This is a genomic window from Tenacibaculum profundicola (assembly GCF_057220795.1).
Genome location: NZ_CM170137.1, coordinates 1905862 through 1963532, shown reverse-complemented (window position 1 = coordinate 1963532; position 57671 = coordinate 1905862). Strand labels below are relative to the sequence as shown.

Annotated in this window: 49 protein-coding genes and 5 tRNA genes (2 of these 54 only partly in view); 35 read left to right on the top strand and 19 right to left on the bottom strand. The window is 32.5% G+C overall.

The features are described from left to right. Positions 1–227 carry the beginning of a MarR family winged helix-turn-helix transcriptional regulator gene (locus AC2TDS_RS08335; RefSeq protein ID WP_484738636.1) on the bottom strand. The gene continues 232 nt to the left of window position 1, outside the view, so the window shows 227 of its 459 coding nt (coding positions 1–227); the start codon lies at positions 225–227; its stop codon lies off the left edge, out of view. 458 nt (positions 228–685) lie between these two features. On the opposite strand from AC2TDS_RS08335, the gene AC2TDS_RS08330 reads away from it, so the two are divergent. From AC2TDS_RS08330 to AC2TDS_RS08320, 3 genes are all read left to right on the top strand, one after another. Continuing rightward, on the top strand, positions 686–1615 hold the full coding sequence (locus tag AC2TDS_RS08330; RefSeq protein ID WP_484738635.1) for an ABC transporter ATP-binding protein: 930 nt from the start codon (positions 686–688) through the stop codon (positions 1613–1615). 4 nt (positions 1616–1619) lie between these two features. Continuing rightward, a complete protein-coding gene (locus AC2TDS_RS08325) occupies positions 1620–2939 on the top strand; it encodes an ABC transporter permease (RefSeq protein ID WP_484738634.1) in 1320 nt (439 codons plus the stop codon). Between the two features lie 201 nt (positions 2940–3140). Continuing rightward, complete coding sequence (locus AC2TDS_RS08320; protein ID WP_484738633.1) at positions 3141–3965, top strand: mechanosensitive ion channel family protein; 825 nt, start codon at positions 3141–3143, stop codon at positions 3963–3965. Positions 3966–4134: 169 nt separating this feature from the next. Here AC2TDS_RS08320 and AC2TDS_RS08315 read toward each other — a convergent pair whose 3' ends face one another. Further along, the gene (locus AC2TDS_RS08315) at positions 4135–5652 is read right to left on the bottom strand and encodes a phosphatidylserine decarboxylase (protein WP_484738632.1); all 1518 of its coding nucleotides are present in this window, start codon (positions 5650–5652) and stop codon (positions 4135–4137) included. Positions 5653–6150: 498 nt separating this feature from the next. Here AC2TDS_RS08315 and AC2TDS_RS08310 point away from each other — a divergent pair, with 498 nt between their 5' ends. Next, positions 6151–7314, top strand: coding sequence for a sigma-54-dependent transcriptional regulator (locus AC2TDS_RS08310; RefSeq protein ID WP_484738631.1), 1164 nt, complete (start codon positions 6151–6153; stop codon positions 7312–7314). A gap of 362 nt (positions 7315–7676) precedes the next feature. Here AC2TDS_RS08310 and katG read toward each other — a convergent pair whose 3' ends face one another. Next, positions 7677–9899, bottom strand: a complete 2223-nt coding sequence (gene katG, locus AC2TDS_RS08305) for a catalase/peroxidase HPI (RefSeq protein ID WP_484738630.1) — start codon at positions 9897–9899, stop codon at positions 7677–7679. A gap of 303 nt (positions 9900–10202) precedes the next feature. Between katG and AC2TDS_RS08300 the strand changes: the two genes are divergently transcribed. From AC2TDS_RS08300 to AC2TDS_RS08290, 3 genes are all read left to right on the top strand, one after another. Continuing rightward, positions 10203–10844 carry a peroxiredoxin gene (locus tag AC2TDS_RS08300; protein WP_484738629.1) on the top strand — a complete coding sequence of 214 codons (642 nt, stop codon included), beginning with the start codon at positions 10203–10205 and terminating at the stop codon, positions 10842–10844. 108 nt (positions 10845–10952) lie between these two features. Continuing rightward, complete coding sequence (locus AC2TDS_RS08295; protein ID WP_484738628.1) at positions 10953–11261, top strand: thioredoxin family protein; 309 nt, start codon at positions 10953–10955, stop codon at positions 11259–11261. Between the two features lie 3 nt (positions 11262–11264). Then, the gene (locus AC2TDS_RS08290; RefSeq protein WP_484738627.1) at positions 11265–11522 is read left to right on the top strand and encodes a DUF6952 family protein; all 258 of its coding nucleotides are present in this window, start codon (positions 11265–11267) and stop codon (positions 11520–11522) included. A gap of 31 nt (positions 11523–11553) precedes the next feature. Here AC2TDS_RS08290 and AC2TDS_RS08285 read toward each other — a convergent pair whose 3' ends face one another. The 6 genes from AC2TDS_RS08285 to AC2TDS_RS08260 form a co-directional block, all read right to left on the bottom strand. Continuing rightward, the gene (locus AC2TDS_RS08285; protein WP_484738626.1) at positions 11554–12888 is read right to left on the bottom strand and encodes a vanadium-dependent haloperoxidase; all 1335 of its coding nucleotides are present in this window, start codon (positions 12886–12888) and stop codon (positions 11554–11556) included. Between the two features lie 8 nt (positions 12889–12896). Then, positions 12897–16130, bottom strand: a complete 3234-nt coding sequence (locus AC2TDS_RS08280) for a VCBS repeat-containing protein (protein WP_484738625.1) — start codon at positions 16128–16130, stop codon at positions 12897–12899. Positions 16131–16839: 709 nt separating this feature from the next. After that, on the bottom strand, positions 16840–17340 hold the full coding sequence (locus AC2TDS_RS08275) for a cupin domain-containing protein (RefSeq protein WP_484738624.1): 501 nt from the start codon (positions 17338–17340) through the stop codon (positions 16840–16842). After that, complete coding sequence (locus tag AC2TDS_RS08270; protein ID WP_484738623.1) at positions 17337–17498, bottom strand: hypothetical protein; 162 nt, start codon at positions 17496–17498, stop codon at positions 17337–17339. Before AC2TDS_RS08270 ends, AC2TDS_RS08275 begins: the two co-directional genes overlap by 4 nt. Continuing rightward, positions 17491–18933 carry a sodium:solute symporter gene (locus tag AC2TDS_RS08265; protein ID WP_484738622.1) on the bottom strand — a complete coding sequence of 481 codons (1443 nt, stop codon included), beginning with the start codon at positions 18931–18933 and terminating at the stop codon, positions 17491–17493. The genes AC2TDS_RS08270 and AC2TDS_RS08265 overlap by 8 nt, the downstream gene beginning before the upstream one ends. A gap of 87 nt (positions 18934–19020) precedes the next feature. Then, entirely contained in the window at positions 19021–19653 is a 633-nt protein-coding gene (locus tag AC2TDS_RS08260; protein WP_484738621.1) for an NAD(P)H-dependent oxidoreductase, read from the bottom strand. 199 nt (positions 19654–19852) lie between these two features. On the opposite strand from AC2TDS_RS08260, the gene AC2TDS_RS08255 reads away from it, so the two are divergent. Next, complete coding sequence (locus AC2TDS_RS08255; RefSeq protein ID WP_484738620.1) at positions 19853–21127, top strand: DUF2851 family protein; 1275 nt, start codon at positions 19853–19855, stop codon at positions 21125–21127. 81 nt (positions 21128–21208) lie between these two features. After that, the gene (locus AC2TDS_RS08250) at positions 21209–21970 is read left to right on the top strand and encodes an SH3 domain-containing protein (protein WP_484738619.1); all 762 of its coding nucleotides are present in this window, start codon (positions 21209–21211) and stop codon (positions 21968–21970) included. Positions 21971–22040: 70 nt separating this feature from the next. Here the strand turns inward: AC2TDS_RS08250 and AC2TDS_RS08245 are convergent, their stop codons facing one another. The 9 genes from AC2TDS_RS08245 to AC2TDS_RS08205 all read right to left on the bottom strand — a co-directional run bounded on the left by AC2TDS_RS08245 (position 22041) and on the right by AC2TDS_RS08205 (position 35216). After that, a complete protein-coding gene (locus AC2TDS_RS08245; protein WP_484738618.1) occupies positions 22041–24491 on the bottom strand; it encodes an alpha-ketoacid dehydrogenase subunit alpha/beta in 2451 nt (816 codons plus the stop codon). A gap of 633 nt (positions 24492–25124) precedes the next feature. Continuing rightward, on the bottom strand, positions 25125–27872 hold the full coding sequence (locus tag AC2TDS_RS08240) for a gluzincin family metallopeptidase (protein WP_484738617.1): 2748 nt from the start codon (positions 27870–27872) through the stop codon (positions 25125–25127). Between the two features lie 141 nt (positions 27873–28013). After that, positions 28014–28730 (bottom strand): LOG family protein, encoded by a 717-nt coding sequence (locus tag AC2TDS_RS08235; protein ID WP_484738616.1) that lies wholly within the window; start codon positions 28728–28730, stop codon positions 28014–28016. A gap of 318 nt (positions 28731–29048) precedes the next feature. Next, positions 29049–30338 carry an HlyD family secretion protein gene (locus AC2TDS_RS08230; RefSeq protein WP_484738615.1) on the bottom strand — a complete coding sequence of 430 codons (1290 nt, stop codon included), beginning with the start codon at positions 30336–30338 and terminating at the stop codon, positions 29049–29051. A gap of 170 nt (positions 30339–30508) precedes the next feature. Beyond that, a complete protein-coding gene (locus AC2TDS_RS08225) occupies positions 30509–32695 on the bottom strand; it encodes a peptidase domain-containing ABC transporter (protein ID WP_484738614.1) in 2187 nt (728 codons plus the stop codon). A 110-nt stretch (positions 32696–32805) separates the two neighbouring features. Next, on the bottom strand, positions 32806–33003 hold the full coding sequence (locus AC2TDS_RS08220) for a hypothetical protein (protein WP_484738613.1): 198 nt from the start codon (positions 33001–33003) through the stop codon (positions 32806–32808). Between the two features lie 108 nt (positions 33004–33111). Next, positions 33112–33330, bottom strand: coding sequence for a hypothetical protein (locus AC2TDS_RS08215; RefSeq protein ID WP_484738612.1), 219 nt, complete (start codon positions 33328–33330; stop codon positions 33112–33114). A gap of 16 nt (positions 33331–33346) precedes the next feature. Continuing rightward, positions 33347–33511 carry a hypothetical protein gene (locus AC2TDS_RS08210; protein ID WP_484738611.1) on the bottom strand — a complete coding sequence of 55 codons (165 nt, stop codon included), beginning with the start codon at positions 33509–33511 and terminating at the stop codon, positions 33347–33349. Positions 33512–33626: 115 nt separating this feature from the next. Continuing rightward, positions 33627–35216: a vitamin K epoxide reductase family protein gene (locus AC2TDS_RS08205; protein ID WP_484738610.1), complete on the bottom strand. Its 1590-nt coding sequence runs from the start codon at positions 35214–35216 to the stop codon at positions 33627–33629. 299 nt (positions 35217–35515) lie between these two features. On the opposite strand from AC2TDS_RS08205, the gene AC2TDS_RS08200 reads away from it, so the two are divergent. From AC2TDS_RS08200 to AC2TDS_RS08190, 3 genes are all read left to right on the top strand, one after another. Further along, positions 35516–37354 (top strand): histidine kinase, encoded by a 1839-nt coding sequence (locus tag AC2TDS_RS08200; RefSeq protein WP_484738609.1) that lies wholly within the window; start codon positions 35516–35518, stop codon positions 37352–37354. A 1-nt stretch (position 37355) separates the two neighbouring features. Continuing rightward, the gene (locus tag AC2TDS_RS08195; RefSeq protein WP_484738608.1) at positions 37356–38090 is read left to right on the top strand and encodes a LytR/AlgR family response regulator transcription factor; all 735 of its coding nucleotides are present in this window, start codon (positions 37356–37358) and stop codon (positions 38088–38090) included. 372 nt (positions 38091–38462) lie between these two features. Beyond that, positions 38463–39164 carry a hypothetical protein gene (locus tag AC2TDS_RS08190; protein ID WP_484738607.1) on the top strand — a complete coding sequence of 234 codons (702 nt, stop codon included), beginning with the start codon at positions 38463–38465 and terminating at the stop codon, positions 39162–39164. Positions 39165–39705: 541 nt separating this feature from the next. On the opposite strand, the gene uvrA is transcribed toward AC2TDS_RS08190, so the two are convergent. Further along, entirely contained in the window at positions 39706–42534 is a 2829-nt protein-coding gene (uvrA, locus tag AC2TDS_RS08185) for an excinuclease ABC subunit UvrA (protein ID WP_484738606.1), read from the bottom strand. A gap of 573 nt (positions 42535–43107) precedes the next feature. On the opposite strand from uvrA, the gene AC2TDS_RS08180 reads away from it, so the two are divergent. From AC2TDS_RS08180 to rpoB, 23 genes are all read left to right on the top strand, one after another. Beyond that, a complete protein-coding gene (locus tag AC2TDS_RS08180; RefSeq protein ID WP_484738605.1) occupies positions 43108–43335 on the top strand; it encodes a PspC domain-containing protein in 228 nt (75 codons plus the stop codon). Further along, entirely contained in the window at positions 43335–44336 is a 1002-nt protein-coding gene (locus AC2TDS_RS08175; protein ID WP_484738604.1) for a potassium channel family protein, read from the top strand. The genes AC2TDS_RS08180 and AC2TDS_RS08175 overlap by 1 nt, the downstream gene beginning before the upstream one ends. Further along, entirely contained in the window at positions 44336–45235 is a 900-nt protein-coding gene (locus AC2TDS_RS08170) for an SDR family oxidoreductase (RefSeq protein WP_484738603.1), read from the top strand. Before AC2TDS_RS08175 ends, AC2TDS_RS08170 begins: the two co-directional genes overlap by 1 nt. Positions 45236–45329: 94 nt before the next feature. After that, positions 45330–46898, top strand: coding sequence for an alanine/glycine:cation symporter family protein (locus AC2TDS_RS08165; protein ID WP_484738602.1), 1569 nt, complete (start codon positions 45330–45332; stop codon positions 46896–46898). A gap of 10 nt (positions 46899–46908) precedes the next feature. Next, on the top strand, positions 46909–47805 hold the full coding sequence (locus AC2TDS_RS08160; RefSeq protein ID WP_484738601.1) for a helix-hairpin-helix domain-containing protein: 897 nt from the start codon (positions 46909–46911) through the stop codon (positions 47803–47805). 24 nt (positions 47806–47829) lie between these two features. Next, complete coding sequence (locus AC2TDS_RS08155; RefSeq protein WP_484738600.1) at positions 47830–48996, top strand: acyl-CoA dehydrogenase family protein; 1167 nt, start codon at positions 47830–47832, stop codon at positions 48994–48996. A 462-nt stretch (positions 48997–49458) separates the two neighbouring features. Next, positions 49459–50838, top strand: a complete 1380-nt coding sequence (locus AC2TDS_RS08150) for an alpha-amylase (protein WP_484738599.1) — start codon at positions 49459–49461, stop codon at positions 50836–50838. 138 nt (positions 50839–50976) lie between these two features. After that, a complete protein-coding gene (rpsU, locus tag AC2TDS_RS08145; RefSeq protein ID WP_484738598.1) occupies positions 50977–51174 on the top strand; it encodes a 30S ribosomal protein S21 in 198 nt (65 codons plus the stop codon). Positions 51175–51284: 110 nt separating this feature from the next. Further along, a complete protein-coding gene (locus tag AC2TDS_RS08140; protein WP_484738597.1) occupies positions 51285–52175 on the top strand; it encodes a tyrosine-type recombinase/integrase in 891 nt (296 codons plus the stop codon). A gap of 14 nt (positions 52176–52189) precedes the next feature. Then, a complete protein-coding gene (gene hpf / locus AC2TDS_RS08135) occupies positions 52190–52498 on the top strand; it encodes a ribosome hibernation-promoting factor, HPF/YfiA family (RefSeq protein WP_484738596.1) in 309 nt (102 codons plus the stop codon). 89 nt (positions 52499–52587) lie between these two features. Then, positions 52588–52661, top strand: a tRNA-Thr gene (locus AC2TDS_RS08130). A 33-nt stretch (positions 52662–52694) separates the two neighbouring features. Then, positions 52695–52777 (top strand) — tRNA-Tyr (locus tag AC2TDS_RS08125). A 17-nt stretch (positions 52778–52794) separates the two neighbouring features. After that, positions 52795–52867 (top strand) — tRNA-Gly (locus tag AC2TDS_RS08120). Positions 52868–52882: 15 nt separating this feature from the next. Further along, positions 52883–52955, top strand: a tRNA-Thr gene (locus AC2TDS_RS08115). A gap of 76 nt (positions 52956–53031) precedes the next feature. After that, complete coding sequence (gene tuf / locus AC2TDS_RS08110; RefSeq protein WP_484738595.1) at positions 53032–54219, top strand: elongation factor Tu; 1188 nt, start codon at positions 53032–53034, stop codon at positions 54217–54219. A gap of 58 nt (positions 54220–54277) precedes the next feature. Beyond that, positions 54278–54350 (top strand) — tRNA-Trp (locus AC2TDS_RS08105). A 52-nt stretch (positions 54351–54402) separates the two neighbouring features. Then, positions 54403–54594, top strand: a complete 192-nt coding sequence (secE, locus tag AC2TDS_RS08100) for a preprotein translocase subunit SecE (RefSeq protein WP_484738594.1) — start codon at positions 54403–54405, stop codon at positions 54592–54594. Further along, positions 54594–55145, top strand: coding sequence for a transcription termination/antitermination protein NusG (gene nusG, locus AC2TDS_RS08095; protein ID WP_484738593.1), 552 nt, complete (start codon positions 54594–54596; stop codon positions 55143–55145). Before secE ends, nusG begins: the two co-directional genes overlap by 1 nt. Positions 55146–55220: 75 nt before the next feature. After that, positions 55221–55658, top strand: coding sequence for a 50S ribosomal protein L11 (gene rplK, locus AC2TDS_RS08090; protein ID WP_484738592.1), 438 nt, complete (start codon positions 55221–55223; stop codon positions 55656–55658). Between the two features lie 19 nt (positions 55659–55677). Next, the gene (gene rplA / locus AC2TDS_RS08085) at positions 55678–56370 is read left to right on the top strand and encodes a 50S ribosomal protein L1 (RefSeq protein WP_484738591.1); all 693 of its coding nucleotides are present in this window, start codon (positions 55678–55680) and stop codon (positions 56368–56370) included. A gap of 21 nt (positions 56371–56391) precedes the next feature. Further along, the gene (gene rplJ / locus AC2TDS_RS08080; RefSeq protein ID WP_484738590.1) at positions 56392–56907 is read left to right on the top strand and encodes a 50S ribosomal protein L10; all 516 of its coding nucleotides are present in this window, start codon (positions 56392–56394) and stop codon (positions 56905–56907) included. Positions 56908–56956: 49 nt separating this feature from the next. Continuing rightward, positions 56957–57331: a 50S ribosomal protein L7/L12 gene (gene rplL / locus AC2TDS_RS08075; protein WP_484738589.1), complete on the top strand. Its 375-nt coding sequence runs from the start codon at positions 56957–56959 to the stop codon at positions 57329–57331. Positions 57332–57563: 232 nt separating this feature from the next. Beyond that, positions 57564–57671 carry the 5' end (the start) of a DNA-directed RNA polymerase subunit beta gene (rpoB, locus tag AC2TDS_RS08070; RefSeq protein WP_484738588.1) on the top strand. Its footprint extends 3702 nt past the window's final position, so only the first 108 of its 3810 coding nucleotides appear in the window; its start codon is at positions 57564–57566; its stop codon lies beyond the right edge, outside the window.

The following is a 57671-nucleotide window of genomic DNA, read 5'->3' as shown; positions in this document are numbered from 1 at the left end:
AATCCTTTGTCTTCCATTGTTTTTAATAAACGTGAAAGACTTGTAGGTTCCATACCCATTAAAGGGCCGAGTGAGGTTGAAGGGGTTCCTTCCTCGAAATCAATATTTAGTAAAACGAAAGCCGTTGCCATTGTACTATTATGTTTAGCAGCTTGCTCGTTATACATTTTTGCAACTGCCTGCCAAGTGGCTCTTAGTTGATGATCTATTGATTTGTTTTTGTCCATACAGGGTCAAATATATAAAAAAATATTATGCACGCATAATATTTTAGAAAAAATTATGCGTGCATAGTTTATTTTGGTGGCTTATTGACCTAAAAAAGTTATATGCGTTCATAAAGAGGTTGTTTTTTTTAACTTTGTAGTTTGTTCTGATAAAATGTTTTCGTTGCTATTAGTGATTTTAAGGGGTATGACTTGGTTATTGTGTTCGAGGAAGTTCTGAAATGGAATAGAATATAAGGTAAGAGGTTTTATAAAAAGAACCATGATGTTTTTGTAGTTTGGTTTTTTATTCATTTTGAGAAATTTATAATAGAGAGAAGGTTTAGATTGATAGATGTTCAAAATTTCATACGAGAATGTAACAATTAGGGTATAGACCTTACTAACTAATTGTAAAAAGATGTAAGTTTGTCAAAGCTTAAAAAATAGAAAACAGTGAATAATTAACTAAAAAATCAATGAAAAATTTATTAGAAATTAATAATGTGGTAAAACGCTATGGGGATTATACTGCATTAAATAATGTATCCATGAATGTTCCTAAAGGGAGTGTTTTTGGTTTGTTAGGGCCAAATGGAGCCGGTAAAACATCCCTTATTCGTATAATTAATCAAATTACGATGCCTGATAGCGGAAGCATCATATTAGATGGTGAAACATTGGCTCCGCATCATGTTGAGTATATAGGCTACCTTCCAGAGGAGAGAGGTTTATATAAAAGTATGAAGGTAGGTGAGCAAGCGTTGTATTTGGCTCAATTAAAGGGATTGTCGAAATCTGAAGCAAAAAAACGCCTGAAATATTGGTTTGATAAATTTGATATTGGAAGTTGGTGGGGAAAGAAAATAGAGGAGTTATCAAAGGGTATGGCGCAAAAAGTGCAATTTATTGTTACTGTTTTACACCGACCAAAATTGTTGATTTTCGATGAGCCTTTCTCTGGGTTTGATCCGATAAACGCCCAATTAATAGCGAAAGAAATACTCAAGTTAAGAGATGAAGGAGCTACCATTATTTTTTCTACACATAGAATGGAAAGTGTAGAGGAAATGTGCGATTATATTGCGCTAATAAACAAATCTAATAAAATTTTGGACGGAAAATTGGTTGATATAAAAAGAGAGTTTAGAACTAATACTTTTCAAATAGGGTTAAATACGGGCAATCCAAAAGAAGTAGAAGCTACCTTAAAGGAACATTTTTCGGTGTCTCCTGCAGATTTTACCTTATTTAATGAAGGTTTGAGTTTAAATGTGAAATTAAACAACGGGAGTTCTCCGAATGATCTATTGTCTTTTTTAACCAGTAAAGGTGTGGTGCAGCATTTTGTAGAGTTAATTCCAAGTGCCAACGATATTTTTATTCAAGCAGTACATAAAAACAGTTAGTCTTATGAAAAAGTTACGATTAATTATAGAACGCGAATTTATTGCCAAAGTTAGGAATAAATCATTTATAGTAATGACCTTTTTGAGCCCATTAATTATGATTGCAATGGGTTTTTTGGTGTTTTTTTTAATGAAAAAAAACAGTGAAAATGTTAAAAATATAGTATTTGTTGATGAGTCAGGTGTCTTTTCTGAAGATGTATTTAAAGATTCTGAAACTGTAAAATATCAGGATTTTACAAAATTAGGGATTGATGAGTCGAAGAAGAAGGTTAAAGAGGGTGATTTTTATGGGGTTTTATATATACCGAAAAAAGACAGCTTAGAAATTCTTTCAAAATCTATTGAGTTTTATTCAAAAGAATCTCCTAGTATGGGAATAATAGGGAGTTTAGAGAGTAAGATAGATAAAAAGATAAGAAACCAAAAATTAACTAATTTTGGTATTGATTTAGCTAAAATTAAAGCTTCTAAAATATCGTCAGATATAAAGATGTATGACTTTTCAGGTGAAAAATCATCCAAATTAAAAAATGGTCTTAAAATAGGAGTTGGAGCGATAGCAGGCTATCTTTTAATGATGTTTGTGATGATTTACGGAACATCGGTAATGAGGAGTGTAATTGAAGAAAAAACCAGTAGAATCATCGAGGTAATCGTTTCTTCAGTAAAGCCTTTCCAGTTGATGATGGGTAAAATAATAGGTAATGCGTCAGCAGGATTGCTGCAATTTATGATTTGGGGGATACTCTTGTTTATAGGTTCTATTGTAATGTCGTTGGTTTTAGGAATTAACACATCAGAGTTTTTAACGGGTAAGGTTAGTGCTGAAGAAGTAGAGGCTGCCAGAGAAATTATGGGGAATGGCGCTGATATTATTTTAGAAATAAGAAATTTACCATGGTTAACCATATTTTTTCTGTTTATTTTCTATTTCTTAGGAGGGTATATGTTATACAGTTCATTATTTGCGGCTATTGGAGCCGCTGTAGATAATGAAACAGATACACAACAATTTATGATGCCAATAATGTTGCCATTAATCTTAGCAGTATATGTTGGTTTTGCAACTGTTATTAACGACCCACATGGCCCTATATCAGTCATTTTTTCTTATGTGCCACTTACGTCACCTATTGTCATGTTAATGCGAATTCCTTTTGGGGTCGCTTGGTGGGAAATAGCAATTTCAATGGCGTTACTTATAGTAACCTTTTTAGGGATTGTTTGGATTGCTGCAAAAATTTACCGAGTAGGTATTTTAATGTATGGAAAGAAACCTTCTTATAAAGATTTATGGAAGTGGATTCGCTATAGTGGATAAATACTATTATTTCAGATGTTATTTACCGACCATAATTGTTCATGGTAAATGCCCATCTATAGGTAACACGCAAGCATGAATTTAAGGAAATGGTTGTGTAACTTTATCTGAAAATAGGTAAAAAAGAATAAAAAAGTAGTTGTTTAAAAAAAACAACTACTTTTTTTTGTTAGAAAGTAATTCTTATTTATTTTCAGCTGTATGGAAGAACTCAATAAAATACTGAATTACACATTTCAGTTTAGTAAAGAAATTAGTATTAGTGTCAGAGCTATATTAGTTTTAACAATAGTACTTATACTAGCATCTATTCTTTTAAAATTCTTTAAAAAGTTAGTTGTTAAAAGACTGCAACAGGAAGATAAAAATAAATTTGGCACTGTTTTTTCTTTCGCTAGTTGGTTGGTATACATTATTATATTTTTAATAACCCTTAGTTCGTCAGGCGTAAATGTCACCGCAATTTTTGCGGCCTCTGCAGCCTTGTTAATTGGTATTGGTTTAGCATTACAAACTTTTTTTCAAGATATAATTTCCGGGATTTTTATTATTATAGATCAAAGTGTACATGTCGGAGATATCATTGAATTAGAAGGAAAGGTAGGTAGAGTAGAAGAGATAAAATTGCGAACTACAAGAGCAGTAACGATAGATAATAAGGTGATGGTTATTCCTAATCATAAGTATTTAACCAATAGTTTATATAATTGGACCCAAAACGGTAGTACTACAAGAGAAAGTGTAAGTGTAGGTGTGGCTTATGGAAGTGATATAACATTGGTAAAAGAATTACTTTTATTGGCTGCGAAAGAGCATTCAAAAGTATTTCAACACCCAGCACCTCTGGTTATATTTGAAAATTTTGGTGATAGTGCTTTAGAGTTCAAGTTGATTTTTACATTGAATGATAGTTTTCAGGCAGCAGTAACTCAAAGTGAAATTCGATTCAAAATAGATGAATTATTTAGAGAGCATAATATCGCTATTCCTTTTCCTCAAAGAGATATTCATATTGTGAAACAATAAATATGGTGTAGACTTTAGGTAAAAGACATAAGAGCATCGCTCTTATGTCTTTTTTTGTTATATCATTTACCATCTGAATTTACCGCAATAAAACGTCCTTTTTTCCTTTCTGTTTCAATATAAAAAAAACTGATTTTTCTTTTACAGTAAATTCAAATAATAACTGGTATTATTTTTTCCATAGAGCCACTTCTTCACCATATTTAAAGTGAATAGGTGATCCATCGGAATTGGATTTGCGTAATGCTAGCTCAGGGTTCTTTTCGAAAAGCAAAATAATATCTGATCCTCCAAAAGCAAATTTCCCGAATTCAAAGCCTTTACATACATGTTTTCCTTTTAGATCGCTGTATAGATGCACCGATGAAACTTGTGCCATACCAACTGGAATAATGGCAACTTTCCCTAGCGTATTTGTGTCCATAATTATAATGCCTCTGGTTTGTTTGAATTCATATCCGTCTTCCGATGAATCAGGAGCATTAAATTGACCGTCTTTCGTTAAAACAACATTTAAGTATGAACTATCAACTACAGTTTTACATTCTAGAATAGTTCCAGACACAGGAGTATGAAATCTATGATAATCAAATGGACTCAGAAAATAATGGACAAATGTTCCATTGTTAAAATCTTTTGAATAAGGGCTTCCATCAAGAAGAGTTTCTATGGAAGAAAATTGATGCGTATGTTTTAATGTAATTTGAGGAATATTACCAATATTATCTATGGCATAATCCTTCTTATAGGTACAATCAGCCGCTGAACAAATCGTATTGTTATTGTTGGGGTTGGCGATTGGTCTTAATGGAGATATCCCCGTTTTAGGATCAGCCCCGTTAAGTTGTCGGTAAAAAAAATCATTAAAGCAAGTCCAGTTATTAATATAGTCAGATGAATTTTCTAAATGATAAGGAGGATCTGCTTTAAAAGAAGCCAAGGTTTCTTTTGATAATGAAATAGAGGTGTTTAAAAACTCCCCCCATAATGAATTAAATCCATCAATCCATATTGAGAAATCAAAGCCTGTTTTAGGGTTTTTGTAATTCTGTAAAACCGATGTTTTACCATTGATGTCAATTTTTTGATTTATTAGCCAATAGAATTGACATAAGATATCAAATATTTTTTTATTATATCCATTTGTTGTTAGGTCACTTTTCCATGCATTAGGATATTTTTTACTGCTTATCTCATTAGGAATTAATTCTGAGTAATGCGTTAGGTAAGCAATATATTGATTTTCATTCTCAGGCCATCCATTTCCGTTAAACTCTTCATTAATAGCAATGTATAGCTCTTTGTTAAGGTTGGCTATCGTTCGTTTTTTTGCGGTTTGAATGGAACTTACTAATGCGCTAGCAAATATGTTATCGGTAGCTAATTGTTTTGTTAGTTCAATAAATGGTTTGGTGTGTTTTTTTATATATGGCGGGCCGTCCAATGGTTGAAAAATTTCTATGATTGCTTCCCAGATAACCAGAGTAGGTGGGGCAGATACTTCACATTTAAATTTATAGTTAGTTCCTTCTACTACTTGTTTCGAAACAAGCAAAGGCTTATAATGAACTTCTGATTCACTTTGAATCGCTTGGTTAAAAGCGATGAGCTCCATTGTAGTTAATGACTCGTAAGGTGACCATTTACCTACGATTGTTAGATTTTCTTTACGTGTTTTAATGTCCATTTTTATTGAGGTTTGGGATTAATGTGTCTAGTAAGACTATTTAAAAATAGTCTTAGCATTAAGCATAGTAAATCTAAGGGGTGTAGTAGTTTGGTGTAACTCTTAAAAGTTATTTTAAGAAAAACAGTATAACTCAAATTTTGAAAAAATACTGATTAGTTTTTGGAATAATATCTTAAACGTAAGTTATTTAGGTATAAGTGTTTCTTTTTAGGGCTTAAGAGATGGGGGCTAAATGCGGAATGAACCACACAGGAATTAATTTTTATGAGATATCTAAAATGCTATGAAATTTCTGTATTTTTAAAACCAATAATTATAGCGTAAATAAATGCTTTTGTATTGTTTAGTTTTATGGATTTTTATGTGAAAATACTACGTTTTTCATTCAATTTTTTTTTGAATGGAATATATGGCATGAAGTATGATAAACAAAAAACATAGAGCTAATACAAATGACATCTTTTTCTATAGTAGGGAAAGAATAAAAATATAGATATGAGTAAAATATTAATAATAGAAGACGAAGCAGCAATTCGCAGAGTATTAAAGAAAATTATTTCAGAAGAAAATGACACATATGAAGTGGAGGAAGCTGAAGATGGTTTGGCGGGGCTAGAGATGATTAAAGATACAGATTATGATTTGGTATTGTGTGATATTAAGATGCCAAAAATAGATGGTGTTGAGGTATTAGAGAAAGCAAAAAAGTTAAAACCAGAGATACCAGTAGTTATGATTTCTGGTCATGGTGATTTAGATACTGCTGTAAATACTATGCGTTTAGGAGCGTTTGATTATATTTCTAAACCCCCGGATTTAAATCGTTTGTTGAATACGGTTCGAAATGCACTTGATAGAAAAGAACTTGTTGTCGAAAACAAGCGACTAAAGAAGAAGGTGAGTAAAAATCATCAAATGATTGGAGAGAGTGAGGGGATCACACATATAAAAAACATTATTGAAAAAGTAGCAACTACTGATGCTCGTGTCTTAATAACAGGACCTAATGGAACGGGTAAAGAGCTTGTTGCCCATTGGTTACATGAAAAATCGGATAGGTCAAAGGCTCCTATGGTAGAGGTGAATTGTGCGGCAATTCCTTCTGAGTTAATTGAAAGTGAGTTGTTTGGACATGTTAAGGGGAGTTTTACTGGGGCAAATAAAGATAGAGCTGGTAAATTTGAGGCGGCGAATAAAGGAACGATATTTTTAGATGAAATTGGAGACATGAGTTTGTCTGCTCAGGCAAAAGTATTGCGGGCATTGCAAGAAAATAGAATATCGCGTGTGGGTTCTGATAAAGACATAAAGGTAGATGTGCGCGTGGTTGCCGCTACCAATAAAGATTTGAAAGAAGAGATTAAAGAAGGTCGTTTCAGAGAGGATTTATATCATCGTTTAGCAGTTATTTTAGTGAAGGTGCCAGCTTTAAATGAGAGAAGAGAAGATATTCCTTTGTTAGTTGATTTTTTTGCAAATAAAATTGCAGAAGAACAAGGTACTCCAATAAAGAAATTCTCAGGGAAGGCTGTAAAGTTATTGCAAGAGTATGATTGGACTGGTAATATTCGTGAGTTACGAAATGTAGTTGAACGTTTAATTATTCTTGGAGAAAAAGTTGTTTCTGAAAATGATATAAAACTTTTTGCTAGTAAGTAATACGATTTACAAATAAATATTTCGCATATCTATTATTTCTTTTGTAGCTATTTTTGCGTTATAAAACTTAACCATAGCTTGGCTATGCTAAAGTTTTATGCCTTAAACTAACTTAAAATAATTCAATACCTATATACGAAATATTTATCTGTAAATCGTATAATACTACTTTTGTCGTTAATTTAACGGCCATAATTGTTTATGGTAAACGCGATCGATAGTTACAACAAAAAGGTTTCTGTAAGGGAAAGGGGTGTAGCCTTTACCTGAGTATCGGTATAATAGTTTATATAGATCGAAATAAAAAAGTAGAAGATTATTAATTAATCTTCTACTTTTTTATGGTGAAGGTTTAGTTTCTGTTATGATAAGTCAAATCTATCCAAATTCATAACTTTCACCCAAGCATCTGTGAAATCTTTAATAAATTGTTTTTGTGCGTCATTACTGGCATATACTTCTGATAGCGCCCTCAATTCAGAATTGGAACCGAAGATTAAATCGACTCTTGTTCCTGTCCATTTGGCATCTCCTGATGAACGTTCTATTCCTATAAAAGTTTCCTTTGATTCGGAAACTGGTTTCCATTCTATATCTAAATTTAATAGATTCGTGAAAAAGTCATTAGATAATGTCTCCGGATGGTCTGTAAAAACACCATGTTTTGAACCATCAAAATTAGTGTTTAATACACGCATTCCTCCTAATAATACGGTCATTTCAGGAGCAGTTAATGAAAGTAATTGTGCTTTGTCAATTAACAATTCTTCAGAAGAAACGCTATAAGTTGCATTTTTATAGTTTCTAAAACCGTCAGAAGAAGGTTCTAGTACAGCGAAAGATTCTTGGTCTGTTTGTTCTATAGAAGCATCGTTACGACCAGGACTGAAAGGGACGGTGATGTCAAAACCTGATTTTAAAGCAGCTTTTTCTATGGCTGCTGACCCCCCTAAAACAATTAAATCTGCCAACGAAACTTTTTTGTTGTTAGACTGAGCGTTATTAAAGTCTTGTTGAATTTTTTCTAAGGTATTTAGAGTTCCTGATAACTCTAGAGGGTTGTTAACTTCCCAATACTTTTGTGGAGCGAGACGAACTCGGGCACCATTTGCACCGCCGCGTTTGTCAGAATTTCTAAAAGTTGAAGCGCTAGCCCATGCAGTAGCAACGAGTTGAGAAATAGATAAATCTGTATTCAGTATTTTTGCTTTTAAATTGGCGATGTCATTAGTATCAATTAGTTCATAATCTATGGCAGGAATTGGGTCTTGCCAAATTAATTCATCTGAAGGCACATCGGTACCTAGGTACAAAACTTTTGGTCCCATGTCACGATGAGTTAATTTGAACCATGCTTTCGCAAAAGCATCGGCAAATTCTGCGGGATTTTCATAAAAACGTTTCGAAATAGGAGCGTATACAGGATCTAATTTTAAAGCCATATCTGCCGTAGTCATCATTAAATCTTGCGTCTTTGATCTATCATGAGCCTGTGGAGCTTTTCGCGCTTTAGAGGCTGTTGTGGGTTTCCATTGATGAGCACCAGCAGGACTTTTTGTTAATTCCCATTCGTATCCAAATAACACATCAAAGTAATCATTGTCCCATTGAATAGGGTTTGGAGTCCAGGCTCCTTCAATTCCACTGGTTATAGTAGCATCACCAACACCTGTTTTAAATGTGTTTTTCCATCCTAAGCCTTGTTCTTCTATACTTGCTCCTTCAGGTTCTCTACCTACATACTGATCTGGATTAGCGGCTCCGTGCGCTTTTCCAAACGTATGCCCACCAGCAACCAAAGCTACAGTTTCTTCATCATTCATCGCCATTCTTCCAAAGGTTTCTCTGATATCTATCCCTGAAGAAATGGGGTCAGGATTACCATTAGGACCTTCAGGATTTACATAAATTAGTCCCATTTGAACTGCACCTAATGGGTTTTCAAGCTCTCTTTTACCCGTGTATCGTTTGTCTCCTAGCCAAGTAGTTTCAGGGCCCCAGTAGACATCTTCTTCAGGTTCCCAAAGATCTTCACGACCACCGGCAAATCCATAAGTTTTGAATCCCATAGTTTCTAAAGCTCTATTTCCGGCAAAAATCATAAGGTCTGCCCAAGAAAGCTTTCGTCCATATTTTTGTTTTATCGGCCAAAGTAACCTCCTCGCTTTGTCTAGGTTTCCGTTGTCTGGCCAACTATTTAAGGGAGCAAATCGTTGAGTTCCGGATCTCGCGCCACCCCTACCATCATGTATTCTGTAAGTTCCAGCACTGTGCCAAGCCATTCTAATAAAGAACGGACCATAATGACCATAATCTGCAGGCCACCAATCTTGAGAATCTGTCATGAGAGCATCAACGTCATTGGTTAATTCCTCTAGGTCAATTTTTAGAAATTCTTCAGCATAATTAAAGTTATCTCCCATCGGGTTTGATAAAGATGAATGTTGTCGAAGAATATTCAATTTTAATTGATTTGGCCACCAATCTCTGTTGGTACTTCCTTCTCCAGCTCCATGATTTAGCTGACCACTTGAAAAAGGACACTTCCCTTTTCCGTTGGATTTGTGTAAGTTAGTGTCTTTCATGTTTTATTTAATTTTGTTACGTTCGTGTTTCACAAATTTACAATAAAGCATTTAATAATTTTTATCTATATTTTTTATTTTAGTATAATTTTATGTTATGATAGTTTTTATTGTTATGTTTTATAGTGTTTTAAGTGCTTTCTATTTGTAATACTGATACTTTCTTTGGTTAAGTATTGATAATTTCTATTAAACTATAAGATTTTTTTTTTGTTTTTAGTCTTTTAAAACTAATAAACAAAATACATTTGTGTTAGTTTTAAATAGAACATATAAATTATTAATCATAAAAAAAAATAGAAAATGGCTACATTAGTAGGTAAAAAATTTCCAGATTTGAACGTTGATGCAATGAATGAAATGGGCGATACGTTTAAGTTAAATATTTTAGAAGAAGCAGTAAATAAAAAGAAAAAAGTGGTGTTATTTTGGTATCCAAAAGACTTTACTTTTGTATGTCCTACAGAATTACATGCTTTTCAAGAAGCTTTATCAGAATTTGAAAAAAGAAATACTATTGTAATAGGTGCATCTTGTGATACTCCTGAAGTTCATTTTGCTTGGTTAAATCAATCAAAAGATAACGGAGGTATAGAAGGAGTTACATACCCTTTATTAGCAGATAGTAACCGTAATTTATCGTCAATCTTAGGGATTTTAGACATTGCTAATGAAACGTACGATGAGGCTACGGGTACAGTGCAAGTTGAAGGAGATAACGTAACTTATAGAGCTACTTATATTATAGATGAAGAAGGAACTGTTTTTCATGAAGGAGTGAATCATATGCCTGTTGGTCGTAATGTAAATGAATATTTACGTTTAATAGATGCGTATACTCACGTTCAAGAAAAAGGAGAAGTTTGTCCTGCAAACTGGGAAGAAGGAAAGAAAGCAATGGAGCCTAACGCTAAGGCTACAGCAGAATATTTAGCTGTTCATTAATAAAAACTAAGTTCGTGTTTTGCATTGTTGTAAAACACGAACTTCATCTTCACTACAAGTTAAACGTGTAACTTTTTAGTTAGACGAAAATCTTTAAAATTTAAAATCATGGTACAAGAATTAAGTCAAGACAATTTAGCGCAAATTGTTTCCGATACAAAAACGGTAGTTGTTCAATTTTCTGCAACATGGTGCGGGAACTGTAGAATAATGAAACCAAAATTTAAGAAAATGGCTGTTGAAAATGATGCAGTATCATTCATTATTGCAGATGCAGAGAAATTTCCTGAAAGTAGACAATTAGCAACGGTTGATAATTTACCAACATTCGCGGCTTTTGTTGACGGTAAGTTAGTAAATCAAGTGCAAACTAATAAGTTTGATGTATTAAAAGAGTTGGTAAACGAAGTTGTATAAGTTATGAAGTTACCAGTAATTAAACAGTTAACTTCTTTTATAGAAGAAAATGACCAAGACTACATATTGGAAACTATCGAAACGCTTGAAAACTTGACAGAAGTCTCTTCCTTAAAAGATGAGGAGTTAGACGTCATTGGTGAATTGATTTCAAATATGTACGGCGCTATTGAAGTAGCGAAAATGATGCAAGAAGGAACACCTAAAAAAGAAGCATTAAATAATTTTATGCAACGAGTTTTAGGATCGATAGATAAATAAGAAACCGAGTCAAACTCGGTTTCTTATCTTTTTACTGTTGTAGTTTTTGAACAACGTGTTTTCCGATTTTTTTTCCTTGTTTTAACCCTTCTACAACGGCAGCTCTATAGTGGATTCCTCCATATAATCTACTGATTGCAGCCTCATTAGCTGCTTCATAAAATGATGAAAAGGTTCGTGTTGGTAGGCCGTAGGGGATTTCAGTATCGTCATCAAAACTAAAATTATCACCAAAAATAAAGGTTAGTATCTCTGATGCCGCTCCAGAAACAACAGAGTGACCACTTGAATATTCAGGAAAAGGAGGTGTTTGAAGTATAGGTTCCCAACTGTCATCAATGTATTCTTTTATTAATGTTTCAGGTCTTACAAGATTACTTCTGTATTTTTCATCCCAACAACTAATAAATGCGTCTGCTATGGTTATGGACGTTTTGGTGTATGCAGCTACCGTTTTTTGAAAATCAGCTTTTGTTTTTCTACAAGCGATTTTACATATACCTATCCAGTGTCCACCAGGGGTTATTTTCTTTTTGGCAAACATATAGTGTCCTTTTGCAACAGATACATAAGGGTTACAATCCCAAAATTGCGCAATAGCGATTTCTTCAGAATCATCACCAACTTGTTTTATTTTTTTATTTATCTCATAAACTTCCAGTAATTCATCATAAAACTTCGTGGCTTTTTTAATAGAGAACTTTGGATGGGGCTCAGGTTTAAATTGACTTGCTGAATCAAGCACGAAAGGTCTGATTTTATTCCAATGTGGTTCAATAGCATCCATATAAGAGGGTGGTGTAGGAGTCCATTTTGATATATCACCGCTATTTGTTGAGATATTGTATTCAGGGAGAGTTCTAGTTTCTCTATAGTTATCTTTGTTTATCCATTTTATAATCTCTTTTGAATAGTAAAGACCGTGTTTTTTTGATGCTGCAAATTCATTTGAGTTTTCATGCTCCCATTTTTGATATAAACTATCTCTATAACGAGTCATTTCATCTACAGAAAAGATTAATTCTTTAGAAACGTCTAGAAATGCAATTAAAGCCGATAGTTTAATATTTACATTTTTAGCGGGGAGTAATGGAGCGAAGTTGAATTTACTTTTTTTGCAGGTAATCTTATCCAAACCTGTTTTATTATGGTTGTTGAGAACCTCAAAGGCGGCAACATTTGGGTAGGCGTAAATTCTGCTTGCAACAGGGGGAGAAAAAACATCATGAGTAATTATTGAGTTTAATTTGTCAACCGTTTCGTGATACAGTTCTGAATTAATGTCTATCTTCTTGGGTTCTGTTGTGTTGCAGCTAATTAATAACAGAACAACAGATATGGTAAGTGTTTGTTTAAATAAAGTCATTTCGTTTGTTAATTATTGATCGTGTATTCCTTAATAGAGTCATTGTTTGAAATTATTAACAGTAGTTTTTGATTTTTAAGAGCAATTACTTCTGATAATTTAACTTGACTATTCACAGGGTCAATTCCTACATCTGATAATTTTTGGTAATTATTAATATCTTTAACTAAAATTCCTTTGTTACTTTCATAACCGCCATGGTAGGTGTTCACTGACTTCAGGTTACCAAAAACTAGAAGGTGAGGACTTTGATTTAGGGTTACTTTTTGAAAGTTATTTATAGGCGCTAATTGAAACATTTTCGGGAATTTGACAAATTCATTAAAACTTCCATTATCGTTTTTAAGATATCCAGAAGCAAGTTGATTTATAGTGTATTTGGTCGCTTTTTTTACTGCTTCTGGCGTTAATATTGTCTCTATCGGTTGCATGGCATAATCACTGTACTTAATAAATCGTTTTTTGATAATATTCATTTGAGAAGCTAATTCATCTTTAGAATGGATTGGGTAATACTTACCATCCACATGATATGCTAAGACCGTTTCATTTTTGCCGTTTTTATCAAAATCAGAATGGTACATCAAGAGTGGTGCTTCGTTTGATGCGTTGAATTTAGTGTTTAGCCCCCAATTTCCTAGCAAAATATCGAGATCTCCGTCATTATCTATGTCAAACGTATTCACAGTTTGCCAAAGTCCTTTTAGAGATGATTTTTCGTTGACAAGTGTTAGTTTGCCTTTGTTATTAATAAAAATTTTGGGTGCATCCCATTCTGTAGATACGATAAGATCTTTTATACCATCATTGTTTAGGTCTGCCCAAATACCATCAGTAACTTTAGATTCAAGTACAAAATTTTCGTCAGGAACAAAATTTCCTTTACCATCATTTTTAAGAAGGAAAGAGCTTACTTTCAAACCAAAATCATTTGGATTAGATCTATTCCCTACAAATAAATCAATATCACCATCCATATCATAATCATAGGGTTTAACACAAGAGGTATTATATCGATTCTTAAACAATGTTTCTGATTTTTTGAAACGACCGTTTTCATTTAGGTATAACCTATCTATTTCAAAAGAGGACATTCGTAACGAATGCAAACCCGACCCGACATAAAGGTCTAAATCATTGTCTCCATCAACATCAACTAAACTAGCACAAGTATCTTCGAATAGTGAATCTTTTGAAATTGCATGAAAATTTTTTTCTTGGATTTTGTTTCCATTGTTTATGAAAAAACTTGGTTTTTTACCTGAAGCATTTCCAATAAAAAAGTCTTGAAAACCATCATTATCAATATCTCCTTTAGCGAAACCAGGGCCTGATGTTGAAATTTTATATGGAATTAATCGTTCATTATAAAAATCATTATAAAAATCTTCTTTATGAACATAATCCACTAGACTTGTCTTTGTAAAAGTTTTTTTCGATGGTGTTTTGGAAGGTGTCCAGTTTTGAAGGTTACTTTTTGCATAAGTAACTTGAATACTCTCATTAGATTTTGGGTTGAGCAAAGTTTGAATTTTATTGTCAGGCCAAATTACCTGTACTGAGTCTATTTTGGAAATAGTATCTAATCCAAAATGAAGTGAATTGCTAACCGACGAAATAAATCCTCTTGAATTAAATAACTGTTTTGTTTGTTTGCCTTGCTTATTGTAGAGAACAACTTTAGTACCAATTCCTTTTTTGTTGCTGCCTTTATAATCAAAACTAATTTTGCTGTAGTTTTTTTTCGAATTTGTAGTGTTTTGATATATTTGAGCGAATTCATTAATATTGTTTGTTACAATGTCTAAGTCACCATCATTATCTAAATCAGCATAGGCAGCTCCATTGGCTAAAGAAGGAATATTTTCTATCCATTCTCCATTTTTGTTTTTGAACCCGCTATTTCCTCCTTTAAATATTTGATTTGGATATTTACCATTTGGCATTTCTTCTAGTGATTCTAGCAACCATGATTTGTTCGATTTGCTTGTGCTTTTGTCTTTAAATTTGCTTGAAATATACATTCTAAAGTCTAGGTCATTTGGTCGTCTAAGAATTCCATTGGCAATAAATAAGTCTTGAAGACCATCGTTATCAAAATCTGCGAATAAAGGCGCCCAACTCCAATCGGTATCAGAAACTTCATTGTACAATGCTTCTTCATGAAAATAGTTTGAGCTATTATTTATCTGAAGCATATTTCTGGCATATTGATCTTGATAGCCCATTTTTTTGAGGATGTATTGTACGTTAAGCATTGCATCATCACCTTCTGATTCTTTTAAAACTCTTTCATCTTTTGGAAGCATATCAAGTGTAATAATATCTTGCAGTCCATCACCGTTTATATCAGCTGCATCACTTCCCATAGAAAATCTGCTAATCATAGAAAATGATTTGGCTAAAGATTCAGTAAAGGTACCATCATGATTGTTTAGATAATAATAATCATCTTCATGAAAGTCATTACAAACATAAATATCATCCCAGCCATCATTGTTAAAATCAGCTATAGAAGCACTGAGCCCATATCCATTCTCTCCTCCATATATTTTAGCTTCCTCGCTAACGTTGTTGAATTTATTATGGTCGTTTTTCAAAAGTACGTCACCTGTTAATGCGGTGCGCTTTTTTCTTAATAATGCCGGTCCGTTAGAGGTTTTTGTGTGTACAGCATGATTGACGATATATACGTCAAGATCATTGTCTTTATCGTAATCAAAAAAGTAAGATTGGGTAGAATAGCCAACATAATCTAAATTGTACTCTTTAGATTTTTCTGTAAAAGTGTTGTCTTGATTATTAATGTATAGTTCATTATGACCTTTAAACCCGAGTAGTTCGCTTACAGCACATATATAAATATCAAGATATCCATCGTTATTTATATCGACCATGGTAACTCCGGTTTGCCAATCAGCGTTTCCTTTAATTTTTGCTGATTCGCTAATATCTTCAAACTCTAAATTTCCTTTGTTTAGGTATAATTTATTGTCTCCTTTATTGGAAACGAAAAAAATATCTTCTAAATTATCATTGTTGATATCCCCTATAGCTACCCCTCCACCGTTATAGTAGTATATATAATTTATAATGTTTTGATTGATTTCATCTTTTATTTGATTTTTAAAAGTGATACCGGTTTGTTGAGGAGATAATTTATTAAGAAGGTAGTCTTTGTTTTTATCTTGATTACAGCTGTAAAATATGATTGCAACAAATAGTAGGATGGTTTTTCTCATTGTTTGAGTTTCTTGAATTAAAGTTATCATGTTTGAGGAACATTCTAATCAATAAGGATGTTTGATCAAATAGATTTTTTCCGAGTGTACCAGTACCAGGAGAAAAACTAGTTACTCGTAAATTTAAGGTTGTAAAAGTAGTAATTTTTTATGATAATTTAACATTGATATGTTTTTAATTAACGAATTTTAAGTTTTTTATTGATGATAAGGAATGAGATGTTGTTAATACTATATTTGATTTGATAATATAGAGGTGTTGTCAATACTTATTATACGATTTACAGATACATATTTCGTATATAGGTATTGAATTATTTAAAGTTAGTTTTGCGTCCTAAAACGCATGCTTGAACACGCTATTCGTAAATGGAATTCTTGTAGTTTCTAGTGCGTAGAACCAATCAGGTAAGTACCGTGTTTTTTGTATTCAGTGATTCGTAAGGTTGTTCTAATGTTTAATGCCGTTGATCACTTGAAATAACCATCATAAAACTCCTATTTTCGTCTTTGTACCAGTAAATTCAAACGGTAAACGGTATTACTTTATTCGAAAAGGGATAAGGTCAAGGTTATACTTGATTATTAAAAAAGGCATCATTTTGTTATACAGTAATTTTGAACTATAAATGATGTAATTTATGGATAGATTCCGACTTATGTCGTTAACTTTCTATAGTCAAGTTATGTTGTTTTTTTTGAATAAAAATCAATGATGCGTTAGTTGCGTAATGATTTCTGTATGTTCTGGAAACAATTGAATCAATGCTTTCTTTTTTGGTAAAACGAAATCATTAAAGTCAAACCCAGGAGCAACGGTACAACCAGTAAAAGCAAATGAATTTTTAGTGATTACTTGTGCAGCAAACCAATAACCTGCTGGAACTACGAATTGTGGTACTTCATCATTTTCTATATCGTTTCCAATCATAACGAAAGTGTATTCTCCTTCTGGTGAAATCATATGAAGTTTTAGGGTAGTTCCTAGGTAGAAATGCCAAATTTCGTCTTGGTTTATTTTATGAAAAGCTGAAAATTTATCAGAGGTTAATAAAAAATAGATACAAGTACTAAAATTTCTATCACCAATGAAATTACCTGGCAGGTTCTTGTTTTTAATGAGGCCACTACTTCTATAGGTTTCTTTGTAGTACCCTCCTTCAGGATGTTCTGTTAACTCAAATTTAGTTATAATTTCTTGTGCGGTCATTCTTGAGAATCTTTCTGTTCGTTTATTTTTTTTATAATTGCCTTCAATCGCTCTTTAGTGCGCTGCTTTTCCAAACGAATTTTGTTTGTTTTTTGTTTCATTAGGCGGCTGTGTTTGGCTTTATTTACGGTGTTTTTCTCTTTTCCTTTTTTAGCCATTTTGTCGTTTTTTAATGATAAATAATCCTAAAAAGGTAATTAATCCGTTAAGAACTAGGATGAAAAACTCGAAATTAAAGCCCCATAGTGCGTTTGTCATAAAATTGATACCAAATGATAAAAAGGGAGATAAGATACATATAAAAGGAACCCATTTATCTTGAATTTTTAAATTGGTAAACAAACCAAAAGCGTATAAACCAAGTAAAGGGCCATAGGTGTATCCTGCAAATTGAAATATTTTAGCAATCACACTAGCGTCTTTGATAAAGTATTTAAAAATTAAAATTGTTGCTATTAAAACAACGGAGAATAAAACATGTATTTTTTTACGAATTTGTTCTTGCTCTAGCTTATTGTCTTTTTTGTCAATACCTAAAATATCAATACTAAAAGAGGTTGTTAACGAAGTTAGCGCACTGTCGGCACTAGAGTAGGCTGCTGCAATTAACCCTAATAAAAAGAATAGAGAGGTTGCAATTCCTAAATTACCATTCATGGCAATCATAGGGAACAGTTCATCTTTGTGGGCATTAATTCCGTTTACCGTAGCATAATCTGTTAATAAAATACCCAAGGCTAAAAAGAAAAAGTTAACAATAACCAATACAATGGTAAACCAAAACATATTCTTTTGTGCGTCTTTTAAGTTTCGGCAAGTTAAATTTTTCTGCATCATATCCTGATCTAACCCTGTCATTACAATGGCGATAAAAGCACCAGATAAGAATCGATTCCAAAAATAATTTCCAGCTTTAAAATCTTCAAAAAAGAATATTTTAGAAAGTTTATTTTCAGTTACGTAAGAAAATAAGCTTTCAATTTCTAAAGAGTCTTTGATCATTACAATACATACTCCCACAGCGATTAACATAAATAGTGTTTGTAAGGTGTCAGTCCAAACAATGGTTTTTATGCCTCCTTTAAAAGTGTACAACCAAATCAGTAAAATTGTAATTGTTACTGTTACCCAAAATGGAATTCCGTAGGCATCAAATAAAATTAGCTGCAATACGTTTGCAACAAGAAATAGACGAAAAGAAGCGCCAATAGTTCTAGAAAGCAAAAAGAAAGAGGCGCCTGTTTTGTAAGAGTAGTATCCAAAGCGATCTTCTAGGTAGGTGTATATAGAGGTTAGGTTTAAGCGGTAGTACAAAGGAAGTAAAACCAAACCAATAACAGCATAGCCTACTACGTACCCTAATACCATTTGCATATAGCTCATTTGTTGCCCCTCTACCCAACCAGGTACAGAAATAAATGTAACACCAGAAAGGGATGCCCCAATCATTCCAAAAGCAACTAGATACCAAGGAGAAGAATTATTAGCTTTAAAAAAGGTTGCGTTATTTGCAGATTTACCTGTAATGTATGAGATCAAAATAAGGATACTGAAGTATCCTAAAATAAGTAATATGATGTATAGTGGTTGCATTGGATTGAATTACGAATTATAAATCACGAATGTACTAAATTTAGTTTTCAGTAGTACTAATCTATAATTCGTAATTCCAAAAAGCGTTTACAACTCAATGACTATATCTTCTGTTTTTCTCCGTACCTTTTCTAGGTCTTTCATGAAATCATCTTCAGCTCTAAAACCTATTGGTAATACAAGAACAGAGGTTAAATTGTATTTGTCGAGTTCTAAGATTTCGTCATATTTTTGAGGAACAAACCCTTCCATAGGACAAGTATCTATTTTTTCATTAGCAGCTACCGTCATTAAATTTCCTAAAGCAATGTATGCTTGGTTTTTCATCCATTGATGCAATTCATTTTGAGATTTATTAGAAATATCATTTGAAAGCATTTGCTTAAATGGGTTTAAAATAGCATCAGGTGTATTTCTAATTTTTTTAACTAATTTAAAATAGTTATCTACATCTTCAACGGAAAACTCTTTCGGTATTGCTATAATCATAACATGTGAAGCTTGAGCTACTTGCTGTTGGTTCCATGAATGAACCACTAATTGGTGCTGTATTTCTTTGTTTTTAAGAATAATCAATTTTATTGGTTGCAAACCGTAAGAAGTAGCTGTTAAGTTAAAAGCTTCTTTTAAAATATTGATTTGGTCTTCAGTAAGGTACTTGTTTTCGTCAAATTTTTTAACGGCATAGCGCCATTTTAAATTTTCAATATTACTGTTCATACTCTTTTTGAATTTTAAGACACAAAAATAGTGTAGAAAAATAAAAGATGACTAGAAAAACTATTGTAAATCTTGATACTATTATAAATAATTATTTAGAATATGGCGGTCAGTGGGCAAGAGGTTTGTTGCGTTAATCAAAGATTTTCGTTTTTTTTTATTAACTTAATACACTGTAAAAATGCTAAACTAAAAATTTATGAAAGAGAAGTTCTTACATTTTTTATGGAACCACAAACTTTTTCGGATTCATGAAACAAGCACCGTTGATAAAGAAGAGCTCATTGTTGTTAAGTCAGGGTTGTACAATACGAATTCGGGGCCAGATTTTTTAAACGCTCAACTTAAAATAAACCATCAAACTTGGGTAGGTAATGTAGAAATACATGTAAAATCATCAGATTGGTATGCCCATAATCACGAGGCAGATGAAAATTACGATGCAGTTATTTTACATGTAGTTTGGGAGCATGATGCCGAGGTGTTTATGAAGAATAATCGATCATTACCGACTTTTGAATTAAAGGAATTTGTAGACAAAAACGTACTTAATAGGTATGAGAAACTACAGTTAAAAGAAAAGAAATGGATTTTTTGTGAATCACAAATTGAGAATGTGCCTCCCTTTTTGTTTGCGAATTGGTTAGATAGATTGTATATAGAACGGTTAGAACATAAATCAAATTTAATTAACGAATTACTGCGGAAATCTAGAAATAATTACGAAGCAGTACTTTTCTGGTTGTTGGCTAAAAATTTCGGATTAAAAGTAAATGGTGATGCTTTTTTAACATTGGCAAAATCATTTGATTATTCTGTATTGCGAAAATTACACTTTAGCTCCTCCGGATTGTCTGCGCTGCTGTTTGGACAGGCTGGTTTTTTAGATGAAGACTTTCAACACCCTTATTTCTTGGAGCTAAAAGAAGAATATCAGTTTCTTAAGCATAAGTTTAGATTGAAACAACTGAATAAAAATAATTTACAGTTTTTTAGGATGCGACCGGCAAATTTTCCTACAGTTCGAATAGCACAATTAGTAGCATTAGTTAGTAAACATCATCAATTGTTTTCTAAAATAGAAGAGCTTTCGAGACTGGAAAAATTTTATGAGTTGTTTATGGTTGAGGTAGATGAGTTTTGGAAAACTCATTATACGTTTGAAACCGAAAGTAAAAAATCTTCTAAGAAGTTAACACGATCATTTATAGATTTATTATTGATCAATACCATTATTCCGATGAAGTTTGTTTACATACAAAAAAGAGGGGGGGGAGAAATAAATAAACTACTAGACCTATTGCAAGAAATGAAACCCGAGAAGAATACTATTGTTTCTAAGTTTTTAGAATTAAATATTAACGCTAAAAGTGCTTTTGAAACCCAAGCATTACTAGAGCTTAAAAATAATTATTGTGTTAAAAAACGTTGTTTAGAGTGTGTTATTGGCAGTAGTTTACTGAGAGGGAATTAACAATGAGCTATAATAAAGTTATGATTGATTTTTTTATATGATAGATTAATAAAACTATATTTGTCTCAAAATCAAATAAAAATGAAAAATATATTTATTGCTATTATTTCAGTATCTATTTTGTTTACCAGTTGCAAAGGGAATGAAAAAGCTAACAAAACAAGCCAAAATACTAAAGAAGAAAATTACAATGCTAAAGAAAAAGAAACAAAAAAGGTTGAAACGGCCATTTGTTTATTAGAAAAGTTATCTGTTCGAAAAACACCTAAAGCAAAAGGAAAATGGATCACTTCGATGAGCTTAGGGGAGAAAGTTACTTTAACAGGAGAGGAAATAACAGACTCTGTTTCTAAGAAGTTATACTATAAAGTTAGATTAGTTGATGGAAAAGAAGGGTGGACTAGAGGATCTTTTTTGGCTGTTAATGGCAAAGTTGCGGTAATGCTTGAAGATACAAGTGTGTATAAAAGGCCCGATTTACTTACTAAAACAGAAAAAAAATATAGTGTAATGGATATAATAGCTGTTACCGCTACTCAAGGAGATTGGATTCAGGTTAAAGGAAAGAGAACAGAAGGAGAGTATATAGAAGAGGGATGGATAAAATCATCTAATCTTTCTGAAAATTCTGTGGATATAGCAACTGCAAAGTTTGCTGGTTTAGCTTTGGAGAAGTCAACCATGACTGAAAGAATTAAAGCTCTGCAACAAGTTATAGAAAATCAAGATTTGTCTTCTTCTACGTTTATGAACGGGTTAAAAGAAAAAGTAGTAGAGTACGAAGGAAGAAATAAGCCTATAGATGTTGAAGATGTAAAGGTTGATGAAGATTTGGAAAAATAGATGTACCATTTAATAATAAAAAAAATAGGCTTTTGAATTTTCAAAAGCCTATTTTTTTTATTACAAGAGTTTAGTATAAACTCTTAAATTTTTGAGGATTGGTCTCATGCATAATCTCATAGACTTTTTCAAATACGTCCTCCGCAGAAGGTTTAGAAAAATAATCGCCATCTGTACCGTAAGCAGGTCTATGTGCTTTAGAGGTTAAGGTAGCTGGTTTACTATCTAAGTGTTTGTATCCGTTTTGTTTTTCTATAATTTCTTGTAATAAATAGGCAGAAGCACCTCCAGGCACGTCTTCATCTACTACTAATAATCTATTTGTTTTTGCAACAGACTTAACTGTATCGTGGTTTAGATCAAAAGGCAATAAACTTTGAGCATCAATAATTTCAGCGTGTATACCAACTTGGGCTAAATCTTTTGCAGCCTCATCTACAATTCGTAAGGTTGAGCCATACGAAACGATTGTGATGTCTGTACCTTCTTTAACGGTTTCAACTACGCCGATTGGTGTTTTGAATTCTCCCAAATTAGTAGGTAGAGCTTCCTTTAAACGATAACCATTTAAGCATTCTATTACTAACGCTGGATCATCACCTTCTAACAAAGTGTTATAAAAACCAGCGGCTTTTGTCATGTTTCTTGGAACTAAGACGTGTATTCCCCTTACATTGTTTATGATACCACCCATTGGTGAACCCGCATGCCAAATTCCTTCTAAACGATGTCCTCTTGTTCGAATAATTAATGGCGCTTTTTGCTTGCCGAAAGTACGATAACGCAATGTGGCTAAATCATCACTTATTATTTGTAAGGCATATAATAAGTAATCTAAATATTGAATTTCAGCAATCGGTCGTAATCCACGCATAGCCATACCAATACCTTGCCCTAGAATGGTGGCTTCTCTAATTCCTGTATCTGAAACACGTAACTCACCAAATTTTTCTTGTAGGCCTTCTAGTCCTTGGTTAACATCACCTATATAGCCAGCATCTTCACCAAAAATTAATACTTCAGGGTGCTTTTTTAAGATAGCTTCAAAATTATCACGCATAATAACTCTAGCATCAACTAAGGCTTCTCCTTCGTACGTAGGAGTTAATTCTGAAATATTAGTTGCAGCCAGTTCGGTTTCACTCATCAAGTGAGAAGAGTATTTTGAGTATGCGTTTTCTACATAAGTTTTAATAAAAGCTTGAAGCTCTGTTTTTTCTGTGAAATTTTCATCTTTTAAATATCGCAAAGTTTTGCGAGTAGCAATTAGAATATCTTTACGGATAGGTTCACCAATAGCTTTTAAATCATTTACTAACTTATCGATAAACGTACGGTTATCACTTTTTTGAGCAATTTTGGCAAGTAAGTTTATAGCAGTTTGCGCTTCGTTTTTTACTTCACCAGTAAAAGCAGTCCAAGCATCTCTTTTGGCTTTGCTTACTTCTTTTCTGATTGATTTTTCTAAATTAATTAATTCTTCTTCAGAATCAACAAATTTTAATGGCTCACCACTTTTATCCAATAACTCAAATTCTAAAATCCATTTACGCATTTGAGCAACACAGTCAAACTCTTGCTCCCATTGTAAACGTTCTTTCGTTTTATATCTTTCATGTGAACCAGAAGTAGAATGACCTTGAGGTTGTGTTAATTCTTTCACATGAATGAGTACAGGTACATGTTCTTCTCTGGCAATTTTAGAGGCTTTATTATAAATATCTATGAGTTGTACATAATCCCAACCGTTCACTACAAATATTTCATAGCCTTTATTTTCAGCATCACGCTGAAACCCTTTTAATATTTCTGAAATACTCTCTTTAGTAGTTTGGTGTTTTGCGTGAACAGAAATACCGTATTCATCGTCCCAAACACTCATAACCATAGGTACTTGAAGAACACCAGCAGCATTTATAGTTTCAAAAAACAAACCTTCACTTGTACTTGCATTACCAATAGTACCCCAAGCTACTTCATTTCCTTTGATAGAGAAGTTAGAATGGTTATTTAACTCGGCAACATTTCTGTAAATTTTAGAAGCTTGAGCTAAACCTAATAAACGTGGCATTTGACCAGCAGTAGGAGAAATATCGGAAGAGGAGTTTTTTTGAGCAGTTAAATTTTTCCAAGTTCCATTTTCCTCTAACGAATGGGTAGCAAAATGTCCTCCCATTTGACGACCAGCCGACATCGGGTCAACTGTAATATCTGCATGGGCATATAACCCTGCAAAAAACTGTTGGGCACTTAACTTTCCAATAGCCATCATGAAGGTTTGATCACGATAATATCCTGAACGGAAATCTCCATTTTTAAAGGCCTTTGCCATTGCTAATTGTGGTACTTCTTTACCATCACCAAAAATTCCGAATTTAGCTTTTCCCGTTAAAACTTCTCTCCGACCTAACAAACTACACTCTCTACTCATACGTGCAATTTTGTAATCATTTAATACTTCGTTCTTAAAATCGTTAAAAGAAAGTTTTTGAGTGTTAACTACTTCCGTATTTTGCGTCATAATCATCAAATTTTGGTACGGTTACAAAGATAGTTTTTTTAATTCAATTTTAAAAATCAATCTTTTTGTTGAAGAATTCTCAATATGAAGTTGAATTTTGGGTTTTTATTGAATATTTCGCAAAGTTTAGGTTTTTGATAAAAGTTTAGCTAAAAATCCTTTTTTCCTTTCTGAGTGAAAAGATTCATTTTAGGACCTTGAGTTGCTAGAGATCAGGAACTAAACATAAGGAGGAAAATATTCTCAAAAGTACCGATGAGTTTCATTGGTTTAAACATGGTAACAAAAGATACGGTAATTAAACATAGTTCTATTAGATCACTAGAATATGTTTGATATAGTACTCTTCAGGATGTTAATTCACAGATTGTAATTATTTATAGTACATATCAATTTACAGCTAATTACAAGTATGAGTGTAAGAAAATGAATGAGTAATTTTACCTAAGAATCGGTATAAAATAGGTTGAAGAGACCATTTACCATTGGAATTTAACGTAATAAAACGTCTTTTTTTTCTTTTACAGTAAATTCAAACAATAACTGGTATTATATGTTCGTATATAAAAAATAATGTACCTGTAAATAAGAGTATCTCGCAAACAATAATAAACACAGATATGAATATTAGCTTTACAAAAAACCTCTTCGGATAAAATTATAAATCCTATCTAAATTAGTAGTAATAACAAAACGTATTTTTGAAGGATAGGCTTCTTTGTTTACTTCCCAACCTTGGTTTGTGTATACAGGGAAATAAAATTCAAAAATATTAGGAATGAAATTTACACGGATGCCATTTTCATAAAAAAAGGTAGGTGATTCTTTTTTGTTTTTTAACATAGCAACATCATTGTACACTTCAATCCATTTCCAGATACTAACACTTGTATTCCCCGCAAGCACAAATTGGTTGGCTCTTTTAGGGGTGTCGTATGTTGATTTAAAACCAGCGTCTGAAATAACGAACTGTTGGCTGAAGAGACCAGAACTTTCAGAGCGGCCAAATAAATTTTGCTCAAATAAGTAATCGGAACTCCTATTTAATCCGAAGCTAAAATAATCGCCGAAAGAGTTGTTAGTGATAAACATGCCTCCAAAAAAACGGAGTTCAAAAATTCTTTGCGTATCGAAAAATTCTCTGTATCGTATATCTGTTGAGAGTTTTGTGAAATTATTTCCTAGTTCAAAATTAACAGCATATTGAAGCCTTTTGATAATATCGGGTCTATTATAGAGATATCGGAAATTTAAAACCTTATACCTATCTTGTTCGGTAATCGGAGCATTTGCAGCTACCTCTTTTTTAATGTAAAATAAACGTGTTGAAAATGTTTTAGAGCCAACATCACGTAGTGTTTTTCTTCTAAAAGATAAGCTTACATAAGGCACAAGTGCATTGTATCCTAGTTCTGGAGCATAATGAAAATTGCTACCTTGAATTCCATATCGTATTTTATAAAGAGAGGACTTTTGTAAAAAATGATTGTACCCTAAAGAGAAAGCTCCTGTAAAATTGTTGCTTCTAGTGCTATAGTTAGGGGTAATAGAAAAATCAAAGTTATGTGGAATGATATGTCGATTATTGATTCGGACTCCTAAAATGATTCCATCATATAAATTATACTTAATGTTAGGATAATAAAAAAGTTGATTGTAATAGGGGTCTTCAATGTCTTTGATAAGTCTTAATTGTAGAGGTTTGTTTAACAGTTTGTTATCTGTAGTTCTGAAATTATCTAAAGAATTGTATTCTGGATAAATGTTTTCGTAATTTAAAGCCAGTCTGTCAAAATCACCTTCTTTTATGGTGATAGTTTTTGTGGAATCAACATTGGTAACCCATTTTTTAAATACGATGTTTTTATTGTTTATGCCGTATAGTGCTACTGGAGCTGAAAAGCTACGTTTATTTTTTATTGTTACTTTTAGAGAATCTTCGTTTGCCGATTTTTTTACAGAGGTGATTTTATAATCTAATTTTTTTGAGGTTTTCAAATAATCATTACTAAACCAGCTTATATCTTTGGGGGTATTCTGTTTTAATATGGTCGTAAAATTCGATGGAGAGGTTGTTTTTAGATGATTTTGGAATAAAAATGTTTTAATTGACTTCTCTAAAGCACCGTTACCTATGTAATCTTGTAAGTATTTAAAGCCCAGTCCTGATTTATATCTGCTAACTATTTTTCTGTTAAAATTAGAGAGCGAATCTGCAGGAGTATTCAATGCCTGATCATAAAATTTCCTCGCGCTAAATTGATACATAAAGGAGAATTTGTCACTTTGATTTAGTCGACCAATATTATAATCTTTTAGGGGCCAATAGTTAGAGTATCTTCCTAAGATGGTGATTTTTGGATAATAGGTTTTTAAATATTCCATGACTAAATAGGTTTGTAGCCCGTCAGTAAACCAATATTCTGTGCGTTTGTTATGAAGTACTAAATCATCAATATACTTAGAGCATAATGAATGAAAGAAATTGACATCCCACCTGAAGTTTTCTGGAAAAGGTTTTAGCCATTTCGGTAAACCATAAATTTCATGCAATGCATTTTTTCTAACAGTATTTTCATCTACAAAAATCTCTCTATGTGGGTGTTTTCCTATGTGTTTTTCAATAAATTGAATTTGTTTATTGATGATGTCATTGGTAGTTTGAAGAGAAATGTTTTCATCATAGGCATCTGTTTTGATTTCTTGTGTTTGTGTTTTGAATGATTTGAACTTTTTCCGTGTATCTATGTTTATAATAATGTCTTTTTTCTTGTGCCCAATTAAAAAGTAATCAGTGAAGTTATCACTTGTATTTTCATACTGATACAGGTTGCTTTCAAGAATATAGCGTTTTGGAACCTTAATTTTAATTTCATAATTCGCGATATCTTGATACAAATCATCCATGTTTAAATTACTCATTAGCTGCCATTTCTGTTGGTGTACTGCGGGAATAATTTGCCAAAAACGTAAATGATACCCAGTTTTAGTTTTCCCATAGCTCGTGAATTTTGCATCAGGAACCTTCACAGAGTACGCTATTGAAATGATAACACTATCCTTCGGTTTTAGTGTTTCATTCAGGGTAATATCGATAATATCAGGATGATTTTCTTTTTGTTTAGGTATCACTTGGTTGCCTCCAACGGTCATCGTTTTTACTCTAGAAAACCCTCTTTCTTTTTCCTTGGAAAAATAAAAATTCATACGATAATCTTCAATAAGTCTTTTACCAAGGGGTGTTGTATTGTCTTTATAGCTGTTTGCCCAGTTATGCAAGTATATTTTTTGTAAATCAACATTGGTTTTATTGTGAAAAACGATGTCTTGTTCAATGTTAAGAGTTTGGATACTGTCATGTAACTGTATAGTAGCGTTCACAGAGTTTATTTGAGCGCTTAAATGGCTGTAGCTTAAAACAAAAAATAAAAGAGGGCACAAGAGTGATTTTTGCAACATGCTAAAAATTTAGGTTGATTATTGCCAAGCCTAGGTGCTGAATTTTAAATATAGGTTATTTTTTTAAAAGTTAGGTTTTAATTTGTATTTCGAATAGAATTTATTAAAATGTTCAACAGCCTCATCTGCTGTATCAACAATTCTGAATAAATTTAAGTCTTCAGCGCTAATATTTCCTTCTTCCAATAAGGTGTCTTTAATCCAATCAATAAGGCCGCTCCAGAATTTTTTTCCTACTAGTACAATAGGAAAACGACCTATTTTTTTTGTTTGAATCAGTGTAATAGCTTCAAAAAGCTCATCTAAAGTTCCAAAACCTCCGGGCATTACTACGAATCCCTGAGAATATTTTACAAACATAACTTTACGAACAAAAAAGTAATCGAAGTCTAAACTTTTACCAGGGTCAATCCATGGGTTATCGTGTTGTTCAAAAGGAAGATCAATGTTCAATCCAACAGAAATCCCTTTACCTCGGTTGGCACCTTTGTTACCTGCTTCCATAATACCAGGGCCACCCCCTGTAATCACGCCAAAACCATTTTCGGTTAATTTGAAAGCGACTTCCTCTGCTAATTTATAGAAAGGATGATCTGGTTTTGTACGTGCAGAACCAAAAACAGACACACAAGGGCCTATTTTACTCAATTTTTCATACCCATCAACAAACTCTGCCATTATTTTAAAAATAGCCCAAGAGTCATTGGTTTTTATTTCATTCCAAGTTTTTTGTTGTAGTTTTTCTCTAATTTTTCTATCGTCATTCGGACTCATACTCATGTTTTTTAATTTTAATCTCTTACAAAGGAAGCTTGCTAATTTAGTGTTTTTTGTTGGTATAGATTGGTTAAGATAAAATATTTTTATGTCAAACAACAACTTTATAAATATATTAGAAACTTAAGAGGTTCTAATTAATGGAGGCTTACATTAAGAGTAATAAAAAACTATAAGGAATAGTAGTATGTGCTTTAAAAACAAGACGATATCATGGCTATACTCATACTTCAGGAGTAGACCATGATAAATTATGAATAGACCATTTTGGAATTTAATAGGTGCTAGTGGTTGAGAGAATTGGGTTTAACACAACTCTATTTACTTTACAATATTTTTAAGTTGATAGAAAAACCGTTCAATTAAACGTAAATCTTCGGTAATAATATTTGCAGTACCTTTCATTTCTTGGCTGAAAGTTAATTTTTTATCATAGGTTGTTTTCAAATCTTGAGGTAATTCAACATTAATTAAATAATTACCTTCAGCATCCGGTATTAATGAAATAGAGTTTACTTTTCCATTAAGTTCACCAAATTCATCAGAAGGATAATTCAATAATTTTATTTGTACTTTTTGCCCTTTTTTTATTTTCCCAGAGTTCGTAGCAGGTGCTTTAATTTTTCCGATAAAAGAATTGCTTTTAGAGGGAATTATAGTAAAAATTAGATCCCCATTTTTTACATTTTGATTTTCACTCCAAAAGGATAAGAAAGATACTTTTCCGTTTATAGAAGCGGTTAAAGCATATTGTTTTTCCCAGTCTCTAACAGCCTTTTTTAGGTAAAGAAAAGATTGAATAGTTTTGTTTTTTAAACGAATATCGTTTTGTTGTTTCTTAATAGAGGTACCTTGTAAGTTTTTAGCGGAGTTACCTACGAGTTCTCTAATTTGAGAGATAGAAGATTCTAAGTTTTTATAAATGTTTTGCGATTGTAAAAATTCAATTTCTTTTTGTTCTAATTCTTTTTTAGAAATAACTCCTTGCTTAAACATTTTCCGACTTCTTTGCACATCGGATTTTTTAAACTCCATTTCTTTTTTATTGAGTTCTTTTTGCGATAATAAAATTTGTAATCGACCATTAGCTTCAGTAACAGACATTTTGTGGGCAAAAGTTTCTGATTTAAAAGGGGTTAGTTTTTCATTTAACACATATTCAGAATAGTTGCTTTCAAACTGAGAGAAGCTGTTAGTAATATCTCCTAGTAGTAGAGGAGGTAGTTTATCAATAGGAAAAGAAAAATGTTCACGTTCAATCTTAGCGGTATCGACAATACTTTTTAAAAGCAGTACATCTTTGTAAGAAGCACTATTTTCAATTACGGCAAGAATTTCGTTTTTCTGTACTTTATTACCTTCATTGGTCAAAAACACTTCAAATTGCCCCGAAGATTGAGCATAAATTTTTTCAGGAGGAAAGGAAGTGGTAACCATTACCTGAGTAGCTATAACATCAGGGTATTTTACAAACCAAGAGATAAATAGTAGCATGATCACAAGTAAAAACAATAAAGTGTTTCCCCAACGAATCATCCAATTGGGTACATGACTAAGTATTTCTTGTACTTCTTCACTTCTAATTTCTATATCTGAATTGTTTTGTGGCATATAAAGTGTTTAAAAAGATTTAGTTTTTATTAAATCCTTGAACATTTAAAGATACTCAAGGTTTGTGTCTATTCTTCGTGAGATACTATTTTTGTCATTGCCAATGGAGTGAAGCAATTTCATTTTAATGATTAAAATAGCTTCGTGGTTATATTCCTCGTTATGACGATTTATTTACCCAAGTCTAGTTGATTTTTAACTAGGTGATGGTAGCTTCCTTTTAAGGCTATTAATTCCTGATGAGTTCCTTTTTCTATAATTTTTCCTTTTTCTAATACTACTATTTGATGAGCATTTTTTACTGTGCTTAACCTATGCGCTATCACTACGGCTGTTTTATTGGAAAAAAATTCATTAAGTTTTCCCATAATAACCTTTTCATTATTAGCATCTAAAGCACTCGTGGCTTCGTCAAAAAATAAAAACTTTGGATTTTTATATACAGATCTCGCAATTAAAAGGCGTTGCTTTTGTCCAGTACTAAGTCCGCTTCCTTCACTTCCAATTTTTGTGTTATATCCTAGAGGCAACCCTTCTATATAATCAGCTATATTGGCTACATTTATAGCGTGTGCAAGTTTCTCTTTATCTACATAATCTTCTCCAACAGCGATATTTTTTGCTATTGAATCATTAAAAATATAGCCCTCTTGCATCACTACCCCACAGTTTCTTCTCCATTCTTTTTGTGAAATATTTTTTAAGTTAAAACTCCCAATATTTATATCTCCTGAATTTACGTGGTAAAAGCCAAGTAATAATTTCATCAATGTTGTTTTTCCACTTCCGCTTACACCAACAATAGCCGTAGTTTTATTCGCTGGAATTTCTAAGGATAAATCTTTTAATACAGGTTCTAAACCTCCTGTGTATCTAAAAGAGATGTTGTTAAGTTTTATGGCTTCTTTTTCTGGGATATTAGTTACTTTTTCATCTTCAGGTTTTTCTTCATTTTCCATGTTATGAATCTCACCTAACCTGTCAATAGATATCTGTGCATCTTGCACATCTCTCATAAAATTGATTAATTGAACTATAGGGCCGTTTAATTGGCCAACGATATAGCTAATTGCCATCATCATTCCTAAAGTAATTTGACCATCAATTACTAATTTGGCAGACAAAATGGTAATGAACATATTTTTTAATTCATTAATAAAGTTAGACCCTACACTTTGGGTTTGCTCTAAGGCTAAACTTTTTGTAGCTACTTTAAACAATCGAGCCTGAACATACTCCCAGTTCCAACGCATGCGCCTTTCTGCATTATGAAGCTTAATTTCTTGCATTCCGTTAATCAGCTCAATAACTTTACTTTGCTCTTGGCTTACTTGTGAAAATCGTTTATAGTCTAATTCTTTTCTTTTTTTGAAGAAAAACAAAACCCAACCAAAATATAAAACACTTCCTAAAACAAATACTCCAAATATTTGTAAGCTATAATAGCCTAGAACGAAACTGAAAATAATAAGATTAAAGAAGGAGAATAGTACAGTTAGTGAAGAGGTTGTTAAAATACGTTCTATACGCTTATGGTCATTAATTCTTTGGAGTAAATCTCCTGTCATCCTTACATCAAAATAAGAAATAGGAAGTTTCATTAACTTGATAAAAAAATCAGAAATTAATGAAATATTAATTCGTGTACTTAAATGCAGTAGAATCCAACTTCGAATAATTTCTAAAGCAGCTTTACCAACAAATAAAAACAATTGTGCAATTAAGATTAAATATACAAAGTTAAGGTCTTGATTTTTAATCCCTACATCAACCACGCTTTGGGTTAAAAAGGGAAGGATTAATTGTAATAAACTACCCGCTAATAACCCTATAATAAGTTGAACTATAAATTTTTTATATTTAAAAAGATATTTAAAGATAAAAGAGAATCCAAACTTTTCATCTTCATCAAATTCTTCTTGATAAAATTTAGGCGTAGGCTCAACCATTAAAGCAATTCCTTCTTCCGTATTTTCATCAGCATTATTCCCTATCCAATGTTGAATAAATTCTTCTTTAGTAAAAGAAATAAGCCCATGAGCAGGATCAGAAAGATATACTGTATCTTTTTTTATTTTGTAGAGAACCACATAATGGTTTTTATTCCAGTGAACAATACATGGTAATGGAGCTTCTCGAAGTTTGGTAAAGGCTAGCTTAATTCCTAAAGACTTAAACCCCATAGACTCTACAGCTTCACTTAAACCTAATAAGCTACTTCCTTCTCGAGTAGTTTCACTTAGATTACGTAGTTGTTGTGTATTGATGGTTTTACCATAATGCTTTGCTATTATCTTTATACACGTTGGGCCACAATCTTTCGCCTCGGTTTGTTTATAATTTGGAAATTTCTTCAAATGAAAAATTTAATTATTTTAAGAGTTATTACTTTATTTTTAAGGAATAACTCCTTTATATATAAATACAAGAAGTTAATTTATCACAAGAATAATTCTTGTATGAATAATTAAAAGATAGATATAGCCCCATCACATAAAAGTCCTCCTGAATTTGGAGCTTCAAATAGCTGGCAAAATCGTGACGTATTACAACAAGATCCTGGTCCGCAATCATTATGTGTATTACAATTTTTTTTACCTCCATAAATTAGTTTTTGCTCTATTCTATTTAAAGCATTACCTAAATTTAAAATTGATTTTTTCATAAATAAAAGTTTTAGTGTTGTTTATGAGTGAATGATTAAAATATTCAGATTTTTAAGGATAAACTTAAAAGGGCTAAATACAGCCCTTTTAAGTTAAAATATTGGTATTTATCCAAATGGTACTTCTTCAACAGGTAATTGCCCATTACATAATCCTTGTCCGCTAGTTGCAGTCCCACATACTCCACTACTTGAAGTAGGAGGTGATTGACAACATTGGTTAGCAGGACACTGTGCATGACTTGTACAGAATTTTCTTCCCCCATTAATTAGTTTTTGCTCTATTTTATTTAGAGCATTACCTAAATTTAAAATTGATTTTTTCATAAATTATCTTTTTATTTTAACTACAATACCATCCATTACTACCAAGAGTACATGTTTGTGGAAAAGTACAAAACACTATTGGGCTATCATCATTACAGATATGAGGGCGACGCCCTCCACTAACTTGTTTTTGTTCCGCTTTATTTAGAGCTTTGCCTAAATCTAAAATTGATTTTCTCATTATTAAAATATTAAAATTACCTTTGCGGTGAACATTTTAAGACACTCACCGAGTGTGTCTATTCTTCGCGAGAGAATATGTTTCAAATTCAAATCCCTTTTTAGGGATTTGTTTTTTATACCTTGTTTATGACCACTTGGCTGTTTTCTTCTAATTCTTCTATAAAGAAAATTAAATCTGATCTGTTGTATTCTTTTGGAAATGACCTTCCATTGATTAAAATCTCTGGGGTGAAGTTAATAGCATTATTTTTACACCATTCTTTTTCTCTTTCTAATTCCGTTAAAAAGTAATCACTATTATTACTTTCCCCCCATTTCTTTAGCCAGGAAATCACATTACGATCTTCATAAATATCACTCATAGCTTCTAAACATTTTTTATGTTTATTGTTATTATAAAGTTCCAATAGTCGGCTAGTTACTTTTACACTATTACCTTTTTTGTCTTCTGTATTTATATTAAAGCGAACCCTTATTTTAACCGAATTTTTATACTTGTTTAAAATCTCATTTATCTGCGCGTGAACTGGTTTACAATGACCGCAAAAAGGATTGGTAATTACAACTATTTCTAGGTTTGAAGAAGGGTTTCCAAAAACAATCTCTTGACTTTTAGCTATAGTAGTATCAAGTTCAGGAGATTTGTTTAGCATTCCCTCAAACAAGGTGAAGTTTCTTTTAAATTTAACTCCTTCTATTTTGTCTTTTCGTAAAGCTGTTACTTCTGATATAAGTGGTTTTATATAACTCCAACCAAGCCAAACACTTGTTCCTATAATTGTTAAAGTGACAAAGTCAGTAGGCTCAAAGCTGAAAATGAAAAGGTTTGTTAATACTGGTATTAGTGCTTGTAACCATAATAAACCAACAATACTTAAACATAATAAGCACCACTTTTCTACTATTGCATATTGATAATAGATAGAGTATAATGTTATTGGAATAGCTGCTAAGCTTATTGAATAAGCTACCACTGGTGTCACTATTTCAACAAAGGTAAGAAGGGCTAATGTTGAAAAATATAATATACTAAGGTCACTGAGTTTGTGTCCTTTAATTATCTCAGCTCCTTTTGAGGAGAGCACTGCATCACAATCCTTTTTGTCATCTGATCCTGAACAAAAAGCGTCACCTATAGAGGTTTGTAAGCCCAATTCTTGTTTTACAATGGCGACACTAATAACAATACCTGCTATAGATAATAATAAATGAGAAACACTAAAAACAGAATCAGTTGTTTTTAAAACCCAAAAGGCAGTTAATAAGATTACGATTCCAAAACCTATGTATTTAGGAATCATACTTGCTTTTTTACTTGTTTGAATAGTATCCGTTTTTTCCACGGCAACAATAATCCCGGTAAACCTCTTTAAAAATTCTTCTTCTATTACATTTTCTTTTTTGCCCTCTGTAGTATATAGAAAGTAATCATTTTTCTTTTTTTCGACTACATTCAAGTTTTGCCCATTGTTATTATTTACTTGTGCTATATAACAGTTGGGTAATTGTTGTAGTGTTTCTGAATTAACAGGAACATCAGCCGCTATGTTTTCTATATTAAAATGATCTAACACTCCTGTTATGGCATGTAAGCTAGGATATGAGGGATGGCTTTGTATTTGAAATGCTAATTCTTCTTTATCAAAAGAAATGCTATTCTTTTTAAGAAGTTGTTGTACTATGTTTATTAATGAATGCTCCATAAATAGTTAACAAGTTATCGTTGGTTTCTTATAATTTATTTCTAAGAAACAGAATGAATTGTTGACGAAACTATAAAAGAAATAAGTGTTTAAATAAGTTAATTCATATTTGTGACTAACCAATTCATAATCGATGTGTTTTGATAATGATTTGTTTTTGAACCTGTTGTTTGATAAATTTTAATTGTAACAAAACGTATAAAATAGGTACTGATATAAATATAACTTTAAGTCTAAAGTTATTAAATAGGTCGTTTATAAAGAAATAACTAGTTTTGCTGGGGTGTTTATTGGTTAGAATGAAAAAAATAATAGTAATAGTATGTTTTTTAATGGCATTTGCTTGTGAAAAGAAGCGAAATGAAGTAGTAGAGTTAAAACTCCCAGGGTTTTTTAATGACAAAATTTCACATGGACTTTCACAAGATTCTTTAAAGATCTATTTAGAGCAATTAGAAAAAACACCTAAAAAGAATTTATCAGATTCATTAAAAGCTGAGTATGCTTATGTTGCCGGAAGGTATAATAGTAGGTTAGAGAAATATGATATTGCTATAGATGATTTTAATAGGGCTACTTCTTTTTCTGAAAACAAAATAGAACATGATAGAGAAGTATTTTATTTTAGAGCTTTAATGATAACCTATTCTAGGTATAAGGAAGACTATTTAAATGCAGAGGGGGTCAATGAAAAACTACTTTCTTTATTAGGCACTAATGATTACAGAAATAAAGCTTATGTCTATGGATTTAGACAAAGAATTAAAGTTAAATTAAAACAATTTAATGAGGCTTTAGTAGCAAATGATTCAGCGACAACAATGTTTTTAAAAGTAAGAGATACTACTAATTATGCAATGTCTAAAATTGGGAGATCTAGTATTTATAGTAGTCTTGGTAAACAAGATATGGCAATAAATGAATTGGCAGAAGCTAGAAAGTATGAAAATTATTTAAAAACCGCTGCTAAGTATGAACTATATGCTACACTAGGCTTTTGTTTTTCTAATACTAAATTGTTTAATAAAGCGGTTTTTGCATTCAAAAAAGCCTTAGCTTTTTCTAAGGAATTACCTTCTCATTTAAGTAAAACAAGAATAATTAATAACTATATAAATTTATCTAAATCATATATTAAATTAAAGGAGTTGGATATAGCTAAAAAGTATATAGATTCAATATTTCACATAGGATTGAATAATATTGATTATATCAATCAAAGAAGCACGTTGAAAACCAACTTAGAAATTCTTTATAAACAAGGTGAAGATATAGCAGAAGTATCGGCACAATTAGATTCTATATTTACATATCAAGAAAAAAAGTATTCTGACAGAATAAATAGCAAATTAAAAGTCTTAATAGAATCGCATAAAAATGAGATAGTATTAGAAAAAGCCAGAAAAAAGGCAGAGATACAAAGCCTCGAGTATGAAAGAAATCAATATATATTAACTGTTCTTTTATTGATTTCAGTGGTAATAGGAGTGTTAATTTTAAATTTTTATAGACAAAGAAGGTTTAAAATTGAACAACAGAATTTTTTATTACACCAGCGCTTACTGCGTTCTCAAATGAATCCTCATTTTACTTTTAATAGTCTAAGCTTAATTAAAAATAGCATAGAAGAAGATAGTAAACAATCAATAAAATACATTCAGAAATTTTCAAGATTATTAAGAACTATATTTGAAAATTCGACCAAAGATTATGTACATATAGAAGATGAGCTTCAATCTTTACAAGATTATATAGAGTTGCAGCAGTTTAGATTCCCTGAGCGATTTAACTTTTCAATAAATAATACGATTCAATCAGAAGATGAAATTTTAATACCGCCGATGTTATTACAGCCTTTTGTAGAAAATGCAATAATTCATGGGTTTGGAAAAAAAGAAGATACAGGGAGTCTTATAATTCAACTTTGGCTTAACAATGAATATATAAGTTGTATTATAGATGATGATGGTGTAGGAATTGATGAAAATAATGTAAACAAAAGATCTTCAGTTAAGTTGATAGATGAATTTTTAACAAAAATGACTGGAGAAGGAATTATGGTTATAAATAAAAGAGAACTAGGCAAAGGTTTTAAAGGAACAAAGGTAGAACTAAAAATGCCATATAAATTATTGTAGTATGTTGAAGACGTTAATAATTGAAGATGAAAGACACGTTAGGGAAAACCTAAAGAAAAGAGTTTTTCAAGATTTTCAAAATGAATTGTTTATTGTTGATGAAGCCATCTCAGTAAAAGAAGGGCTTGAAAAAATAAAAAGATACCAACCTCAGTTAGTGTTTATGGATATTGATCTTGGAGATGGTACAAGTTTTGATATCTTGTCGTCTTTAGAAGAAATAAATTTCAAAATAATTTTTGTAACTGGGTTTGATTCTCACGCAATAAAAGCAATACGTTTGGGAGCTTTAGATTACTTACTAAAGCCTATTGACGATGATGAGTTTGTTGAGGCTGTGAAAAAAGCTGTGAATACCATACAGAAAGAAAATACGTTGAGTAGTTCTATTACAATTGCAAATCATTATTATAGAGAAGGAGAGCATCAGAAAATTGTTTTAAAAACATTAGATACGCAACATTTAGTTTCATTTGATGATATTATTTATTGTAAATCAGAAGGTAATTATACTACATTTTACCTTTTCGAAGAGAATATTGTCATTTCAAAACCAATGAAAAAAGTAGAGGAATTACTTGATAAAAAGCGATTTATTAAATGTCATCAATCTTTTGTCGTAAATAAAGCCTACATAACTAAATATACAAATGAAGGATTTCTTGTTACAAAAACAGGGGAGCAAATACCTGTTGCTACGAGGAGAAAAGATATGGTGCTAAAGAATCTATTTTAGTATGGTTATATCAATTTAACTTTCTAAGTAGCTTCTTTTTTTGTAAAAGATTTCGCCATAACTAAGACTATGCTAAAATATTTTGCCTTAATCTTGAAAAAAATAATTCAATTTATCATATCCAATCAGAAAATTTAATTGGTCTTATACCATTTGAATTTACTGTAATAAAACGTCCTTTTTCCCTTTCTATTTCAATAGAAAAAGAAATCATAGCTACTGCTAGTATTGATTTTTTTCTTTTACAGTAAATACAAACAATAACTGGTATTAAAAGCGAATTTGAATTGAGGTACTGCGAATTTGAATTCGTAAAAAAAGGGGTAAATCCCTTTGTATTTTTGTGATTAGAAATATTGAAAAAGTGAAATTATGAAATTTTTAAAACTATTTTGTTTTGTGTTGGTGTTTTGTGTTTCCTGTTCTGAGGATACAGATGGAGTTGAAAATATAGATGAAGTATATCGTACAGAAAGAGGTAGGCGAGTAGAAGTTTTTGAACCTTATATAGATAGAAAAGAGCAATTAATGTATATGACATCATTTTTAATAGGTAAAACACTTATAGAAAATGAAGGAGCAAGGAATTTTTTTTATGAGCTTGTAAAAAGTAATGAGGTGTCAAAAATAGACTTGATTAATATCATGGACTCAAATTTTGTTGATTCAAATCCTTTTGAGATTGCTTTTCATGAACAGTTTGATACGTATAACTGGCATATAGACCCTCAGTCATGTTGTCCAGACCCACCTATGTCAACAGTATTTGAACCAGATCCTACAAAATGGGGAGGTATATTAGATTCACAAATGTATTATCATCAATATTTAGTTGAAATTATAGAATTGCAAAAATGGGAGTTATATTTCCCTAATAAAAATTTGTTTTTGGATAACGATCGAAGTCTTTCTGATTATTTTTTAAACAATGACAGGCTTATATGTTTATGGAATAGAAGTGATTTTGGGCTGTTTACGGATGGATTAATTTTAAATGTTAAAGGAGGAGGAAGTTATTTGCCATATGATTTTGATCTTTCTGAAGCTACTTCATTGGTAATTATTTTAAAATAATGTAACAGTAATATAAAGATTAAATAAAATATAAGTTCTTAGATTATTTGAAAAACAACCTAAGAGTTACTGGTTTTTATTTCGTTCCAAGTTTTTTGTTGCAGTTTTTCTAACTTTTCTATCGTCATTTGGACTCATACTCATGTTTTTTAATTTTAATCTCTTACAAATGAAGCTTGCTAATTTAGTGTTTTTTGTTGGTATAGATTGGTTAAGATAAAATATTTTTATGTCAGACAACAACTTTATAAATATATTAGAAACTTAAGAGGTTCTAATTAATGGAGTCGTACATTAAGAGTAATAAAAAGCTATAAGGAAAAGTAGTATGTGCTTTAAAAACAAGACGAGATCATGGCTATATTCATACTTCAGGAGTAGACCATGATAAATTATGAATACTATGAATACTATGAATACTCCATTTTGAAATTTAATACCGATTCTTAGGTAAAATTTCTCAATCATACGGTGTCTTAGGTAACGTTACACAACCATTCCCTTGTAGTCATGCTTGTGTAGCTTTACCTAGGAATCGGGATTAGTTTGAAATTAATTCTTTCTTTAAAAATTTAGAAGTATAACTAGTTTTATGCTTTGCTACTTTTTCAGGAGTACCAGTAACTACTATTTCTCCACCGCCTTTTCCTCCTTCCATACCAACATCAATGATGTGGTCAGCTAGTTTTATAACGTCTAAGTTATGCTCTATAATTAATACGGTATTGCCTTTGTTAGTCAGTTTATTAAGAACATCCATTAACACTCTAATATCTTCAAAATGTAACCCCGTTGTAGGTTCATCTAACATATAAAACGTATTTCCTGTATCTCGTTTTGATAATTCAGAGGCTAATTTAATGCGTTGTGCTTCTCCTCCTGATAAGGTTGTAGATTGTTGTCCGAGAGTAATGTATCCGAGCCCTACATCTTGAATAGTTTTTAGCTTACGATAAATTTTAGGAATTAATTCAAAAAAAGAAACAGCTTGATTAATCGTCATTTCTAGTATATCGGAAATAGATTTTCCTTTGTACCTGATTTCTAAAGTTTCTCTATTAAAGCGTTTTCCTTGACATGTTTCACACTCGACATGAACATCGGGTAAAAAGTTCATTTCAATAACACGAACACCGCCTCCTTGACAGGTTTCACAGCGCCCTCCTTTTACATTGAAGCTAAATCGCCCTGGTTTATAGCCTCTAATAGATGCCTCTGGGGTTTTAGCAAACAAACTTCTAATTTCACTAAATACCCCTGTGTAAGTAGCGGGGTTTGATCTCGGAGTTCGACCTATAGGAGATTGATCAATATCAATAACTTTGTCAATGTGTTCAATACCTTTAATACTTTTATAAGGCATTGGTTCTTTAACACCTCGGTAAATATGCCTGTTTAAGATTGGATAAAGAGTTTCGTTTATTAAAGTTGACTTTCCGCTACCTGAAACCCCGGTAACACAAATCATTTTTCCTAAAGGAAACTCTACAGAAACATTTTTTAAATTATTACCAGTAGCACCTACTAGTTTTATAGATTTTCCGTTTCCCTCTCTTCGCTTTTTTGGTATTTCAATTAGTTTTCGCTTGGCTAAATAGTCGGCGGTTAAGGTTTTGTGAGATTTTACATCGGTAAAAGTACCTTCACTGACAATTTCACCACCATATCTTCCTGCTCCAGGACCTATATCGAGTACGAAATCAGCACTCTTAATCATGTCTTCGTCGTGCTCAACAACCAAAATCGAATTTCCAACATCACGCAGTTTAACCAATGAATTTATGAGCTTTTCATTATCACGTTGATGTAAACCAATACTAGGCTCATCTAGTATATAAAGTACCCCAACAAGCTGAGAGCCAATTTGGGTAGCTAATCGAATACGCTGAGCCTCTCCTCCCGATAAAGATTTAGAGGTTCTATCAAGAGTAAGGTAATCCAGACCTACATCTAATAAAAACTGAATTCGGGTTTGTATTTCTTTTAAAATTTCGGAAGCAATTTTCAATTGCTTTTCAGTAAGTTTTGATGCTATATTACGGAACCAACCAGCTAGTTCATTAACATCCATTTGAGTTAATTCACTGATGTTTTTATCGGTGATTTTAAAATGTAAAGCTTCTTTTTTTAAACGATTCCCTTGACAAGCCGAACAAGTAACTTCGTCCATAAAACTTTTAGCCCATCTTTTTATCGATGAACTTTCTGTATTCTTGTATTGCCCTTCAATGAAGGCAATAATACCTTCAAAGTCAATTTCGTATTTACGCGTTACTCCGGCTACTTTTGATTCAATAGAAAAGGTTTCCTTTCCGCCAAATAGAATAATGTCTAAGGCTTCTTTTGGAATTTTATTGATAGCATCAGTTAGTTTAAATTTATAACGTTCAGCAATCGTTTGTAATTGCTTAAAAATCCAACTACTCTTTTGTTCTCCTAGTGGGGCAATACCGCCGTTCTTTATAGAAATAGTGTCATCTGGAATGATTTTCAAATGATTAACTTCATGAGTTATACCTAAACCATTACAGTGATTACAAGCACCTTTTGGAGAGTTAAACGAGAAGGTGTTCGGTTCAGGGTTAGGATAGGCAATTCCTGTGGTAGGGCACATTAATTCACGGCTAAAATATCGAGGTTTAGCTTCATCAACATCAATAACCATCAAAATATTATCACCAGCATAAAGAGCCGTTTTAATGGTTTCTTCTAAGCGTTTTTCTACGGCATCACTGACTGCTAATCTGTCTATGACCACTTCAATATCATGAGTTTTATAGCGGTCTAATTTCATGCCTTTTACAATTTCTCTAATTTCCCCATCAACACGAACACGAACAAAACCTTGTTTAGAAATTTGTTCAAATAATTCTCTATAATGTCCTTTTCGAGATTTAATTAAAGGAGCCAGAATAGCAATACGTTTACCATCAAACTCTTTTAAAATTAAATTTTTTATTTGTTCATCAGAGTAGCTTACCATTTTCTCTCCCGTGTTGAAAGAATAGGCGTCGGAAGCACGAGAAAACAATAAACGTAAAAAGTCGTATATTTCAGTAATTGTGCCAACGGTAGAACGAGGGCTTTTATTGGTAGTTTTCTGCTCAATAGATATAACAGGAGAAAGACCGTCAATCTTATCAACATCAGGTCGTTCCAAACCTCCTAAAAATTGTCGGGCGTAAGCAGAAAACGTTTCTATGTATCGACGTTGACCTTCTGCATAAATGGTGTCGAAAGCCAATGATGATTTTCCGCTACCACTTAAGCCAGTGATTACAACAAGCTTATCTCGCGGAATTTTTACATCAATATTTTTTAAATTATGGACTCTAGCTCCATATACTTCAATATATTCTTGCTCTTTCAAATTCAGATATTTACAGAAAAAAGCAAATTTAAGCAATACTTATGTATTTTTATATTAAGAATTGTATGTAAAAATGGTTATACCATTTATGATTTGAAATTAGGGTAACGGAAAATGATGATTTTTTCTTTATACAAGTTATAAAAAAATAGGGACAGCCTTAGTGTATGGTTTTTCTTCTAATGAGAAAGAAAGGAAAAAAGGTTTTTTTAGTGCGGTAATTTTAATTTAGGATCGTATTACTTTAGTAGTTGAGGTTTGTGTTTTTTGTCTTACTGAAATTAAGAATAGGAGTGCAAAACATATTCAGAAGCCTACCTGCTTTTTAAGGAAAATGCCTACTGAACAGTACAATGACTCTAGGGTAGTTACCCATAAAGAATGTGAGAATAGCAGTTTAAAAGCTATTGTGTTAAATATTCGAAGAGTAACGTGAGAGCTCAGGTAGGTTATGCTTCCTTTGAGGGATTATAAAAAGACAGTAAGAAATGTTATTTTGTCACGTATTTTAAACATAGTCTCTTTAAATATAATATCTTTATCTTTTATATTCTTTAAACTAAAAATCAAGAAATGGCATTTATTCATTTTGTTAGACACTTTTTTGAAAGAAATGGATTCTATGTGTCTTCTCGTTTGGCAGATAGATTGGGAATGCGTACCGTAAATGTGCGTCTGTTTTTTATATACATATCATTTGTAACCGTAGGGCTATCTTTTGGATTATATTTAACACTTGCTTTTTTGTTACGATTAAAAGATATGATTTATACGAAACGAACCTCTGTTTTTGATTTATAATGAATACGATATTTCAATCTAGACTATACAAAGCCGTTGTGTTCTCCTCGCTTATTCTTTTGACAGGAGTAGGGGGGTATAGCTTATTGTTTGACTATTCTTTTATTGACGCGTTGTATATGACCATTATAACCATTACCACTATTGGTTTTGGAGAGGTTCATCCTTTTGGTACCGGAGAGAAAATATTTACGATCGTACTCATTTTATCAAGTTTGTTTATATTCGGGTACTCGGTATCTGCATTTTCAGAGTATTTAATAAGCGGACAATTTTTTTATCAACTAAAAATAAAAAAAGTGCAAAAAAAAATAGAAGGACTCCAAGGTCATACCATAGTTTGTGGCTATGGAAGGAATGGCAGACAGGCTATTACGAAATTAAAAAGTTATAAAAAACAAGTGGTCGTAATAGAGAAAGACAAGGGCTTAATTCAAGAATTGGATTCAAAAGGAGTACTAAATGTTGAAGGAGATGCTACTGTAGATGAAACTTTGGTTAAGGCAGGAATATTGAACGCGAGTAATTTGATTACTGTATTGCCTTCAGATGCCGACAATTTATTTGTTGTGTTAACAGCGAACCAATTAAATAAAAAATGTAAAATTATTAGTCGAGCATCAAAAGAAACGAGTAATAGTAAATTAAAAATAGCGGGAGCTGACAATGTGATAATGCCTGATAAATTAGGGGGAGCGCACATGGCTCTTTTAGTCGTGACACCAGATGTTATTGAATTTGTAGATAAACTGACGATAGAAGGAGATACAACCGCAAACTTAGAAGAAGTTGCCGTTAATGATTTACCAAAGGAATATGTAGGGAAAACCATTTTAGATTTGGATTTGCGAAAGAAAACAGGATGTACCGTTATTGGTTATAAATCTCCAGAGCAAGAATATACAATTAACCCTGATGCATTAGTGAAATTGAAGAAAGATTCGAATCTTATCGTACTAGGACGTCCTGAACAAATCAATAAATTAAGAGAGTTGTTTTAATGAAGAAAATTGTTATTACAGGAAGTAATGGTTTACTTGGGCAGAGTTTGGTAAATTTATTATTGGAAGAGAAAGGAAAATATGAGGTCATTGGTTTTTCAAGAGGAAACAATAGAAGTGGAAGAGATGATTTCAAATATGTGTCTATAGATATAACAGACAAGAACAAACTTGTAGGTGAATTAAATAATTATTGCCCAGAGGTTATTATAAATACCGCCGCAATGACGAATGTAGATAAGTGCGAAGATGAAAAGGAAGAATGTTATGAGTTAAATGTTCAGGTAGTGAAGACTTTGAAGGCGTTTTCAGCAGTCAATGATACGCATATAATTCATTTATCGACAGACTTTATTTTTGATGGAATAAAGGGGTATTATAAAGAAACAGACGAACCAAATCCACTGAATTATTACGGACTTTCCAAATTGAAATCTGAAGAAATTTTACTTTCATCGAAGGTAGATTATACAATTTTACGTACGATCTTGGTATACGGTCGCGTATTTGATATGTCTAGAAGTAACATTGTTTTATGGGTTAAAAATTCATTGGAGAAAGGAAAAGAGATTACGATTGTAGATGATCAATTTAGGATGCCTACGTACGTTGAAAACTTAGCAGAAGCCTGCAAATTGTCAATAGATAAAAGAATAAAAGGAGTTTTTAACGTTTCTTCTAGCGAACTATTGAGTATTTATGATATTGCTTTACAAATAGCAGATGTTTTTAGGCTAAATAAAGAGCTTATCAAACCCATTTCAACCAAAACATTAAACCAAAGGGCAGAAAGGCCATCTAAAACTGGGTTTAATTTAAATAAAACAAAAAATGAACTAGGGTTGGAAATAAGAAAATTTATCGATGATTTACAAAAATTTAAGAAAAAGATAACTTGAGGAAACACATTTAACTCATAAAAGTTGGGAAAACTTCAATTTTTTAAGATATTGCGGACCACTAATTCTAAAATACTAACTTATAATTCATATTATGAAGAAAAAACTTCTAACATTATTAATGTCAATAATTCCAATGTTGACATTTGCTCAAGAAAAAGGTCTGGATCAACGAATAGATGAGGCGTTTGGTGACGCTACAGGTTGGTTTGTAAGAGCTATATTTTATCAAATAGATTTCGGAGACGGAATTAAGGTTTATTGGGTTCTTTTCCCTTTAATTTTAGGAGCTTTATATTTTACTATTTACTTTAAGTTTATAAATTTTAGAGGAATTAGAACATCCGTGAATATCGTTAGAGGTAAATACGATGATATTGATCACCATGAAACAATGGTAGTAGCTGGTGATTCAACACCGGGAGGAGATGCGATTGAAACTATAGCTATTGAAAACCATGAAGGAGAAGTTTCGCACTTTCAAGCTTTAACTGCCGCGCTGTCTGCAACGGTAGGGCTAGGGAATATAGCAGGAGTAGCAATAGCGGTATCGATTGGTGGTGCAGGAGCAACGTTTTGGATGATAGTAGCTGGTTTCTTAGGAATGGCTTCTAAATTTGTAGAATGTACCTTAGGGGTAAAATATAGAGATATTGAAGAAGATGGGACAGTTTATGGAGGTCCAATGTACTATTTGACAAAAGGACTCAAAAATAAAACTTTAGGAAGAATATTAGCGGCGCTATTTGCTGTTTTTGTTATAGGAGGTTCTTTTGGCGGAGGAAATATGTTTCAAGTGAATCAAGCTTTTCAATTAGTAGAGAATATCACAGGAGGAGAAGCTTCTTTTTTACATGGTAAAGGTTGGTTATTCGGAATAGTAATGGCCGTTTTAGTTGGGATAGTTATCATTGGAGGAATAAAGAAAATAGCCAAAGTAACTGATAAAATTGTTCCGTTTATGGTAGCGATTTATGTAGCAGCTTCTTTGTTTGTTATTTTTGCAAATATTGATATGATTGGTGGTGCTTTTATGCAAATTATTAATGGAGCATTTAGTCCTGAAGGAGTTGCAGGTGGTGCGATGGGTGTATTAGTACAAGGTTTCCGTAGAGCAGCGTTCTCTAATGAAGCAGGAGTAGGGTCAGCATCGATAGCGCATTCAGCTGTAAAAACAAAATATGCTGCCTCAGAAGGTATGGTTGCTTTGTTAGAACCTTTTATTGATACAGTAGTAGTATGTACAATGACAGCTCTAGTGTTAATTATAACAGGTAATGTTACTTCTGCAAACGCAGGTCTTGATGACGCACAGGCAATTTTGTTAACTTCTGGAGCCTTTGAATCGGCAATATCTTGGTTTCCATATGTACTAACCATAGCGGTTGTCTTATTTGCGTTTAGTACAATGATTTCGTGGTCTTACTACGGGTTCCAAGGATGGGTATATTTGTTTGGAAGAAGCAAAAAGATGGAATATCTGTATAAAGTTATATTTTGTATTTTTGTAATTATTGGTTCAGCGGCAAGTTTAGGCTCTGTTATAGGTTTTTCAGATGCAATGATTTTTGCAATGATGGTTCCGAATATGGTGGGTATTGTAATTCTAGCACCAAAAGTTAAGGAAGAGCTTAATAAATACATGAAAGCGATAAAAAGTTAATTTAATTTAAATGAATATTTTTAAACCCCATTTCTGGTATGATAAACGCCAAAGAAATGGGGTTTTGTTTTTAATATGTATTATCATACTGTTGCAAATAGTCTATACGATAGGGTGGTTTTCTAAAGATGAGAAGACAAAAATTGATACTGAAGAATTACTGGCGATACGACAAAAGATAGATAGTTTAAAGAATGTTGAATCGGATATAAATAGGGTCAAAATACATCCTTTTAACCCAAACTATATTTCTGATTATAAAGGATACTTGTTAGGGATGTCAGTTGAAGAAATTGACAGGTTACACACTTTTAGAAAAAAGAATAAGTTTGTTAATTCTAAAGAAGATTTTCAGAAAGTAACGAAGGTATCAGATAGTTTATTACGTGAAATAGCAACGTATTTTAAATTTCCAGATTGGGTAGTAAAGAAAAACAAGAAACAAAAAGCTGTAAAAAAAGAAAAAGAAAGAACGGCGCATTTTTTGAAAAAGAAATATGAGGTGTCGTCTATAGATATTAATAAAGCAACGGCACTTGATGTTGCCAATGCAGTAGAGATTGATTGGGTTTTAGCTCAGAGGATTATAAAATATAGAGATAGAATTCAGGGGTTTTCTTTTGAGTCGCAGTTGAATGAAGTATGGAAGATTAAAAACAGCGACATAGAAAAAATACTTAGTAAGTTTAAAATTATTCAAAAACCAGTAGTAAAAAAGGTAAACGTTAATACGGCATCCTTTAAGGAAGTTTTGAATAACCCTTATATAGATTATGAACTATGTAAAAAAATATTTGATTATAAGGAAGAGGTAGCAGAAATTCAAGACATTATTGAATTGAAAAATATTAGCAATTTTCCTTTAAAAAAATACGATAGAATAATCTTATATTTGGAAGCGGAATAAACAACAACTAAATATAAAAGATCAATGAATAGTATGTACTTTACGGAAGAGCACGAATCTTTTCGTCAGAGTTTTAAAGAATTTTTACAGAAAGAGGTTGTTCCTCACGTTGAAAAATGGGAAAAAGAAGGGACAGTTGAAAGATTTATTTGGAAAAAGTTTGGAGAAATGGGGTATTTTGGTTTAAATCAACCTGAAGAATATGGAGGGTTAGGTTTAGATCTATTTTACACGGTAATTTTTTTAGAAGAATTACAAAAAATAAACTCGGGTGGTTTTGCTGCAAATATGTGGGCACATGCATATTTGGCAATGACACATCTCAATAAAGAAGGAGATGAACGAATTAAAAGAGACTACCTAACACCTAGTATAGAAGGAGAAAAAATTGGATGTTTATGTATTTCAGAGCCTTTTGGTGGTAGCGATGTTGCAGGAATGCGCACGACAGCCATAAAAAACGGAGATCACTATGTGCTTAATGGGTCGAAAACATTTATTACGAATGGTGTGTATGCTGATTATTTAGTAGTTGCCGCTAAAACAAATCCAGAGGCGAAACATAAAGGAATGAGTATTTTTGTTGTAGATAGAAAAACTGATGGTATTTCTGCAACTAAGTTGGATAAATTAGGATGGAGAGCATCAGATACCGCGGAAATAGCATTTGATAATGTTGTTATACCAAAGGAAAACCTCATGGGAGATGAAGGTTCAGGTTTTTCATATATAATGCAACATTTCGCTTTAGAAAGGTTAATAATGGGGGTGAATGCTCATGCAAGATCTGAGTATGCCGTTGATTATGTGTTGACATACATGAATGAAAGGCAGGCTTTTGGGAAAAAGTTAAATGAGTTTCAAGCGCTACGACATAAAATTGCTGAAATGGCGAGTAAGCTAGATATGTGTAGAGAATATAACTATTCAATCACCAAACGCTTAAATGATGGGCAATATGTAGTGAAAGAAGCGAGTATGAGTAAATTGCTTTCAACGAAAATGGCTGATGAAATAGTGTATGATGCGCTCCAATTATTAGGAGGGTATGGTTATATGGAAGATTACCCAATGGCTAGGTTGTTTAGAGATAGTCGTTTAGGGCCTATAGGAGGAGGGACTTCTGAAATTTTAAAGGAAATTATTGCTAAAATTGTAATTGATAACAAAGAATATAAACCAGCGACTTAAGTAAGCTAAAAACAATGTGACGTCATTTTAAGACGGGACACAAATAGAATAAAAAAAACCATTCATCTAATGAATGGTTTTTTTGTAATAAACCCTATAATATCATTTCTGATGTTATATCAGTTGTTGTTTGAATTTACTGTAAAATAAAATGGTAAATGGTATTAATTTATAACCATACTCGTTTATGTAAATTCCGATGTTTAGGTAGCATGTAAGCATCACTGTAAGCAAATGACTGTGTGACTTTACCTAAGAACTGGCATAACATATTGATTTGTAGTTCCTGAAATGAGATAAAGAGAGTGTCTTGCGGTAGTTTCAAGTGGTAAATGGGATTATTTGAAGTAAAGAATTCAAAAAGAGAATAAGTTCTTAACACGAAAACGATTTCGTTTATATAAGAATTTCATTGCCTCCAAATCTCTTGGTATCTTCAGAGAAATTTAAAAACATATACATATGAAAACCCTTCTCAATAAATATTGGATAGCGCTTCCGATTACACTTATTTTTGGTGGCTGCTTATCCGAAACTCCATTGGAGGAAGAATTACAACAAGTTGAAAATCTTACAAAGATAGCCTCGCGCCCAGAATTAAAACCAATGGGTTCAGGAGTAATGATGCAAGCATTTTACTGGGATGTTCCGGCAGGAGGAAATTGGTGGACTACCGTAACGGGAAAGGTTCAAGATTGGAGTAATGCAGGAATTGATGCAATCTGGTTGCCGCCAGCAACCAAAGCACAAAACGGAGCGCAATCTATGGGGTATGATCCATTTGATTATTTCGATTTCGGACAATACAATCAAATGGGAAGTATCGAAACCCGATTTGGTTCAGAGGATGAATTAAAAAATTTAATGATTACTGCACATGAAGCCAAACTGAGCGTTATCGCAGATATTGTTATAAACCATAACAGCGGAGGACAGACTGAATACAATCCAGTGAACGGACAAAATTATTGGACTAAATTCATTCCTCTTTCGGGTAGATTCGAAAGAACATATAATGATTTTCATCCGAATAGTAATCACACTAGTGATTCGGGAGTTTTTGGCGGTTTTCCTGATTTGTGCCATCATCAAGAGCGAGTTCAGAACGAACTTTGGAAAAATTCGGAATCTGTAGCAAAATATTACAAAAATATCATTGGTTTTGACGGTTGGCGTTTTGATTATGTTAAAGGATTTGAGCCTTGGGTGGTAAAAGACTGGAAAAATGAAGTAGGTGGGTTTACTGTTGGAGAATATTGGGATGGTAATGCAGGTGTTTTAGATTGGTGGACAGGGCAGGCAGAGGCAAGTGCTTTTGATTTTGCGTGCTATTATCGAATGCGTGATGCTTTTGAAGGGAACGATTTAAACAAGTTAAACGAAGATATGTTGTGGAAGAGAAATTCTACCAGAGCTGTTACCTTCGTGGCTAACCACGATACGGATGAAATTTACCATGGTAAGATGTTAGCATACGCTTATATTTTAACACATGAAGGTTACCCGACTATGTTTTATAGAGATTATGAAGAGTGGTTGAATAAGGAACGATTAAATAATTTAATTTGGATTCATAATAATTTGGCTGGTGGAACTACGCAAATATTATATACAGATAATGATGAATACGTAGCGAAACGTAATGGCAATAATAATTCTGGATTGATTGTGTATATCAATAACTCTAATCAATGGCAAGAGCGCTGGGTAGAGACGAACTGGTCAAGTACTCGTATCAAAGATTATACTGGGCATTCCAATTGGGAGCCAGTAACGCAACAAGGGCGATGGGTGAAAATTCAGGTGCCTCCCAAGAGTTATTCCGTATGGTCTCCAAAATAATTTTAAAATAAATAGTTGCGTTTTTAAAAACTCTCCGTAAATTTGCACTCCAAAATTAAAAAAACAAGTAATTGATAACTAAAAAATTAGCAATTACACAATAGTACAGAAGACTACAATGAAAGGAGGTGCAATTATATGTTAATCATTCCAGTAAAAGAAGGAGAGAATATTGATAGAGCGTTAAAACGTTATAAGCGTAAATTTGATCGTACGAAAACAATGAGAAAACTACGTGATAGAAAGCAGTTTACAAAACCTTCAGTAGCCAAAAGAGCTTTAAAAATTAAAGCATCTTATGTTCAGAGAATGCAAACTCAAGAAGAAGTAGGATAATTGTTCTTAGAGCATATCAAACATGAGCCCGTATTAAATTTAATACGGGTTTTTTTTTGGGGTATAATAAATAATTTGCCTAAATTCGATACTATATACGTAACGTTAATATGCTAATAGCTTCATTTTTACAATATTTAGACATTGAGAAAAACTATTCTAAACATACGATTACTGCATACAGAAATGATTTAACTACTTTCCGTGATTTTTGTATAGAAAACTTTGATGAAGAAAATTTATGTCAGTTACATTATCATCAAATAAGAACGTGGATTGTTAGTACAGTGAATCAAGGGTTGACCAATAGAACAGTTAATAGAAAAGTTAGCTCTTTAAAAGCATTTTATAATTTCCTAATGAAAATAGGGGAGATTGATGTTAATCCATTGTCAAAACATAAATCGCTAAAAGTTCAAAAAAAAACAGGTGCACCCTTTTCTGAAGAAGAAATTAATGAGGTTATCAGTGTCCTTGTGAGTAAGGATGATTTTGAAGGGGTAAGAGATCGACTCATAGTAGAATTATTGTATTCAACAGGGATGAGAAGAGCAGAATTGATTAACTTAAAAGAACAGGATATTGATTATGATCAATATACCATTAAAGTTTTAGGGAAAAGAAATAAAGAAAGGTTAGTGGTGCTATTGCCTCTAGTGGTAGAAACTTTAAACAAGTATCTAGAGTATAAAAAAAAGTTTAAAGTAGAAACTGAAATAGACTACTTGTTAGTGACTAAAAAAGGGGTTAAAATATATGAAACACTTGTTTATCGTGTAATAAATTCGTATTTTAGTAGGGTCTCAACTAAGGTGAAAAAAAGCCCACATATGTTGAGACATGCGTTTGCAACCCATTTATTAAGTAATGGTGCGTCATTAAGCTCGGTTAAAGAACTGCTAGGGCATTCAAGTTTAGCCTCAACCCAAGTTTATACACATAACGGCTTGGAAGAAATTAAAAAAATGTTTAATATGGCTCACCCTAGGGAGTCGCCTTAAAAAATTGAAAGATTATGAAGGTATTTACCCAATCTGTTAACTTCAATGCTGATAAAAAATTAATTGACTACATAGAGAAAAAAGTAATAGGTTTAGAAAAATTCCACGATAAGATAGTCGATGTAGAGGTTTTTTTGAAAGTACAGAACACAAGTGAAAAAGAAAATAAAATAACAGAAGTTAAAATTAACATACCAGGAAGTGAATTAATGGTAAAAAAACAGTGCAAAACCTTTGAAGAAGGTGTGAGTGTTGGTGTAGAATCATTGAAAAGACAGTTAAAAAAAGCAAAAGAAAAATTAAGAGGTTCGTTAGTGTTGTAAAAAATACTACAAAAAGCTTTAAAAATTAAAAATTACTTTTTACATTTGCAGTCCGTTAGAAATAGCGGACTGTTTTTTTGCAGTAAAAAGCCGATATAGCTCAGCTGGCTAGAGCAGCTGATTTGTAATCAGCAGGTCGTGGGTTCGAGTCCCTCTATCGGCTCAATAAAAGTTCATTAAAATATTGTAAAATTAAGGGGAGATTCCAGAGCGGCCAAATGGGACGGACTGTAACTCCGTTGTCTTACGACTTCGCAGGTTCGAATCCTGCTCTCCCCACAATATTTTAATTTTAAGCGAGAGTAGCTCAGTTGGTAGAGCGTCAGCCTTCCAAGCTGAATGTCGCCGGTTCGAACCCGGTCTCTCGCTCTAATTAATTTCCAAGCCGGTGTAGCTCAGTTGGTAGAGCGCATCCTTGGTAGGGATGAGGTCACGGGTTCAAGTCCCGTCATTGGCTCTTTTAGAGTTTTTTAAAAAAAATAAATTTTAAAGTAACACTAAATATATTTAACTAAGAATTAAAATTAATAATCATGGCAAAAGGAACTTATGATCGTTCGAAACCGCATTTAAACGTAGGTACTATCGGTCACGTAGATCACGGTAAAACTACTTTAACTGCTGCAATAACTAAAGTTTTAGCAGATGCAGGATATTCTGAAGCGAGAGCTTTTGATCAAATTGATAATGCTCCAGAGGAGAAAGAAAGAGGTATTACAATTAACTCTTCTCACGTAGAGTATGCTACTCAGAACCGTCACTATGCTCACGTTGACTGTCCAGGTCACGCCGATTATGTAAAGAACATGGTAACTGGTGCTGCACAAATGGACGGTGCTATCTTAGTAGTTGCTGCTACAGATGGTCCAATGCCTCAAACTCGCGAGCACATCTTATTAGGTCGTCAGGTTGGTATTCCACGTATTGTTGTTTTCTTAAACAAGGTTGATATGGTTGACGATGAGGAATTATTAGAGCTAGTAGAAATGGAAGTAAGAGATTTATTATCTTTCTATGAGTATGATGGAGATAATGGTCCTGTTATTTCAGGTTCTGCTTTAGGAGCTTTAAATGGCGAAGAAAAATGGGTGAATACAGTTTTAGAATTAATGGAAGCTGTTGATACTTGGATAGAAGAGCCACCAAGAGATACTGAAAAAGATTTCTTAATGCCAATTGAAGATGTATTCTCTATTACTGGTCGTGGTACTGTTGCTACTGGTCGTATTGAAACTGGTATTATAAACACTGGAGACGGTGTTGATATTATTGGTATGGGTGATGAGAAATTAACTTCTACGGTAACTGGAATTGAGATGTTCCGTCAGATCTTAGATAGAGGTGAAGCTGGTGATAACGCTGGTATTTTATTAAGAGGTATTGAAAAAACTCAAATAAAAAGAGGAATGGTAATCTGTAAGCCAGGTTCTGTAACTCCTCATGCTAAGTTTAAAGCTGAAGTATATATATTAAAGAAAGAAGAAGGTGGTCGTCACACTCCTTTCCATAATAACTACCGTCCACAGTTCTATGTACGTACAACTGATGTAACTGGTAATATAGCACTTCCTGATGGAGTAGAAATGGTAATGCCAGGTGATAACTTGACAATTACTGTTGACTTAATTCAGCCAATTGCGTTAAACGTTGGTTTACAGTTTGCTATCCGTGAAGGAGGTAGAACAGTAGGAGCAGGTCAGGTAACTGAGTTATTAGACTAATATAGTTTAAAATATAAAAAGGAGTCTCTTTTAAGAGAGACTCCTTTGAAATTTAAATACGGGTTTAGCTCAGTTGGTAGAGCACTGGTCTCCAAAACCAGGTGTCGGGGGTTCGAGTCCCTCAATCCGTGCAAAAAATAAAACGAGTTGCAGTTTGCTGTAACTCGTTAAAAGGATAAAAACATGAATAACTTTATACAATATATTAAAGATTCTTTTGAAGAGTTAAATACCAATATGACATGGGTTTCTAGAGAAGAAGCGCAAAAGTCTACTATGGTTGTAGCTGCATTTACTATAGCGTTTGCGTTAGTAGTAGCTGCTATCGATAAAGTTTTTCAAACGGGATTGGATAACTTTTTTAAAATGTTTTAATGATGGTTGAGTCGGTGATGAAGTGGTATGTTGTAAGAGCTATCGGAGGTCAAGAAAATAAAGTTAAAAACTATATAGAGACGGAAATAGCTCGTCATGGTTTATCTGATTTTGTTAGTCAGGTAATAGTACCCACAGAAAAAGTTATTCAAGTAAGGAATGGAAAAAAAGTAAATAGAGAACGTGTTTATTTTCCGGGGTATGTAATGATAGAAGCTAATTTAGCAGGAGAAGTACCTCACGTTATAAAATCGGTAACCGGAGTTATTGGCTTTTTAGGAGAAACAAAAGGTGGTGAGCCTGTACCTATGAGAAAAGCTGAGGTAAACAGGATGTTAGGTAAAGTAGACGAATTGTCTGTGAAAGATGAAAATCTTGTAATACCTTTTAATGTTGGAGAAACAGTGAAGGTTATTGATGGTCCTTTTAATGGATTTGATGGAACCGTTGAGAATGTGAATGAAGAGAAGCGAAAGCTTGAAGTAATGGTTAAGATTTTCGGAAGAAAAACTCCATTAGAATTAAATTATATGCAAGTAGAGAAAATATAATTGTTACACCTATTATATATATGTTGATATGTTTTTTAGCTTCCAATTTAAAACATATCTTTTAAATCTTAAACAATGGCAAAAGAAGTAAGTAAATTAGTAAAACTACAAGTTAGGGGAGGTGCTGCGAATCCGTCGCCACCAGTTGGACCCGCTTTAGGTGCTGCCGGTGTTAACATCATGGAGTTCTGTAAGCAGTTTAATGCACGTACACAGGACAAACAAGGTAAAGTATTACCTGTTGTTATTACAGTTTATAAGGACAAATCATTTGAATTTGTTGTAAAAACTCCACCAGCTGCAGTACAATTATTGGAAGCGGCCAAAATTAAGAAAGGTTCTGGAGAACCTAACAGAAATAAAGTAGCAAGCGTTAGTTGGGATCAGGTAAGAACTATTGCAGAAGACAAGATGGTAGATTTAAATGCTTTCAAGGTTGAATCTGCAATGAAGATGATCGCTGGTACAGCTCGCTCTATGGGATTAACAGTAACAGGTGATGCTCCTGATTAAACTAAAAGAGATATAGAAAATGGCAAGATTGACTAAAAAACAAAAAGAAGCTCATGCTAAAGTTGATAGCTCTAAGGTTTATAATTTGACTGAGGCATCAACTTTAATTAAAGAAATTACTAACGTTAAATTTGATGCGTCTGTAGATTTAGCTGTACGTTTAGGGGTTGACCCTCGTAAAGCTAATCAAATGGTTCGTGGAGTGGTAACATTACCTCACGGAACTGGTAAAGATGTTAAAGTTTTAGCTTTAGTTACTCCAGATAAAGAAGCAGAAGCTCAAGAAGCGGGTGCTGATTATGTTGGATTAGATGAATACCTTCAAAAAATTAAGGGAGGATGGACAGATGTTGATGTTATCATCACAATGCCTAGTGTTATGGGTAAATTAGGTCCTTTAGGTCGTATTTTAGGGCCAAGAGGTTTAATGCCTAACCCTAAGACAGGAACAGTAACTATGGATGTTGCAAAGGCAGTACAAGAGGTAAAAGCTGGTAAAATTGACTTTAAAGTTGATAAAACTGGAATTGTACATGCGGCAATCGGAAAAGTATCTTTTGATGCTGTTAAGATTGAAGAAAATGCAAATGAGTTATTGCAAACACTTATTAAATTAAAGCCAACTGCATCAAAAGGGAATTATATAAAGAGTATGTTTATGTCTTCTACTATGAGTCCTAGTGTTGCAATAGATGTAAAACCTGTATCGTAAGGCAGTTAAAACTTTTTAATCATGACTAGAGAGGAAAAATCACAAGTAATACAAGATTTAACAGCGCAGTTAGCAGATACTAGTACCATCTATTTAGCAGATATTTCTGGATTAGATGCTGTTACTACATCTAACTTACGTAGAGCTTGTTTCAAGGCTGACGTACAATTGGCTGTTGTAAAGAATACATTGCTATCCAAAGCAATGGAAGCTTCTGATAAAGATTTTGGAGAGTTACAAGATGTATTAAAAGGTAATACTTCAATGTTAATTGCTGAAGCATCAAATGCTCCAGCGAAAGTTATCAAAGAGTTTAGAAAAAAATCAGACAAGCCTTTATTAAAAGGTGCTTATGTGGAAGAGGCAGTTTATGTTGGAGATGACCAACTTGACGCTCTTGTAAACATTAAGTCTAGAGAAGAACTTATTGGAGATATTATCGGATTATTACAATCACCTGCGAAGAATGTTGTTTCAGCACTTCAATCAGGAGGAGGTAAATTATCTGGTATCTTGAAAACTTTATCGGAAAAATAATTAAGCGCACTAATAAACTAAAATAATAAAATTTTTAAAAACAATTAAAATGGCAGATTTAAAAGATTTCGCAGAACAATTAGTTAACTTAACAGTAAAAGAAGTTAATGAATTAGCTGATATTTTAAAAGATGAATATGGTATAGAGCCAGCAGCGGCTGCAGTAGCAGTAGCAGGACCAGCAGCAGGTGGTGGAGAAGCAGCTGAAGAGAAAACAGAATTTGATGTTATCTTAAAAGCTCCAGGTGGTTCTAAATTAGCAGTAGTAAAATTAGTTAAAGAATTAACTGGTTTAGGATTAAAAGATGCTAAAGCGATCGTAGATAGCGCACCAGCACCAATTAAAGAAGCTGTAACTAAAGATGAGGCAGAAGGTCTTAAAAAGTCTTTAGAGGAAGCAGGAGCTGAAGTAGAGCTTAAGTAATACTTAATCCCGTTTTAAACGGGGTAAACAATAAAGGTTTAGGTACTAGGAACTTAAGTTTCTAGTCCTAAACCATTTTGTGTATATATTCGTTCTTATTTTATCACATAGCGTTTTTATGTGGTTTACGATTATAAAAAACTGATTAACAGTCGGTTGTTGCAATAAAAATTGCATTATTGAAACGATAAGTTTCAAAAAATATATTTTTAATTTAAAAATAGTATCTCTTTTGGCAACGATAAACACTACTGAAAGAATAAACTTCGCATCATCGCAATTAGGAGCTGATTATCCTGACTTCCTAGATATTCAGGTTAAATCTTTCCAAGATTTTTTT

Excerpts from the sequence above, each read along its gene's own strand:
- AC2TDS_RS08330 (WP_484738635.1), top strand. The coding sequence starts at position 686 with ATGAAAAATTTATTAGAAATTAATAATGTGGTAAAACGCTATGGGGAT.
- AC2TDS_RS08325 (WP_484738634.1), top strand. The coding sequence starts at position 1,620 with ATGAAAAAGTTACGATTAATTATAGAACGCGAATTTATTGCCAAAGTT.
- AC2TDS_RS08320 (WP_484738633.1), top strand. The coding sequence starts at position 3,141 with ATGGAAGAACTCAATAAAATACTGAATTACACATTTCAGTTTAGTAAA.
- AC2TDS_RS08315 (WP_484738632.1), bottom strand. The coding sequence starts at position 5,652 with ATGGACATTAAAACACGTAAAGAAAATCTAACAATCGTAGGTAAATGG.
- AC2TDS_RS08310 (WP_484738631.1), top strand. The coding sequence starts at position 6,151 with ATGAGTAAAATATTAATAATAGAAGACGAAGCAGCAATTCGCAGAGTA.
- katG (WP_484738630.1), bottom strand. The coding sequence starts at position 9,899 with ATGAAAGACACTAACTTACACAAATCCAACGGAAAAGGGAAGTGTCCT.
- AC2TDS_RS08300 (WP_484738629.1), top strand. The coding sequence starts at position 10,203 with ATGGCTACATTAGTAGGTAAAAAATTTCCAGATTTGAACGTTGATGCA.
- AC2TDS_RS08295 (WP_484738628.1), top strand. The coding sequence starts at position 10,953 with ATGGTACAAGAATTAAGTCAAGACAATTTAGCGCAAATTGTTTCCGAT.
- AC2TDS_RS08290 (WP_484738627.1), top strand. The coding sequence starts at position 11,265 with ATGAAGTTACCAGTAATTAAACAGTTAACTTCTTTTATAGAAGAAAAT.
- AC2TDS_RS08285 (WP_484738626.1), bottom strand. The coding sequence starts at position 12,888 with ATGACTTTATTTAAACAAACACTTACCATATCTGTTGTTCTGTTATTA.
- AC2TDS_RS08280 (WP_484738625.1), bottom strand. The coding sequence starts at position 16,130 with ATGAGAAAAACCATCCTACTATTTGTTGCAATCATATTTTACAGCTGT.
- AC2TDS_RS08275 (WP_484738624.1), bottom strand. The coding sequence starts at position 17,340 with ATGACCGCACAAGAAATTATAACTAAATTTGAGTTAACAGAACATCCT.
- AC2TDS_RS08270 (WP_484738623.1), bottom strand. The coding sequence starts at position 17,498 with ATGGCTAAAAAAGGAAAAGAGAAAAACACCGTAAATAAAGCCAAACAC.
- AC2TDS_RS08265 (WP_484738622.1), bottom strand. The coding sequence starts at position 18,933 with ATGCAACCACTATACATCATATTACTTATTTTAGGATACTTCAGTATC.
- AC2TDS_RS08260 (WP_484738621.1), bottom strand. The coding sequence starts at position 19,653 with ATGAACAGTAATATTGAAAATTTAAAATGGCGCTATGCCGTTAAAAAA.
- AC2TDS_RS08255 (WP_484738620.1), top strand. The coding sequence starts at position 19,853 with ATGAAAGAGAAGTTCTTACATTTTTTATGGAACCACAAACTTTTTCGG.
- AC2TDS_RS08250 (WP_484738619.1), top strand. The coding sequence starts at position 21,209 with ATGAAAAATATATTTATTGCTATTATTTCAGTATCTATTTTGTTTACC.
- AC2TDS_RS08245 (WP_484738618.1), bottom strand. The coding sequence starts at position 24,491 with ATGACGCAAAATACGGAAGTAGTTAACACTCAAAAACTTTCTTTTAAC.
- AC2TDS_RS08235 (WP_484738616.1), bottom strand. The coding sequence starts at position 28,730 with ATGAGTATGAGTCCGAATGACGATAGAAAAATTAGAGAAAAACTACAA.
- AC2TDS_RS08230 (WP_484738615.1), bottom strand. The coding sequence starts at position 30,338 with ATGCCACAAAACAATTCAGATATAGAAATTAGAAGTGAAGAAGTACAA.
- AC2TDS_RS08220 (WP_484738613.1), bottom strand. The coding sequence starts at position 33,003 with ATGAAAAAATCAATTTTAAATTTAGGTAATGCTTTAAATAGAATAGAG.
- AC2TDS_RS08215 (WP_484738612.1), bottom strand. The coding sequence starts at position 33,330 with ATGAAAAAATCAATTTTAAATTTAGGTAATGCTCTAAATAAAATAGAG.
- AC2TDS_RS08210 (WP_484738611.1), bottom strand. The coding sequence starts at position 33,511 with ATGAGAAAATCAATTTTAGATTTAGGCAAAGCTCTAAATAAAGCGGAA.
- AC2TDS_RS08205 (WP_484738610.1), bottom strand. The coding sequence starts at position 35,216 with ATGGAGCATTCATTAATAAACATAGTACAACAACTTCTTAAAAAGAAT.
- AC2TDS_RS08200 (WP_484738609.1), top strand. The coding sequence starts at position 35,516 with ATGAAAAAAATAATAGTAATAGTATGTTTTTTAATGGCATTTGCTTGT.
- AC2TDS_RS08195 (WP_484738608.1), top strand. The coding sequence starts at position 37,356 with ATGTTGAAGACGTTAATAATTGAAGATGAAAGACACGTTAGGGAAAAC.
- AC2TDS_RS08190 (WP_484738607.1), top strand. The coding sequence starts at position 38,463 with ATGAAATTTTTAAAACTATTTTGTTTTGTGTTGGTGTTTTGTGTTTCC.
- AC2TDS_RS08180 (WP_484738605.1), top strand. The coding sequence starts at position 43,108 with ATGGCATTTATTCATTTTGTTAGACACTTTTTTGAAAGAAATGGATTC.
- AC2TDS_RS08175 (WP_484738604.1), top strand. The coding sequence starts at position 43,335 with ATGAATACGATATTTCAATCTAGACTATACAAAGCCGTTGTGTTCTCC.
- AC2TDS_RS08170 (WP_484738603.1), top strand. The coding sequence starts at position 44,336 with ATGAAGAAAATTGTTATTACAGGAAGTAATGGTTTACTTGGGCAGAGT.
- AC2TDS_RS08165 (WP_484738602.1), top strand. The coding sequence starts at position 45,330 with ATGAAGAAAAAACTTCTAACATTATTAATGTCAATAATTCCAATGTTG.
- AC2TDS_RS08160 (WP_484738601.1), top strand. The coding sequence starts at position 46,909 with ATGAATATTTTTAAACCCCATTTCTGGTATGATAAACGCCAAAGAAAT.
- AC2TDS_RS08155 (WP_484738600.1), top strand. The coding sequence starts at position 47,830 with ATGAATAGTATGTACTTTACGGAAGAGCACGAATCTTTTCGTCAGAGT.
- AC2TDS_RS08150 (WP_484738599.1), top strand. The coding sequence starts at position 49,459 with ATGAAAACCCTTCTCAATAAATATTGGATAGCGCTTCCGATTACACTT.
- rpsU (WP_484738598.1), top strand. The coding sequence starts at position 50,977 with ATGTTAATCATTCCAGTAAAAGAAGGAGAGAATATTGATAGAGCGTTA.
- AC2TDS_RS08140 (WP_484738597.1), top strand. The coding sequence starts at position 51,285 with ATGCTAATAGCTTCATTTTTACAATATTTAGACATTGAGAAAAACTAT.
- hpf (WP_484738596.1), top strand. The coding sequence starts at position 52,190 with ATGAAGGTATTTACCCAATCTGTTAACTTCAATGCTGATAAAAAATTA.
- tuf (WP_484738595.1), top strand. The coding sequence starts at position 53,032 with ATGGCAAAAGGAACTTATGATCGTTCGAAACCGCATTTAAACGTAGGT.
- secE (WP_484738594.1), top strand. The coding sequence starts at position 54,403 with ATGAATAACTTTATACAATATATTAAAGATTCTTTTGAAGAGTTAAAT.
- nusG (WP_484738593.1), top strand. The coding sequence starts at position 54,594 with ATGATGGTTGAGTCGGTGATGAAGTGGTATGTTGTAAGAGCTATCGGA.
- rplK (WP_484738592.1), top strand. The coding sequence starts at position 55,221 with ATGGCAAAAGAAGTAAGTAAATTAGTAAAACTACAAGTTAGGGGAGGT.
- rplA (WP_484738591.1), top strand. The coding sequence starts at position 55,678 with ATGGCAAGATTGACTAAAAAACAAAAAGAAGCTCATGCTAAAGTTGAT.
- rplJ (WP_484738590.1), top strand. The coding sequence starts at position 56,392 with ATGACTAGAGAGGAAAAATCACAAGTAATACAAGATTTAACAGCGCAG.
- rplL (WP_484738589.1), top strand. The coding sequence starts at position 56,957 with ATGGCAGATTTAAAAGATTTCGCAGAACAATTAGTTAACTTAACAGTA.